This window comes from Burkholderia contaminans, assembly GCF_029633825.1.
In the GTDB taxonomy this organism is placed as follows: Bacteria; Pseudomonadota; Gammaproteobacteria; order Burkholderiales; family Burkholderiaceae; genus Burkholderia; species Burkholderia contaminans.
This window is the reverse complement of the sequence record NZ_CP090640.1, coordinates 3,547,625-3,605,295: the sequence shown is the minus strand read 5'-3', so window position 1 is coordinate 3,605,295 and position 57,671 is coordinate 3,547,625. Positions and strand designations below refer to the sequence as shown.

At 64.7% G+C, this 57,671-nt stretch carries 46 protein-coding genes and 7 tRNA genes (1 of these 53 cut by a window edge); 38 read left to right on the top strand and 15 right to left on the bottom strand.

The genetic code is table 11. From position 1 onward, the window contains the following. The 7 genes from LXE91_RS16805 to LXE91_RS16775 form a co-directional block, all read left to right on the top strand. On the top strand, positions 1–873 hold the 3' portion of the coding sequence (locus LXE91_RS16805; RefSeq protein WP_039342535.1) for a Tle-like phospholipase domain-containing protein. Its footprint begins 318 nt before the window's first position; only the last 873 of its 1,191 coding nucleotides appear in the window; the start codon falls outside the window, past its left edge; it ends in the stop codon at positions 871–873. Further along, the gene (locus LXE91_RS16800; RefSeq protein WP_223274347.1) at positions 866–1,822 is read left to right on the top strand and encodes an ankyrin repeat domain-containing protein; all 957 of its coding nucleotides are present in this window, start codon (positions 866–868) and stop codon (positions 1,820–1,822) included. Before LXE91_RS16805 ends, LXE91_RS16800 begins: the two co-directional genes overlap by 8 nt. Before the next feature lie 15 nt (positions 1,823–1,837). Then, positions 1,838–2,869, top strand: coding sequence for a hypothetical protein (locus LXE91_RS16795; RefSeq protein ID WP_052760016.1), 1,032 nt, complete (start codon positions 1,838–1,840; stop codon positions 2,867–2,869). Between the two features lie 12 nt (positions 2,870–2,881). Beyond that, entirely contained in the window at positions 2,882–3,889 is a 1,008-nt protein-coding gene (locus LXE91_RS16790) for a hypothetical protein (protein ID WP_135370772.1), read from the top strand. A gap of 167 nt (positions 3,890–4,056) precedes the next feature. Beyond that, positions 4,057–4,485 (top strand): hypothetical protein, encoded by a 429-nt coding sequence (locus LXE91_RS16785; RefSeq protein WP_076841623.1) that lies wholly within the window; start codon positions 4,057–4,059, stop codon positions 4,483–4,485. A gap of 364 nt (positions 4,486–4,849) precedes the next feature. Then, positions 4,850–9,721 (top strand): AAA domain-containing protein, encoded by a 4,872-nt coding sequence (locus LXE91_RS16780; protein WP_039342551.1) that lies wholly within the window; start codon positions 4,850–4,852, stop codon positions 9,719–9,721. Then, complete coding sequence (locus tag LXE91_RS16775) at positions 9,714–11,282, top strand: hypothetical protein (protein ID WP_039342554.1); 1,569 nt, start codon at positions 9,714–9,716, stop codon at positions 11,280–11,282. Before LXE91_RS16780 ends, LXE91_RS16775 begins: the two co-directional genes overlap by 8 nt. A gap of 64 nt (positions 11,283–11,346) precedes the next feature. Here LXE91_RS16775 and LXE91_RS16770 read toward each other — a convergent pair whose 3' ends face one another. Further along, a complete protein-coding gene (locus LXE91_RS16770; RefSeq protein ID WP_046197041.1) occupies positions 11,347–12,540 on the bottom strand; it encodes a tyrosine-type recombinase/integrase in 1,194 nt (397 codons plus the stop codon). A gap of 357 nt (positions 12,541–12,897) precedes the next feature. Here LXE91_RS16770 and LXE91_RS16765 point away from each other — a divergent pair, with 357 nt between their 5' ends. From LXE91_RS16765 to cyoD, 6 genes are all read left to right on the top strand, one after another. Continuing rightward, a complete protein-coding gene (locus LXE91_RS16765; protein WP_039342562.1) occupies positions 12,898–14,286 on the top strand; it encodes a glycosyltransferase family protein in 1,389 nt (462 codons plus the stop codon). A gap of 458 nt (positions 14,287–14,744) precedes the next feature. After that, positions 14,745–16,274, top strand: coding sequence for a complex I subunit 4 family protein (locus tag LXE91_RS16760; protein WP_039342565.1), 1,530 nt, complete (start codon positions 14,745–14,747; stop codon positions 16,272–16,274). 275 nt (positions 16,275–16,549) lie between these two features. Next, a complete protein-coding gene (cyoA, locus tag LXE91_RS16755; protein WP_039342567.1) occupies positions 16,550–17,437 on the top strand; it encodes a ubiquinol oxidase subunit II in 888 nt (295 codons plus the stop codon). 3 nt (positions 17,438–17,440) lie between these two features. Next, on the top strand, positions 17,441–19,447 hold the full coding sequence (gene cyoB, locus LXE91_RS16750) for a cytochrome o ubiquinol oxidase subunit I (RefSeq protein WP_039342569.1): 2,007 nt from the start codon (positions 17,441–17,443) through the stop codon (positions 19,445–19,447). Beyond that, positions 19,447–20,055, top strand: coding sequence for a cytochrome o ubiquinol oxidase subunit III (gene cyoC / locus LXE91_RS16745; RefSeq protein ID WP_021162482.1), 609 nt, complete (start codon positions 19,447–19,449; stop codon positions 20,053–20,055). Before cyoB ends, cyoC begins: the two co-directional genes overlap by 1 nt. Further along, positions 20,056–20,388: a cytochrome o ubiquinol oxidase subunit IV gene (gene cyoD / locus LXE91_RS16740; RefSeq protein ID WP_011352504.1), complete on the top strand. Its 333-nt coding sequence runs from the start codon at positions 20,056–20,058 to the stop codon at positions 20,386–20,388. 111 nt (positions 20,389–20,499) lie between these two features. Here the strand turns inward: cyoD and LXE91_RS16735 are convergent, their stop codons facing one another. Further along, complete coding sequence (locus tag LXE91_RS16735; RefSeq protein WP_039342572.1) at positions 20,500–20,799, bottom strand: DUF4148 domain-containing protein; 300 nt, start codon at positions 20,797–20,799, stop codon at positions 20,500–20,502. Between the two features lie 216 nt (positions 20,800–21,015). On the opposite strand from LXE91_RS16735, the gene LXE91_RS16730 reads away from it, so the two are divergent. Genes LXE91_RS16730 through LXE91_RS16720 form a run of 3 tightly spaced genes read left to right on the top strand, consistent with a single transcriptional unit; the run spans position 21,016 to position 23,778 of the window. Continuing rightward, complete coding sequence (locus LXE91_RS16730; RefSeq protein WP_039342574.1) at positions 21,016–21,690, top strand: response regulator transcription factor; 675 nt, start codon at positions 21,016–21,018, stop codon at positions 21,688–21,690. 11 nt (positions 21,691–21,701) lie between these two features. Then, complete coding sequence (locus tag LXE91_RS16725; protein WP_039342575.1) at positions 21,702–23,093, top strand: sensor histidine kinase; 1,392 nt, start codon at positions 21,702–21,704, stop codon at positions 23,091–23,093. 19 nt (positions 23,094–23,112) lie between these two features. Beyond that, positions 23,113–23,778 carry a response regulator transcription factor gene (locus LXE91_RS16720; protein WP_039342577.1) on the top strand — a complete coding sequence of 222 codons (666 nt, stop codon included), beginning with the start codon at positions 23,113–23,115 and terminating at the stop codon, positions 23,776–23,778. 73 nt (positions 23,779–23,851) lie between these two features. Here the strand turns inward: LXE91_RS16720 and LXE91_RS16715 are convergent, their stop codons facing one another. From LXE91_RS16715 to LXE91_RS16700, 4 genes are all read right to left on the bottom strand, one after another. Next, positions 23,852–24,109 (bottom strand): DUF4148 domain-containing protein, encoded by a 258-nt coding sequence (locus LXE91_RS16715; RefSeq protein WP_039342580.1) that lies wholly within the window; start codon positions 24,107–24,109, stop codon positions 23,852–23,854. 110 nt (positions 24,110–24,219) lie between these two features. Continuing rightward, on the bottom strand, positions 24,220–25,635 hold the full coding sequence (locus tag LXE91_RS16710; RefSeq protein WP_039342583.1) for an efflux transporter outer membrane subunit: 1,416 nt from the start codon (positions 25,633–25,635) through the stop codon (positions 24,220–24,222). Then, positions 25,628–26,803 (bottom strand): efflux RND transporter periplasmic adaptor subunit, encoded by a 1,176-nt coding sequence (locus tag LXE91_RS16705; protein WP_039342585.1) that lies wholly within the window; start codon positions 26,801–26,803, stop codon positions 25,628–25,630. Before LXE91_RS16705 ends, LXE91_RS16710 begins: the two co-directional genes overlap by 8 nt. Further along, positions 26,793–30,011 carry an efflux RND transporter permease subunit gene (locus LXE91_RS16700; RefSeq protein ID WP_039342589.1) on the bottom strand — a complete coding sequence of 1,073 codons (3,219 nt, stop codon included), beginning with the start codon at positions 30,009–30,011 and terminating at the stop codon, positions 26,793–26,795. Before LXE91_RS16700 ends, LXE91_RS16705 begins: the two co-directional genes overlap by 11 nt. Before the next feature lie 297 nt (positions 30,012–30,308). Between LXE91_RS16700 and LXE91_RS16695 the strand changes: the two genes are divergently transcribed. From LXE91_RS16695 to LXE91_RS16670, 6 genes are all read left to right on the top strand, one after another. Beyond that, positions 30,309–30,674, top strand: coding sequence for a hypothetical protein (locus LXE91_RS16695; RefSeq protein ID WP_039342592.1), 366 nt, complete (start codon positions 30,309–30,311; stop codon positions 30,672–30,674). A gap of 141 nt (positions 30,675–30,815) precedes the next feature. Continuing rightward, entirely contained in the window at positions 30,816–32,687 is a 1,872-nt protein-coding gene (locus LXE91_RS16690; protein WP_039342595.1) for an extracellular solute-binding protein, read from the top strand. A 52-nt stretch (positions 32,688–32,739) separates the two neighbouring features. Next, the gene (locus LXE91_RS16685; RefSeq protein WP_039342598.1) at positions 32,740–33,783 is read left to right on the top strand and encodes a microcin C ABC transporter permease YejB; all 1,044 of its coding nucleotides are present in this window, start codon (positions 32,740–32,742) and stop codon (positions 33,781–33,783) included. Positions 33,784–33,831: 48 nt separating this feature from the next. After that, a complete protein-coding gene (locus LXE91_RS16680; protein ID WP_039342602.1) occupies positions 33,832–34,929 on the top strand; it encodes an ABC transporter permease in 1,098 nt (365 codons plus the stop codon). Then, positions 34,926–36,548 carry an ABC transporter ATP-binding protein gene (locus LXE91_RS16675; RefSeq protein ID WP_039342605.1) on the top strand — a complete coding sequence of 541 codons (1,623 nt, stop codon included), beginning with the start codon at positions 34,926–34,928 and terminating at the stop codon, positions 36,546–36,548. Before LXE91_RS16680 ends, LXE91_RS16675 begins: the two co-directional genes overlap by 4 nt. A gap of 128 nt (positions 36,549–36,676) precedes the next feature. Next, a complete protein-coding gene (locus LXE91_RS16670; RefSeq protein WP_039342609.1) occupies positions 36,677–37,354 on the top strand; it encodes a C40 family peptidase in 678 nt (225 codons plus the stop codon). Positions 37,355–37,502: 148 nt separating this feature from the next. Here the strand turns inward: LXE91_RS16670 and LXE91_RS16665 are convergent, their stop codons facing one another. Continuing rightward, a complete protein-coding gene (locus LXE91_RS16665; RefSeq protein WP_039342612.1) occupies positions 37,503–38,417 on the bottom strand; it encodes a patatin-like phospholipase family protein in 915 nt (304 codons plus the stop codon). 279 nt (positions 38,418–38,696) lie between these two features. Here LXE91_RS16665 and gltX point away from each other — a divergent pair, with 279 nt between their 5' ends. From gltX to LXE91_RS16620, 9 genes are all read left to right on the top strand, one after another. Then, the gene (gene gltX, locus LXE91_RS16660; protein ID WP_039342615.1) at positions 38,697–40,106 is read left to right on the top strand and encodes a glutamate--tRNA ligase; all 1,410 of its coding nucleotides are present in this window, start codon (positions 38,697–38,699) and stop codon (positions 40,104–40,106) included. Between the two features lie 128 nt (positions 40,107–40,234). Next, a tRNA-Ala gene (locus LXE91_RS16655) sits at positions 40,235–40,310 on the top strand. Positions 40,311–40,448: 138 nt separating this feature from the next. Further along, a tRNA-Glu gene (locus LXE91_RS16650) sits at positions 40,449–40,524 on the top strand. Between the two features lie 79 nt (positions 40,525–40,603). After that, positions 40,604–40,680, top strand: a tRNA-Asp gene (locus LXE91_RS16645). A gap of 63 nt (positions 40,681–40,743) precedes the next feature. Next, positions 40,744–40,819, top strand: a tRNA-Glu gene (locus LXE91_RS16640). 78 nt (positions 40,820–40,897) lie between these two features. Then, a tRNA-Asp gene (locus LXE91_RS16635) sits at positions 40,898–40,974 on the top strand. Between the two features lie 66 nt (positions 40,975–41,040). Beyond that, positions 41,041–41,116: transfer RNA gene (locus LXE91_RS16630), tRNA-Glu, on the top strand. Between the two features lie 73 nt (positions 41,117–41,189). Beyond that, positions 41,190–41,266, top strand: a tRNA-Asp gene (locus LXE91_RS16625). A gap of 351 nt (positions 41,267–41,617) precedes the next feature. Then, entirely contained in the window at positions 41,618–42,082 is a 465-nt protein-coding gene (locus LXE91_RS16620) for a GNAT family N-acetyltransferase (RefSeq protein WP_021159069.1), read from the top strand. A gap of 26 nt (positions 42,083–42,108) precedes the next feature. Here the strand turns inward: LXE91_RS16620 and LXE91_RS16615 are convergent, their stop codons facing one another. Continuing rightward, positions 42,109–42,987, bottom strand: a complete 879-nt coding sequence (locus LXE91_RS16615; RefSeq protein WP_039342882.1) for an AraC family transcriptional regulator — start codon at positions 42,985–42,987, stop codon at positions 42,109–42,111. Between the two features lie 258 nt (positions 42,988–43,245). On the opposite strand from LXE91_RS16615, the gene LXE91_RS16610 reads away from it, so the two are divergent. Continuing rightward, the gene (locus tag LXE91_RS16610) at positions 43,246–43,659 is read left to right on the top strand and encodes a gamma-glutamylcyclotransferase family protein (protein ID WP_039342624.1); all 414 of its coding nucleotides are present in this window, start codon (positions 43,246–43,248) and stop codon (positions 43,657–43,659) included. A 135-nt stretch (positions 43,660–43,794) separates the two neighbouring features. Here the strand turns inward: LXE91_RS16610 and aceB are convergent, their stop codons facing one another. Together aceB and LXE91_RS16600 are read right to left on the bottom strand one after the other, a co-directional pair. Then, the gene (aceB, locus tag LXE91_RS16605; RefSeq protein WP_039342626.1) at positions 43,795–45,387 is read right to left on the bottom strand and encodes a malate synthase A; all 1,593 of its coding nucleotides are present in this window, start codon (positions 45,385–45,387) and stop codon (positions 43,795–43,797) included. A 67-nt stretch (positions 45,388–45,454) separates the two neighbouring features. Next, positions 45,455–46,216, bottom strand: coding sequence for a haloacid dehalogenase type II (locus tag LXE91_RS16600; protein ID WP_039342629.1), 762 nt, complete (start codon positions 46,214–46,216; stop codon positions 45,455–45,457). Positions 46,217–46,370: 154 nt separating this feature from the next. Between LXE91_RS16600 and LXE91_RS16595 the strand changes: the two genes are divergently transcribed. Both LXE91_RS16595 and LXE91_RS16590 read left to right on the top strand, forming a co-directional pair. Further along, positions 46,371–47,276 carry a LysR family transcriptional regulator gene (locus LXE91_RS16595; protein WP_039342632.1) on the top strand — a complete coding sequence of 302 codons (906 nt, stop codon included), beginning with the start codon at positions 46,371–46,373 and terminating at the stop codon, positions 47,274–47,276. Between the two features lie 159 nt (positions 47,277–47,435). Further along, entirely contained in the window at positions 47,436–47,870 is a 435-nt protein-coding gene (locus LXE91_RS16590; protein WP_031399397.1) for a universal stress protein, read from the top strand. A gap of 199 nt (positions 47,871–48,069) precedes the next feature. Here LXE91_RS16590 and aceA read toward each other — a convergent pair whose 3' ends face one another. The 3 genes from aceA to LXE91_RS16575 all read right to left on the bottom strand — a co-directional run bounded on the left by aceA (position 48,070) and on the right by LXE91_RS16575 (position 51,977). After that, entirely contained in the window at positions 48,070–49,377 is a 1,308-nt protein-coding gene (gene aceA, locus LXE91_RS16585) for an isocitrate lyase (RefSeq protein WP_039342637.1), read from the bottom strand. A gap of 409 nt (positions 49,378–49,786) precedes the next feature. Further along, positions 49,787–51,349 carry a DEAD/DEAH box helicase gene (locus tag LXE91_RS16580; protein ID WP_039342639.1) on the bottom strand — a complete coding sequence of 521 codons (1,563 nt, stop codon included), beginning with the start codon at positions 51,347–51,349 and terminating at the stop codon, positions 49,787–49,789. Between the two features lie 358 nt (positions 51,350–51,707). Beyond that, positions 51,708–51,977, bottom strand: coding sequence for an acyl-CoA-binding protein (locus LXE91_RS16575; RefSeq protein ID WP_011352486.1), 270 nt, complete (start codon positions 51,975–51,977; stop codon positions 51,708–51,710). Positions 51,978–52,125: 148 nt separating this feature from the next. On the opposite strand from LXE91_RS16575, the gene tsaB reads away from it, so the two are divergent. The 4 genes from tsaB to LXE91_RS16555 are packed head-to-tail and all read left to right on the top strand — an operon-like array spanning position 52,126 to position 55,364. After that, a complete protein-coding gene (tsaB, locus tag LXE91_RS16570) occupies positions 52,126–52,893 on the top strand; it encodes a tRNA (adenosine(37)-N6)-threonylcarbamoyltransferase complex dimerization subunit type 1 TsaB (protein ID WP_039342641.1) in 768 nt (255 codons plus the stop codon). Continuing rightward, the gene (rimI, locus tag LXE91_RS16565) at positions 52,890–53,390 is read left to right on the top strand and encodes a ribosomal protein S18-alanine N-acetyltransferase (RefSeq protein WP_039342644.1); all 501 of its coding nucleotides are present in this window, start codon (positions 52,890–52,892) and stop codon (positions 53,388–53,390) included. Before tsaB ends, rimI begins: the two co-directional genes overlap by 4 nt. Next, positions 53,377–54,402, top strand: a complete 1,026-nt coding sequence (locus tag LXE91_RS16560) for a uracil-DNA glycosylase (protein ID WP_039342650.1) — start codon at positions 53,377–53,379, stop codon at positions 54,400–54,402. Before rimI ends, LXE91_RS16560 begins: the two co-directional genes overlap by 14 nt. Further along, positions 54,399–55,364, top strand: a complete 966-nt coding sequence (locus tag LXE91_RS16555; protein WP_039342652.1) for a DUF1853 family protein — start codon at positions 54,399–54,401, stop codon at positions 55,362–55,364. Before LXE91_RS16560 ends, LXE91_RS16555 begins: the two co-directional genes overlap by 4 nt. Positions 55,365–55,382: 18 nt before the next feature. Here LXE91_RS16555 and thiD read toward each other — a convergent pair whose 3' ends face one another. Both thiD and lplT read right to left on the bottom strand, forming a co-directional pair. Then, positions 55,383–56,192, bottom strand: coding sequence for a bifunctional hydroxymethylpyrimidine kinase/phosphomethylpyrimidine kinase (gene thiD, locus LXE91_RS16550; RefSeq protein ID WP_039342655.1), 810 nt, complete (start codon positions 56,190–56,192; stop codon positions 55,383–55,385). A gap of 58 nt (positions 56,193–56,250) precedes the next feature. Then, positions 56,251–57,558, bottom strand: coding sequence for a lysophospholipid transporter LplT (gene lplT / locus LXE91_RS16545; protein ID WP_039342658.1), 1,308 nt, complete (start codon positions 57,556–57,558; stop codon positions 56,251–56,253). Positions 57,559–57,671: the final 113 nt, after the last annotated feature.

Sequence of the window (57,671 nt, the reverse complement as noted above, 5' to 3'; positions counted from 1 at the left end):
GTGCGGCACAGCGACCAGTTCTGGATGAACGGCAATTATGTCGGAAAGGACGCAAAGGCTGCCCGTTGGCGAGGTCGGAAGGCCCAAATCGCGGAGGCGAAGGAAAAGGTGGGTTCTTTGCCGCCAGGTGCGGAGCGCGACAAATTGCAGGCGGCTGCGAATCGCTTCGAAACGAACAATTCCGTCGTCGAGCAGGCCAAGCTGGCGCAGAACGTTTATAACCCTAAGCTTGATACACCCGAAGGCTGGAACAACGTCAGTGGCGATCCGGCGAAACTCGCGCAGTACAAACTGAAATCTGGCGATTTCTCCATTCCAGGAACGAACTTCCGTGCGCAGGTGTATGAGCCGGACAAGGACGTGTTCGGGAGCGATTTCAAGCCCCAAGTGGTATTCCAGGGCACGGACAAGACGAGCATGTCCGACTGGAAAAACAACCTCTTGCAGGGCATGAACAAAGACTCCGCGTACTACAGCCGCGCGGTATCGATCGGCAAGGCGCTTGCGAAGAGCGGAGCGGATGTCGACATCGTTGGTCACTCGTTGGGTGGTGGGATGGCGTCTGCGGCATCTCGGACGAGCGGGCTCGCTGCCACCACGTTCAATTCCGCTGGCCTTAATCCCTCGACAGTCGCTCGATATGGCGGAACACCGGTTGCCTCGGATATTCAGGCATATCGCGTCGAAGGTGAGGTCCTGACAGCAGCTCAGGAAAAGAGTCACGGGCTCATGCCAACAGCAGTGGGCGAGCCGCATATCTTGCCAGGTCAAGGTGGCTCGATCGCGAAGCACGGTATGGACAAGGTGATCGACGGAATTGAGCAGCAAAAGACAGAAGACCAGACAACGATCCTCAAGGCAATTGGTGAATGAGCCCAACCGTGCTTTCAAACAGTCGATCATCAACGCGATGACGGATACAACCAACTCTCTGCAACGACTTGTGCGTTTCGGCCAAAAGTCATTGCGCCAGCTGGCAGGCGCATCTTTCGTCGCACTGGCACTCGTTACCACTGGATGCAACATGAGCGCAAATTCTCCTGGCAAGTTCTTCGAGGGGCAGTACCTGAATGCAGCAAAGGCGATCAATGATCACGACACTGCACGGCTGAAGGAGTCGCTTACCGGCCTCAACGTCAATGCGGCGGGACGCGACGACATGACGTTGCTTTGGTACGCGATCCTGCAGAAGAACTACGACGCTATTCGCGAGCTGGTTGCGCATGGCGCTGAACCGGACAAGCAGGTCGTGGAAGGTCTTGGGAGCGCGCTCCATGTCGCGTTGACGAACGACGATCCACACGTTCTGCAGGCAATGTTGGAGGGTGGCCTGTCGCCGAACTACCAGGACGCGGACGGCACCACATTGCTTCAACGCGCGCTGGAAGGTGAGAAAGCGCCGGAGCATGTGCGTTTGCTTGTGGAGCGTGGGGCAAACGTTAATCTTCGAGACTCGATCGGCAGTGCCGCGCTGGATAAGGCCATTGATGTTTCGAAGCCCGACCTTGCCATCTATTTGGTCGAGCATGGGGCCGATGTGAATGCACATACGACCAACGGTGTGAGCGTCGCCTATTCGGTGCAATGGGAGATCGATCACCTTCAACCGAATGGCAAGTCCGCGAGCACAACCGCTGTAGCGCTTGATCAAGGCGGTAAGCCAGTTGTGACGACCCAGTCGCAGCCGAGCCAAGGCGCTACGCCGGAAGGGCATGAGTTGTTAGAAAAATTCGAACGTCTGCGTACGCTGATGATTGAGAAGGGGGCAAAATTCCCGCCCGATCCGCCGGCGAAGGTCCGAGAGCAAATGAGCCAAAAATAAGTCGCGGAGCACATCGTGAGCGATCAAGGGAACACGGTAGGCAGGCTCTACGGGCAAGCAGCCATGTCGAGTGTAGCCGCGTCGTCGGCTAATCCGCCGGTCGTGGCAGAAACTGCCGCAGAAGCGGGCTGGTTCAGTCAGGCAGTGGGCTACGTTCACACGGGGCTGGATGTCCTCGGCGCCATTCCCGAGTTTGGCGCCATCTTCGACGGCGCTAACGGTCTGATATACGCGGCTGAAGGCAACACGGCGGAGGCCGCCATTTCGGGCGGCTCGGTCATTGCGGACCTTGTCCCTGGCTTGGGCACGGCCGGCAAAGCCGTCAAGTACGGGGCGAAAGGGGTGGCAAAGCTGGGCGCCAAGGAAGCAGCAGAACAACTTGCGAAGCAAGAGGCGAAAGTACTCGCTGAGAAAGAGGCCAAGCAATTAGCGGAGCAGGAAGCCAAACAAGCTGCGGAGCAAGCTGCCAAAAAAGCCGAAAAGGAAGCTGCGGAGAAAGCGGAGAAGGAGGCCGCGTCGAATGGCGGAAAAGACGGTGGCAAGGTTAAGGGAAAGGGGCGCTGTAATCTTCGTCCCTACCATCCGGATACCTGCAAAGCGGAGGGGAAGACTGGACACCATGTCGTAGCAGACCGCGCTTTTCGTTTGCCTGGTACGCGTAGAGGATCTGGTCGTCGTCAGATTCCTGGCGGCATTTCAGAAGGCGACGGCTTGGTGATCTGCTTAGAAGGTAAGGACCGCTCACCGACAAGTGAGCACGGCAAGGTGCATGCATTGTACGATGCTGCGGAGTTGGCGTTGGGCTTGAAGGGTAGTCCGCCTGGCACGACTGAACTCTGGAAATTAGAGGCGGCAGGAGCAGCGTCGGTCGGCGCAATCACCAAATGTAACCCCGCCTTAATCATGGCCGAGCTTCGAGCGTACCATCAGTCGAAGGGCATGGGACCTAACTTCAAGGTTCGCGCTGATCCTACGGGTGGATTAACCAAGGGCATGGAATTGAAGGATTTTGCCGAGCAGATGAAGACTGGTGCAGGGGACTTCTGAGGAACATTTTCTATGGCAAAGCAAAAAACGAAGCTGACGTTCGGTACTGGTTGTGCGATCAACCGAGATATGTTTTACCTGTCTAGCACTTTGGATGAATTGGAGTCTACGGAAGACACTCCTGTTTCGCGAATGGTGTTCTATCAGGGGCAAACGGCTGACAAGTGGTTTTACCATGATCTTCCGGCGTGGCGAGTTGTGTCTGCCTGCTACCCCGAACCCGCTCCCAATAGCGTTCGAAAAATTTACGCACTGAGTGAGCAGGGCGACGTTGAATGTTACAGTCGTGAGGGCTCAGTCATCGAGAAAATCATCGATGCTGGTCTCGGGGCGGCGTCGGCCAACTACGGATACGTTACTCGTATTCGAGAAATTGGCGGCCACCTTTATGTTTGTGGATATGGTGGTCAGGTCTATAAGCGCGACACAGCTGACTGGACACATGTTGATGCTCAGCTCCTCCAGAAAAAAGTTGACCTTGGTAGCATTGAAGATCCAAACGAGCTACTTGCGGCACTGACTAAATCTGCCGACGAAACGATCGGTCTCATCGACATTAACGGCCTTGATGAAAATTCAATCTATGTCGTCGGTAATGATGGATACATGGCATTTTTCGATGGGACGAGCTGGATAAAATTGCCAAAAGCAACAGCGGCTCACCTCAATTGCGTCCTGCCAGTCTCGGCTGACAGTGTCTGGGTCGCCGGAAGCAAAGGGACCTTGCTAAAAGGTAACTTTCAGGCTGGTTTTAGTGCTGTGGCGCGCAAGAGCCTCAGTACCGACTTTTATTCGATGGCGTTGTTCAACGATCGACTCTTCATCGGTGCCGGCGACGGGATCTATGAGCTCGACGAAAATGGTCCGCAAAGGTTGATGGTTAGCGACAAGTTCTCCTTGGACGGCGTTGCAACCGTGGAAGCGAAGGACGGTGTTTTATGGGTGCTAGCGTCTCGTAGGCTTGCCAAATACGACGGAGCACAGTGGGAGGTATTCGAGAATCCGCACAATCTCCCGTGACGTGTTAAAGAGATTGTCTGTCGTTTTGATCTGATCGCGAAATCCGGGACTGTGGATGATGCGGAGTGACAAGCGACTACATGGTTTGCGGACGCTTGTAATAGGAAGAGACGTCGGTGGGAAAAGATGTGAGGCGGCGAGGCGGCCGCTCAGCGTTGACGAAAGGGATGTTGTTGCCACTGTCGACAGAAAAGGTGCGAGCGTTGTCGCTGGAGAACCACTTAGCTTTGGCAGTGGTGCGATCTGGAAATGGGAATTGTAACCAAGTCGTCTGTCTGCTGCGCATTGTGTACTTGGCGTTCTATATGCGCAATGAGACAGATTCGGGCTCGGATCTCGACTTATATCGTCGAGCGGAAGCTGTACTAGACACCTGTATCGCACGTGCCGAGCGTGGCGAAGTGTGGACGCTTCTCGAAGACGAACTGGCTGATGTGGAGCGCGTGTTGGTCGTGCATGACGAACAACTGGCTGCGATTCCAAGACACCGCTATCTGGTGGCTTGGGATCGGCTGCAACGCTTCGTGACCGGGGGCGGGCAATCGCCGATTCCTGTAGAGAGCGGGCGTGGTGATTCCATACACTGCCCCTCATGACTCAGTTTTCACATCACAACCAATCCATGGTCATGATCAACCATTACAGATCTCCGTAGGCCCTGTCGTCCGAGTCACTGGATTGTGGTAATCCGGTCAGGCGGAGCAGGCGTGCTGGGCCCACGCTTCCATAAGCGGTCATCGTAGCTCCATTAGATCAGTACGGTGACCACAATGGCCTCGCCTCTTCACGAGCCCTGCTGTCAGTCTCCCGCCCGCGCGGATTCACAGAATGCGACCTGGCTGGATTGGCTGCCCGGTGACCACCTATGCTTTCCCGTGAGTCGGGTGCCACAATTCGAGATTCGGCGATCCGTCCAACGTAGACGGCTTGCCAATAAATCAGACTCTGGAGGTCTCAACAGTGCGAATCAACTATCTCAGCCCACGGGGTGTTCTGGAGGTTGAGCATGCCGCCTTGCGCGAGCTCGAAGCAAAATTGCCTCGCGACTGGGGTGCCTATGCAGCATTTCGGCTGGTTATCCGTGGCTCCAAACAGCCACTGGACATCGACCTGCTGCTGTTGACGAACAATCGAATCTTGGTGGTCGAACTGAAGAACTGGTCCGGCGACATTGAGTATTCGTCAGGTCAGTGGTTTCATCGCGGTGACCCTATGCCGTCGCCGGTAAATACTACGGACAACAAGGCTCGCGCTTTAAGGAAGTTCGTTCAAGAAAAGAACTCGTCCCTCAAGCTGCCCTTCGTCGAGTCGCTCGTAGTCCTGTGCCATCCCAAGTGCCGGTTGATCAACTTTCCGGACGAACAGCGCCGCTTCATTGCGACGCTCCCGGATTTCGTGTATGCCGCGTCCGACGCAACACGCTACGCGAAACGCTTCCCTGACATTCCGCCGACGTGGAGCTATCGGTCCGCAGACCCCCTGCCTCAACGCCAGCGGTACAACGCCATTTTTTCCGCGTCCAACCCGGCTGTGCTCAAACGCCGCACCGTTTTGCATGGCTTTGAACAGATCGAGGACCAAGCGGACTACATCCATCCGCGCAAGATCTGGTCGGAGTTTCTAGCCGAGCACCAAGAGAGTCGAAGCTCAAAGGCGCTGCTGCGAAAGTGGAACTTCGAAGAGCTCGCCACTGGCGGCACCTCAACCGTCGAGCGTCAGACTATCGGTCTTCGCGAGCTGCGGCTAAATGAAACGCTGCGCGTCCAAGCGCCTGAATTGCATGAGGACCTACTTGAGCCTATTGGCTCAGCGACGGCGGACGACATCACCACCAACTTCGTCGAGGCGTACCGTCTTCCTACCGGCATCGAACGCCTCTCCGAGCACCTAGCCCGCAACAGCGCCATGAGTGAGCAAGACCGGCGCTCGTTGGCAAAAAGCATCCTAGCTCGCTTCTCGAAGCTGCACGCGCTGGGGATTGCTCACCGCGACATCACCAAACGCACGCTGTGGGTGCTCGAACCGTCCCGCGTGATCCTGTCCACGTTTGCTGCCGCGCGCGTCCCCCAAACCCAGACCGTCGGTGTCCATCGCGTCGAACTGGAGACCGGGTCCATCGAACTACCAGAAGATGAAGGCGTTGCCGCGCATGTTCGCTCGGGCGATCCGTTCGCCCGCGACGTCTTCTTGCTGGGCGTCCTGATTTACGAGATGCTAGAAGGTCGCGAGCTGGAGCGTATTAATGCCGTGCCCGTCTACAACGACACCGTTACGCTCAACTTCCCAGCGCTGACGCCTTGGTACGCCAAGGCCATGGAACTTGACCCAGAAGCGCGCTATCGGAACGCTTCCGATGCGCTCGATGCGTTGAACGCCTGTCTGGCCGTCGATGCGGGGCCGGACGTCTGCGCTGAAGACTTCCAGGGCTACGAGACCGAGGCTGGCCCGATGACCCTCATGCCCAAGCGCGTGATTTCGCCTGGCTCCGCCAAGATGGTCTACGAATCTGAGAAGAGCGGTGACCGCGTACTGGTGAAGTGCTGGCCGCAGCTTAAGTATGACCCGAAGTATCTGGCGCGCAACCTGCGGCTGCTCTCCTTCCTACAGCAAGCACGATCGCTGCGACAATCTGGCTTCGACGCCACCCCCGAGGTGATGGACTTTGGCCTGAACACGTTCGGGCTGGTGCTGGTCACGCGATGGACGGAAGGCCAAACGCTCACCGAGTGGTTGGCGACCGGCCCAGAGGGAAGGCAACGTGCGCTCGTGGCGCATGCCCTGCTCAATGCAGTGCGACGCCTCCACATCTTGGGGCTGTCCCACGGTGACGTGAAAGCAGACAACATCGTCGTACCGCCGACCACGGGGGACGAAACGCCTCGGGTCGTGTTAGTGGACATACCAGACCTGAGCGCCGATGGCGACGAAGGGATCACGGTCGGCACGGTGCCGCCGACACTGGAGAGCGCATCCCCACTGCATCGCGACGCGTTTGCCGTCTGCATGCTCGTCCTGACGCTGTTGCCTGAAGACTTCGCGGCAACACGAAGCGACGTGGCTCGGGCCGTTGAATTGGTGGACGCGCTGCCGCCGCTGGACCTACTAGCCGAGACGCTGCAGGACGAGCTGCACCCGAAACCGTGCTTGGTCCCGACGCTCAAGATCACCCTCAAGCGCCGCGGCCGTGGTGGTCCTCCGTCACTGGACCTAATCTCCAACAATGGCGAGTACTCGGTGCGCGCGACAAGACATGCGGAGACCGGACACCTGCGATTCAACGTGGTCGGAACGCGGCAAGACCTTTACATCAAGTACGACCCAGAAGAAGACGTCGTACTCGACGCCGCAGTGAAGGCGATCGACCACATCGATTTTGTCAGCGCCCACCGGCGCAAGACATTCTCGCTAAATGCAGAGATACACGTCACCTTTGCAGAGGAGGCAGACGTCACGGCACTGGCCGGCCTGCTGTATCAGCACTACGTCGCGAACGCCCCGGATGAACCGGAAGGCGACGAGACGGTCGCCGTAGGACTTGGTGCCGACCCCTATGCTCGCCAGTCCGAGAGCGCGCCCCTGCAGCGGGTGTCTGCCACGGCACTTTGGAGCGCGCTGTCCGACACCGATGAGATGAACGTCACGAAGATCACCGTGCGGAATGGCGCGAAGCAATCACCGCCACAAAGCGATGAGTGGATCATCTACTTCGATCGCGAGGGCGGTGTGCTCGACTTTTCGGAGGGTGAGGGAATCGAGCTGCTGGAGCGCGGGGTGGACGCCATGGACGGCAGTGACCGTTGGTACACCGTTGGATGGGTATCACCCGACATCGGGCGTAACGTGATGCGGGTGCGTGCCAAGAGTATGCGATTCTCACCGAAGACAGGTGACGTCCTGCACGTGCGCGGCACCTTTGAAAAGGTGGCGTCCGAACGGCGGGTCGCGGCGATGAAGCGGGTGCTCGCGGGCGGTGGCCTCATCCCCTCACTGGTCGACTATTTCGATCCGAATACCGAACGGATGCCGAATCACGACGTCGCAATCGATCTGGGCGACCTCGGCAGCTACGACCTGAACGACTCCCAGGAAGAGGCGCTTCGGACCGCTTTGTCCTACGGCCCAATCTCGCTACTGCAGGGGCCGCCCGGGACGGGGAAAACCAAGTTCATCGCATCGTTCGTCCACCTGCTGCTGTCGCGAGGACTTGCTCACAATATCCTGCTTGTCAGCCAATCGCATGAAGCTGTGAACAACGCGATGGACAAGGTGGCCGGTTCGCTTCGGGCGTCGAGCATGGATGTGTCTATGGTACGCGTCGGCTTGCAATCAATGGTGTCGCCTGGACTCCGTGGCGTCCAGGAGGATTCGTTGCGCCAGCGCTACCGTGAGAGTTTTGACGCGGAGATCAAGGATCGAGTGCGAATGGTCGGCGTCGCCATGGGCCTTCCAGAGGGCTACGTGCGTGCCGCGACGGAGCTTCATACCACGCTGGGCCCGTTACTTCAAAGCATCGACCGCCTCACACGCGCAATCGACGAGGCAGATGGCGAGGATGCCTCGGCCGAGGAGCATCTGCGCCGGCTCAGCCAGGTGTTTGTCGAAGTCGCGGGGCGCCAGTTCGGCATTGATGCATCTGTTGACGGTGATGCGGCCAGCCTCCGCGATCTTCTGGATGACAAACTAGAGGCGCTGGCTCATCTGCACGGCTCGCCGAGTCCGGCTAAGTGTGCTCGGCTGGAGCAGATCGCTCGCCTCTCCACGGAGTTCTCCCAGGTGCTGCGCAGCCCGCGCTCCAACTACACCGCTTTCCTCGCGCGCAGCTCCAGCGTTGTGGCGGGAACCTGCGTAGGCGTGGGCAAGCAGGCGCTGGGCATCACAGAGGTTCCCTACGACTGGGTCATCGTGGACGAAGCTGCACGCGCATCGCCGATGGAGCTTGTTGTTGCTATGCAGGCGGGCAAGCGCGTGCTGCTCGTAGGTGATCATTTACAGTTGCCGCCGTCTTACCCCCGAGCTGTCGAAGATCGAGCGTCGGCCTTGCTCGGAATGCCGCGTAAGGACTTCCGACGGATAAACAACTTCCAGCGCGCGTTCTCTTCGAATTACGGCCAGTCGGTCGGACGAACATTGCGTGTGCAGTACCGAATGGCAGAGCATATCAGCCAGCTCGTATCGCACTGCTTCTACGCAGACGCACTCGAGGTTGGACGCGCACCACCGGGCCAAGAGTACGAGAAGCTGCCATCGTTTCTCGCCTCGCAGGTCGTGTGGGTCGACACCCAAGACCAAGGACGCGAGGCGTTTCACCGCTCGGCCGGCACCCACGAAGGTGCGCTCGTGAACAACCAAGAGGCCTTGGCCGTCGTGGAAGTGGTTCGGGCCATTCTGACGTCGCCGGGGTTCTTAGAGCAGGTCCAGTTGGAAGATGGCGACGATGAACCGATCATCGGTATTATCGCCATGTACTCCGATCAGCGCGACCTGATCCGGAAGAAGCTCGAGCAGGCCGAATGGGCCTCCGGGCTTCGTGACCGCTTCACCGTGGGCACAGTGGACAGCTATCAGGGCAAGGAAAACCGCATCATCGTACTCTCGGTGGTGCGCAACGACACCAGCGAGCACGTCGGCTTCTTGAGTGATCCAGAGCGAATCAACGTAGCCATGTCCCGATCGAAGGACAGGCTGGTGATCGTCAGCTCGTCTGCCATGTGGCGGTCTCGGACGGCCACGCCGATGAAACGGGTGCTCGACGAAGTCGAGCGCCTTGCGGAGCAACAACTGGCCAAGTTCGTGCCATCCAAAGAACTGAAGCGGAGCTTGTCCAATGCGTGAGCGCTTTAACACCGTCGCGGTGGCGATCCCGGCGCAGCTGTTCAACGTGCGCTGCCATGTCTCCATCGACCGTCAAGTTCCTGTCATGACGGACTTTGCGGTGCGCTTGCTGCACCTGAGCGGTCCTCTAGAGGTCGGCGCACTTCGGGAGTACTTTGGCCTGTCTGCAAGCGAATTGAGGGATCTGCTTGAACTCCTGAGGGAGGAAGGTCTCGTCGGCGAGGCGAACGGTCGTATCTCGCTGACTTCGTATGCCGAGTCACGCTTCACGGCGTCATCAGACGGACTGCCGCGCTTCACGAAGATCGCTGAGCGGCAAAGCCGCCCCGTTTTCGAGTTGTTGAGCTATACGCCACTGCCCAAGGCACTGTCGGGGAGCTACTGGGACAACGCTCTAGAACTGAAGTGGAGCGCGGACGATTCCGCTGCGGGCAATACCATTGATCGTGCAGAAGCAGCGTTTCACAAACACTTCCTCGACATTGAACGCTTTGAACTGGAAGATGAAAACCGGCGTGCTTACGCTTGTTATAAGGTGGACGAGATCCGCGCCGGGCGCCCGTTCAGTGTTCCGCTTCCGGTGCACTTCGAAGTGGACGTCGAGGGTAACGTCGAATTCGAAATCGACGCGCAGCTCGAACTCTTGCCCGAGTCGCTGCGCTCTCTGGTGCGGACCCTTACCGCCGACCGGATCGCAACGCTCTCGACCCACACCGACCACCTGCGCACCTTTATCGAACGCTTCGACGATGAGCTGCTCGCTCGCTATATGCTGGCGCAATCGGCCGTTGAGGAGAAGACTGCATTTGTTAATCGCGATGGACGGATCGGGCTGCGCAAGGACCCCGCAATTGACTTTGGACGATACATCCACGAAGTGCATGGACAGGCAAACGGCGAGGTGTACGACTCCAGCAAGAGCCAAGCGGTCCTTGGTGCCCTCTACATGCCCAAGTGCCGGTCTCGTCTTTTAATCGGACTGTCCAAGGCGCTCGCTGTAACAAAGAGGTCGGCTAACGAAGAATTGCCGACGGCTATCTTCTGGGTGATTCCAGACTCCGAATTATGGGGGCGCACGAGCTTGGTCCTAGACCTAGTCAACGGCATCCGAGGCGCCCTCAAGGAGGGTTTGGGTTCACCGTTGGAGGTCGTCGCCATTGCCCCCTGCCACCAGAACGAGAACAGGGATCGCCTCGTTAAGCGCGCACGCCATCTGCTTGACGCAGGTTTCAACCGCGTGTTCCTGAGTCCATACCAACCGAAGCAAGAGTGCTTCGAGGTCTTGCTCATCCCTGGCATCTACGGCGCAGCAACGTACCAATGGGCGGTGCCGGGTGCCGACAGGTATAACGTGCCATTAGGATTTGTGACCCAATCCGGTCCAAAGCTGCAGAAGATGGCCGGATTTGCTCGGGCAGCCCTGGCGTCGTCGCTCCACGGCTCAGGTTGGGGGAGCGGCAGCAGGACCGAGGAGCGCAAGTTTTGGTTCAGCGATGCGGTTGTGAGTGATTTCTCTTTCCTTGACCGCTATGTTGATGCGACACGAGCCCCTACTGACTGACTCGCCGGCTGGCCGGGCTGCACCGCAGCGAAGTATTTTGTCCCGTGGAGGAGGCATTACCTCTTTAACCCGCTGATATGACGTGCTCGGCCCATGCCTCCATCAGGGGGCGTCTCTGTTCTAGTAGATCGGTACGGTGGTAAGCGGCCTCGACTTGATTCTTTACGGTGTGAGCCAGCGCACGTTCGGCAAGATCGCGGGCGTAGCCATGTTCGCTGGCCCAATCCCGAAAACTGGAACGGAACCCGTGGGCAGTTGCTACGCGGCCGGATGTATCACTCTCGGCTTTAACGCGGCGGAGAAGAGCGGTTAGAGCCATGTCGCTCAGTAATTTTTCGCGCGGGGACGGAAAGACAAGTGTTTCGTGTAGTTGGTGCTGTCGGAGAGTCTTGATGAGTTTCAGCGCCTTCTCAGACAGCGGGACGCGATGCGGTTCCTTTGCTTTCATGCGTGCAGCGGGGATGATCCAAACATGTCCAAATATGTCGAATTCATCCCATGTCGCGCCGCGAACTTCGCCGCTTCGGGTCGCGGTGAGTATCAGGAACAGCAAGGCTGCACGAGTGCTATCCGTAGGCTCGTGTTTTGCAAGATGGTGCGCGACGAATTTGGGGACTAGGCGCCAGGGCATGGCCGGTTGGTGTTCCGCTTTGGTCGACTGTTTTGGGAGGATGTGGTCGACGACGGCGACGGGGTTTGCTGCGATATGACCATGCGCCCAAGCCCACTGCATGACCGCATGCATGCGTTGGCGTGTGCGACTGGCTGTCTCAGCCTTCGTCAGCCAGATCGGGCGCAGGACGTCTGCGCAGTCGCCGGGACTAATCGCGTCGAGCTTGCGATTGCCGAGCTTGGGGAAGACGTAGGTTTCGAGCGTGCTGATCCATTGCGCGGCGTGCTTCTCATTCTTCCAGCCAGGTTTCAGTTCTTCGTGAACTTGGCGTGCGGCCTTTTCGAACGTAAGAGCCGCGGCGGCGACAGCAGCTACTTCCCGATCTCGGTTTCGCTGGTCGATCGGATCTTCTCCGTTATCGATGAGCTTGCGCATGGCAAGCGCTTTGTCCCGAGCCTCAGCGATCGAGATTTCTGGGTAGGTGCCGAGCCCAGCGTCCCGACGCTTGCGGGTCACGGGGCTGGTGAAACGTAAGATCCATTTGCAGCCCGACTTCGTTGGAGAGAGGAGTAGTCCGGTTACTTTTCCGTCGAAGACCGGTTTGTCGGTTGGCTTGAGTGTTTTGGCTTGCTTGTCGGTTAGCATCGGTTCTGGCCCATCAGTGGGCCCATCGTTAAGCGTTGGAAGGCATTGGATGTCATAAGCGTAAATTGAACTATTTGGCGATGCAAGTGTTTGATTTATTGGATAGTATTTGGATTGGTGTGGATGCCGTTGGATACTGATTTGGCGGCCTCCGTCTCCGCCAAAAGCGGTGACAAAGCCCCGCAAGTTCTCGGACTTGCGGGGCTTTTTCTTTTTCGGGCCTGTCACGCACCGGGCACACGATGCGGCCGGATCGCGTCCGCCCGCCGGACGAGGCGGCCGGTCACGCGATGAGTACTCGACTTGAGCGGCGATAGTGGGTTACATATCGCCTATCGTTCGATGTGACTTGGGGTAATGCGCTTGGCCAGCCCGCATTCAGTTCTGACGGTCCTTTCTCATCGGCCTGTCGACGGACTTGTCGACAACCACGCGCGCTATGCGCAACTGCACGGCTACCGGCATGTGACGGTCGACGGCATGCACGTGTATGGCGAGCGCCAGCCGATTCTGCACAAGTACCACGTGATCGCCGCGCAGCTCGTCGCGATGGAGCCGGACGCGTTGCTGCTCGTGCTCGACCCGTTTTCCGTCGTGTTCGATCCGCACGCGCTGCAGGATGTCGCGCAGGGTTACGATGCAATCGTCACGACGCAGACGCCGAAGTCGGCGCTGCCCGCTGCGAGCGGCATGATCTTCCGCAACGTGCCCGGCGTGCGTGAGCAGTTGCGCAAGCTGGTGGTCGAGCTGGGCAAATGGGCGATGTACCTCCCGGAGCGGCGGCACGCGTGCGAGGCGACGCTGCTGGCCGAGCACTTTGCGCCGCTGCCGTTCGATATGCCGCTTACGAACGGTCATTTCGCATCGGTCCAGACGATCTGGGGCGACGGGCTCGCGATCGATTCGATCGCAGGCGCCCGGCCGCTCGTGGCGCACCAGGCGCCCGAGTGGCGGCAAGTGGAGGACGTCTGGGCGCCGGCTGCCGACTACGATTTCCGCTATGTGGCGGCGCTCGTCGACGATGCCGAGCGATACCAGCGCGGCGATCGCCCGCACGCAATGGACGACTGGCGTGCCGCGCAACAGAGTAAGCGCGGTGCGGAGCGGCACGTGAATCCGCAGGCCCCGATTGCGTTCGTGAGCCTGCATACGTCGCATATCGCGGGATATGGCGATCTGCACGAGGAGAATTTCGCTCGCTACTGCACGCGGCAAGGTTACGCGTATCACACGTATCGCGAACCTCCCGCATTTCTGCCGGACGGCATCGGTGCGAATTGGGCGAAGCTGCATCTGATTCGCGAACATCTGCCGCATCACGCGTTCGTCTTCTGGGTCGACGCGGACATTCTGGCGATCGACCAGCGTCAGGCCATCGACAGTACGATCGACGGCCGCGACTTCGTGATCGGTACCGATCACACGGCATGGGCAATCAATTCGTGCATGATCGGCGTGCGCAACGTGGCGCCGATGCGCGACCTGGTCGAGCGCATCTGTGCCCGCATCGAGAGTTTCGGCGATCGTTCGTCGGTCTATGCGAGCGGCGGCGACCAGCAGGCGATCTATGTGGAGTTGCTGCAGTCCGGCATGATCGACGCGCGCTATATCGTCGATGCGATGACACTCGCGGCGTCGCCGGTCTATGCCACGCGCGACAGCCGCTTCGTCCATTTTCCCGCGCAACACAATCACTATCGCGCGGTGACGATGCGCATCTGGGATCGCCTGAGCCGTCAGCGGTAGGGGCGAGCCGGTGCGGCCCGTCGTACGGCCTGCGCAAGGCAACGCCATTTGTATTGAAAATGAAAGATTTAATGTAAGGATCGAGAGCCGCTCGTTCGCTGTCCTGCCATGCTTCAATTAGCGCCCTCCGACCCTCAGAAATAACGCGCCGCCATCAAAAATGCGGCACTGCGTCGATTTTTGCGATCGGCCTCATCGGGTAATACAAAAAATTACACATAAGAATCAGCGGTATAGGCTCGCACTGAAAAACGGCGCTCTGCTGCGCTGCAGAAAATAATCAATCGCCTTATGCTGGTTAACCCGATCGCGTTTGAGCGGCGTCAAGTTTTCCGTTGATGCCGCTTTACATTTTGCCAACACTGGCGATTCACGAAATCTACCTGTCGATTTGATTTCGATCCTTTCGTCTCGCCTGTCCCCGATGCAGTGCGCGACTTCATCAAGGCCTTGTTGACATGCATGATTTCCCCTTCCTGAGCCTGGCCATCTGGGCTCCGATCCTGTTCGGCGCGTGCCTGCTGCGCGCCGGTTCCGACCATCATCCACGGCGTACGCGGTTGATCGCGCTCGCCGGCGCGCTGGTGGGGCTTGCGGCAGTCGTGCCGCTGGTTGCCGGTTTCGATGCGCATTCGGCCGCGATGCAGTTCGTCGAAAGCCGCAACTGGCTGGCGGCATTCAATTCCGGATGGCGGGTCGGCATCGACGGCGCGTCGCTGTGGCTCGTCGTGCTGACCGCGTTCACGACACTCGTGGTGGTGGTGGCGTCGTGGGAGTCGGTCACGGTACGCGTCGCGCAGTACTACGCGTCCTTCCTGATCCTGTCGGGGCTGATGGTCGGCGTATTCGTTGCACAGGACGGGCTGCTGTTCTTCATCTTCTTCGAGGCGACGCTGATCCCGCTTTACCTGCTGATCGGCACGTGGGGGCGCGAGCGTCGCGTGTACGCGGCCGTGAAGTTCTTCTTCATCTCGTTCGCCGGCTCGCTGTTGCTGCTGATGGCGATGCTGTACCTGTACGCGCAGTCGCATACGTTCGACATGGCCGTATGGCGCACGCTGCAGCTCGGCTTCGCGCCGCAGTTGCTGGTGTTCCTCGGCTTCTTCGCCGCGTTCGCGGTCAAGGTGCCGATGTGGCCGGTCCACACGTGGCTGAGCGACGTCTACACCGACGGCCCGACCGGCGCCGCGCTGATGCTTGCGATGCTCAAGCTCGGCGGCTACGGGTTCCTGCGCTTCGCGCTGCCGGTCACGCCCGATGCGAGCCACTTCTTCGCGCCGGCCGTGATCGCGCTGTCGCTGTTCGCGATCGTTTACGCGAGCCTGATCGCGCTCGCGCAGACCGATCTCGGCAAGCTGCTCGCGTATTCGACGGTCGCGCACATGGGGATCGTCACGCTCGGGCTGTTCCTGTTCAACCGGATCGGCGTCGAAGGCGCGATCGTCCAGCTCGTGTCGTACGGCTTCGTCGCGGGCGCGATGCTGTTGTGCGTGAACGTGCTCGTCGATCGCACGAAGCAGCGCGAGATTGCAGCGTACGGCGGTGTGGCGGGCGTGATGCCGCGTTTCGCGACCTTCACCGTGTTGTTCGCGATGGCCAACGTCGGCCTGCCGGGCACGTCGGGGTTCGTCGGCGAGTTCATGGTCATCATGGGCGCGATCCGCTTCAACTTCTGGATCGGCGCGATCGCGGCGCTGACGCTGATCCTCAGCGCGTCGTACACGCTGTGGATGCTCAAGCGCGTCGTGTTCGGCAAGGTCGCGAGCCAGCGGATCGCGAAGCTCGCCGACCTGAACCGTCGCGAGATCGTGATGTTCACGTCGCTCGCACTCGTGGTGCTGGCGGTCGGCATCGATCCAAAGCCGTTCACCGACGCGATCGATCCGACCGTCGGACGGCTGATCGAAGACGCGAGCCATTCGAAGCTGCCGACCGGGGACGGCCCCGCGCAGCCGCAGCAGTCGTACATGGCGTCGACGCACGGCTGAGCGCGGCACGCCGCGCGAGCAGGGTGCACCGCACGGCGGTGCGGTCGTTGCACGCACATCGATCAGGTCGAGGTCCGGCGCAGGGAGCGCCGGGCCGGCTTCCGGCTGCGTGAAATTGCCCCGCGACAATCTGTCTCACAGCAGATTCTGCAATGATGATTTGCCGCATTAGCTGATTTTTTATCGCACTCGCGCGACGTATGATTCGGCCACTTTCGTGGATCGAATGCGCATCGGGCATACGCAAACGGATTCAATGACCCTCGGGCTGTGTGATGAAAAGAAAAGCTTCAAAAGGCGGAGTGGCGCTGATGTCGATCGGCGCGGCTTTGAGCCTGTCAGGCTGTAATTTAGATGTACTAAATCCGAAAGGAAGCGTGGGCGCTGCCGAAAAGGCGCTGATCGCGACGTCCACCTGGGCGATGCTGATCGTCGTCGTGCCGGTGATCCTGCTCACGCTGTGGTTCGCGTGGCGTTACCGCGCGTCGAACCGCAACGCCACCTACGCGCCGAACTGGTCGCACTCGACCGCGATCGAGGTCGTGATCTGGACGGTGCCGACGCTGATCATCCTGTTCCTCGGCGTGCTCACGTGGAAGACCACGCACGAGCTCGACCCTTACAAGCCGCTCGAGTCGTCGGTGAAGCCGATCGACGTCGAGGTCGTCGCGCTTGACTGGAAGTGGCTGTTCATCTATCCGGAACTCGGCATCGCGTCGGTGAACCAGCTCGCGATTCCCGTCGGCACGCCGGTGAACTTCCGCATCACATCGGATTCGGTGATGAACTCGTTCTTCATCCCGCAGCTCGGTGGCCAGGTGTACGCGATGGCCGGCATGCAGACGCGCCTGCACCTGATCGCCGACGAGCCCGGCAACTATGCGGGCACGTCCGCCAACTTCAGCGGCCGCGGCTTCTCCGACATGAAGTTCCGCACGCTCGCCGAGCCGCGCGAACAGTTCGATGCATGGGTGCAGAAGGTGAAGGCGTCGCCGGACCGGCTCGACGCGACCGTGTACGGCACCGTCGCGCAGCCGAGCGAGAAGGCGCCCGTGCGTTACTTCTCGTCGGTCGATCCGCGGCTCTTCCACAACATCATCGCGAAATACAACGATGGCCACGTCCTCGACCTGAAGGACGCCGCCTGCGGCACGAAGGGGTAACGCATGTTCGGCAAACTCACACTCTCGGCGATCCCGTTCGATCAGCCCATCATCATGGGGGCCGGTGCCTTCATGGGGCTGGTCGTGCTGGGCATCCTCGCCGCGCTGACGATCACCGGCCGGTGGAAATGGCTGTGGACGCAATGGCTGACCACGGTCGACCACAAGAAACTCGGCGTGATGTACATCATCGTCGCGCTGATCATGCTGCTGCGCGGCTTCGCGGACGCGATCATGATGCGCATGCAGCTCGCGCTCTCGTACAACGGGCCCGGCTACCTGCCGCCGCATCACTATGACCAGGTCTTCACGGCACACGGCGTGATCATGATCTTCTTCATGGCGATGGTGTTCATGGTCGGCCTGATGAACCTGATCGTGCCGCTGCAGATCGGCGCGCGCGACGTCGCATTCCCGTTCATCAACTCGCTGTCGTTCTGGATGACGGCCGTCAGCGCGATCCTGATCAACATCTCGCTCGTGATCGGCGAATTCGCCCAGACGGGCTGGCTCGCGTATCCGCCGCTGTCGGAGCTGCAGTTCAGTCCGGGGGTAGGGGTCGACTACTACCTGTGGGCGCTGCAGATCTCCGGCGTCGGCACGCTGCTGACCGGCGTGAACTTCTTCGTGACGATCATCAAGATGCGCGCGCCGGGCATGACGTTGATGAAGATGCCGGTGTTCACGTGGACCGCGCTCTGCACGAACGTGCTGATCATGGCGTCGTTCCCGATCCTGACCGCGACGCTCGCGCTGCTCGGCCTCGACCGTTACCTCGGCATGCACTTCTTCACGAACGAAGCCGGCGGCAACGCGATGCTGTACCTGAACCTGATCTGGGCATGGGGTCACCCCGAGGTGTACATCCTGATCCTGCCGGCGTTCGGCATTTTCTCGGAAGTCATCTCGACGTTCGCGAGGAAGCCGCTGTTCGGCTACAAGACGATGGTGTACGCGACCTGCGCGATCATGGTGCTGTCGTTCCTCGTGTGGCTGCACCACTTCTTCACGATGGGCTCGGGTGCGAACGTGAACGCGTTCTTCGGCATCATGACGATGATCATCGCGATCCCGACCGGCGTGAAGGTGTTCAACTGGCTGTTCACGATGTACCGCGGCCGGATCGAATTCACGACGCCCGTGCTGTGGACGATCGGCTTCATGGTCACGTTCACGCTCGGCGGCATGACCGGCGTGATGATGGCGATCCCCGGCGCGGACTTCGTGCTGCACAACAGCCTGTTCCTGATCGCGCACTTCCACAACGTGATCATCGGCGGCGTGCTGTTCGGCTACCTCGCGGGCTTCAACTACTGGTTCCCGAAGGCGTTCGGCTTCAAGCTGAACGAGAAGCTTGGCAAGGCGGCGTTCTGGTTCTGGCAGATCGGTTTCTACGTTGCGTTCGTGCCGCTTTACGTGCTCGGCTTCATGGGCATGACGCGCCGGATCAACCATTACGACAACCCGGCCTGGCATCCGTGGCTGCTGGTCGCCGCGTTCGGCGCCGTGCTGATCGCGATCGGCATTGCATGCCAGCTGCTGCAACTGGTGGTCAGCATCCGCAACCGCAACCTGCCCGAGTACCGCGACACGACGGGCGATCCGTGGGGCGGCCGCACGCTGGAGTGGGCGACCTCGTCGCCGCCGGCCGACTACAACTTCGCCGTGATCCCGCAAGTGCGCACGCTTGACGCATATGCGGACATGAAGGCGCACGGCGAAGGCCGGCCGAACCCGGCAGCGATTAGCGACATCCACATGCCGTCGAATACCTGCGCGGGCCTCGTCGTCGCGATCTTCAGCCTGGTGCTCGGCTTCGCGCTGGTGTGGCACATCTGGTGGATGGCGATCGGCGGGCTCGTCGGGATCGTCGCGACGCTCGTGATCTACAGCTCGCGCGACAACGACGGCTATTACATCCCCGCGTCGACGGTGCGGAAGATCGAAGACAAGCAGCCGACGAAGCGCGTGGCTGCGCGCGTCGACGACGTGGAACTGGAGGCCAACTGATGTTGCAGAAAACCTTGAGCGCAACCCTGCTCGAGCACGACGACCATCCGCCGTCGCATTCGGTGTTCGGGTTCTGGCTGTACCTGATGACCGACTGCGTGATCTTCGCAGCGCTGTTCGCGACGTTCGCGGTGCTCGGCCAGCAGTATGCGGGCGGGCCGACCGCGAAAGACCTGTTCGATATCCCGGGCGTCGCGGTGGAAACCGCCGCGCTGCTGCTGTCGAGCATCACGTACGGTTTCGCGATGCTCGCTGCATACAAGCAGCGGCGTGGCGCGCTGCTCGCGTGGCTCGCGGTGACGTTCGTGCTCGGCGCGGCGTTTCTCGTGATGGAACTGCGCGAGTTCTCGCACCTGATCGCGGAGGGCGCCGGCCCGCAGCGCAGCGCGTTCCTGTCGGCGTTCTTCACGCTGGTCGGCACGCACGGGCTGCACGTGACGGCCGGCCTGCTGTGGATGATCGTGCTCGCCGGGCAGATCGTGTTCCGCGGCGGCGACCTGACCGATCGCGACCTGCGACGCCTGACGTGCCTGAGCCTCTTCTGGCACTTCCTCGACATCGTGTGGATCTGCGTGTTTTCCTTTGTCTATCTCGCGAGCGTGATCTAAATGGCCCATTCGCATTCGTCTCAACTCGAAGAAGGGCACGGCAGTGTCGGCGGCTACGTCGCCGGTTTCATCCTGTCGGTGCTGCTCACGGCCGCGTCGTTCGGCCTCGTGATGGGCGGCGTGCTGTCGCCGCACGCGTCGCTGATCGCGCTTGCCGTGCTCGCGTTCGTGCAGATCGTCGTGCACCTCGTGTACTTCCTGCACATGAACGGCTCGTCGGGCCAGCGCTGGAACGTGATGGCGTTCAGCTATACGGTGTTGACCGCGGCGATCCTGATCGTCGGCACGCTGTGGGTGATGCACAATGTCAGCATGAACATGATGTCGCGCTGAGCGGCATCGCTGCGCAGCGGGCAATATCCATGCGCGTTCATGAAAAGAAGGCGGCACGCGAGTGCCGCCTTTTTTCGTTTATTCCCGGCCGCGTTGCGCCGGGCAGCGGGATCAGTGCCGTGCACCCGCATCGGCCGTCAGCGCATGCGTGCAGTCGGCACGGTACTCGGCGGCGAGCCGATCCTTCGCGCCGTCGAGATCGTCGGGGTAATACGGGCTCGCATGCGCCGGCTCGTAGCCGACCTGTTCGAGTTCGGTCAGCTCGCGCACGAGGTCCGCATGCGTGACGTCGTGACCGGTGTGGACGAACGGATACGCGTTGCATTCCTGCGGTGTCAGGTGCGGCGCCGCGAACGCGGCGGTGCTGGCGCATGCGAGCAGCATGCAGGCGACGGTAGTCGACAGTTTCATCCGGAAGCTCCTGGTTGCGCGGCCCGATGCCGCATGACGTCAGCGTAGGCGGCGTGCACGACGGGGCGGGCGACGCGCGGATGAAACATGTTTCACCCGTGTGCCACCGCACCGGATGAAGCATTTTTCATGTAACGCCGGACGGCGATCGGGGCGGCTACGATAGTCGCGGGCGCATCGCGTGCGCCCGTCATGATGTTCATTGCGAGGGCAACCATGCGAGTACTGACGGTCGAGGATGATGCGGTGACCGCGAACGAAATCGTCGGCGAGCTGACCGCGCGCGGGTTCGAGGTCGACTGGATCGACAACGGCCGCGAAGGCATGCTGCGCGCGATGAGCGCATCGTACGACGCGATCACGCTCGACCGGATGCTGCCGGGCGCGGACGGCCTCGCGATCCTGACGGCGATGCGCACGGTCGGCATCGATACACCGGTGCTGATGCTCAGCGCGCTCGGTGATGTCGACGAGCGCATCCGAGGCTTGCGCGCGGGCGGCGACGATTACCTGACGAAGCCGTTCGATTCCGGCGAGCTGAGTGCCCGCATCGAGGTGCTGCTGCGTCGCCGGCAGGCGTCGGGCGTCCCGCAGCAGACGTTGTTGAAGGTCGGTGCGCTCGAGCTCGACCTCATTTCGCGCTGCGCGCGTCGCGGGGCTGACGAGATTCCGCTGCTGCCGACCGAGTTCCGCGTGCTCGAATTCATGATGCGCAATGCGGGGCAGACGATCACGCGCACGATGCTGTTCGAGACCGTATGGGGGTATCACTTCGATCCTGGCACCAACCTGATCGACGTCCACATGGGCCGGTTGCGCAAGAAGATCGATCCGCCCGGCGTGACCCCGATGATCCAGACGGTGCGCGGCTCGGGCTACATGCTCGCATGACGGAGGCCCGGATGGATGCGGCTCGCGCGGCGAACTTCTCGCGCCGCTGGCACACGACGACGTTTCGGTGGCTGTGCGCGTATGCGGCGATTTTCTCGGTTTCGCTGCTCGTGCTCGCGGGCGTGATCAGCGTGGCCGCGACGCACACGATGGCGCGCGACACCGACGAGGTGCTCGCATGGCAGCTGATCTATTTCGATTCGATTCCCGATGCCGAGCTGCAGCTCGCGATTCACCGGCGGCTCGAGCACGAGCACATGCATACCAGTTTCTACGGGCTGTTCGACGCGAACGGGCGCCGCGTCGCCGGGGACATCGCGACGCCGCCCGCGCTGCGCACGGATCGCCACGGACGCACGCTGAACCGCACGCTTGCGCCGCTCGACGGCCAGCCCGCACCGATCACGCGCGCGATGGCGGTACGCCGCGACAACGGGATGACGCTGGTCGTCGCGCGCGACCTGTCGCATTTCATCCAGATCCGCGATGTCGCGATCCGCGGGCTCGTGATCGGCGGCGTGATGATCCTGATCGCGGGCATCGCGGGCGGCAGCATGCTCGGCATGCGGCAGATGCGCCGCGTCGCCGCGATCCGGCGCGTCACGCGGCAGATCGCCGAGGGCGATCTCGGCAAGCGGCTGCCGGTCGGACGCTACGACGAACTCGACCTGCTCGCGCATCTCGTGAACCACATGCTCGACGAAGTCGAGCGATTGATGGGCGAGGTGCGTCATACCTGCGACGGCATCGCGCACGATCTGCGCACGCCGCTCGCGCGGGTGCACACGATGCTGGCCCGGCTCGCGGAGCAGCCGTTTTGCGCGGATGATCCCGCGTCGTCGGCATTGCTGGCGTCGGCGCGCGACGAGACCGACCGCTTGCTCGAGCGCTTTCGCGCGATGCTGCGCATCTCCGAGATCGGCACGCTGAGCCGCCGTGGCGGCTTCGCCGCGGTCGACGTCACGGCCTTGCTGTGCGACGTTTGCGAGCTCTACGAGCCGCTGGCCGAAGCCGTCGACGTGTCGTTCGAACTCGCGGCAACTTCGGTCGACCGCATTCATGGCGACCGTGCGCTGCTGTTCGAGGCGTTCAGCAATCTCGCGGACAACGCGATCAAGTTCACGCCGCCGGGCGGCCGAGTGCGCGTCGCGCTCCATTCAACGCCGAACGGCCCGCTCGTGCGGATCGAGGACACCGGGCCCGGCATCCCGCCCGATGAGCGCGACGCGGTGCTCGAGCGTTTCTATCGGGGCGAGCGCACGCGTCATGTGAGCGGTTCTGGGCTTGGGCTGAGCGTCGTCTCGGCGGTGATGCGCGTGCACGGCTTTGCGCTGCAGATCGGCGATGCACCGCTGGCCGGTACGGCGATCACGGTCGAGTGCTGGCCGCGTTCGCTCGCATGACGGCGTCGGGGAACGATCGATGCGCATCCTGCTGATTTCCCCGCCGAACCCGGAGGCGGCGCGGCTCGACAAGGCATTTCGCGAGAGCACGCATGGCGTCGAGCGCGTCGACGGATGGCGCGACGGCTGCTTCGTGGCGACCCAGGACCGGTTCGATGCCATCGTGATCGTTGCGCCCGACCCGGCTGCCGGCCCGGCGATGCTCGAGGCATTGCCGCGACTCGCCGCATCGGCGGGCGATGCGACGATTGCCGCGATCGTCGCCGGCACGACTCCTGCGCAGCGCGCGCGGATGTTGCTGGCCGGCTGCGACGTGTGTCTTGCCCATCCCTGTTCGTTCGTGGAGCTGCACGAGCGGTTGCGCGCGCTGTGGCGCCGCAAGGGCGTCATCGCGATGCGCGAGTCGGTCAGGCTCGACGTGGCCACGCGCGCACTCGAGGAGCAGGGCCGGAGGCTGGCGCTCAGCATGCGCGAATTTCGTCTCGTCGAATGCCTGCTGCGCGAAGCGGGGCGACCGGTCGGGCGCGATGCCGTGCTGCGTTATGCATGGGGCGATGCCGACGTCGAACCCGAGACGGTCAATGCGCTGGTCGTGCGGTTGCGGCGCAAGCTGGCCGCACACGCGTTTTCCGCGCGCATCGAAACGGTCGCGCGATTCGGATTCAGGTTCGACGCGGGCGGGTGATGTCGCGGTATTGCGCCGCGCCGGCGGACGGTGCGCATGCCGCGCGTCGCGCGGCACGTTCGATTGCGTGTAGTCAGTGCGAATAGAGTTCGCGGTTGAGCTGTGCGAGCTGGCCATCGCGTTCGGCGCGGACGAGTTCGCGATAAACCTGCGCGCGTGTCAGCGGCGTGGCCGGCCGCGCGTTCCATGACGGTTGCGACGTCAACGGTGCGGAAGCGTTCGCGGCGTACGTCTGCGTCGCAGTCGCGGTGCCGGGCGGCGTTGCGCTGGCCCGGCCGGGCAGCGCGACACACAGGGCGGAGAGCAGGGTGGCGAACATCAAGGTCTTCATGGCGTGATCCTTTTCAAGTGACAGTGGCCGGTGCCGCGATGACGATGCCGGCAGGATCGACGTTATCGGGTGCGCCCGTGCAGGCATCGGGCGCGCCGATGAAGAAACGTTCATGAACGCGCGTCGTGCCAGCCGCCGCCGAGCGCGCGAACGAGCCCGACGGATGCCTGCAGGCGTCGGGCGTCGACGTCGAGCGCCGCGATCTGCGTATCGAGTTCGGTCGTCTGTGCGGTGACCACGTCGAGATAGCTGACCGCGCCGTCGCGATAGCGTGACATCGCGAGCGCAAGCGAATGCCGCGCCGCGACGAGCGCCGCGTCGGCCTGGTCCGATTCGTCGCCGAGGCGGTGCAACTGCGCAAGATCGTCCTCGACTTCCCGGAACGCCTGCAGCACGACTGCGCGATAGCGCGCGCCCTGTTCGTCGAACTGCGCGCGCGCATGGCGTACGCCGGCGGCACGCCGGCCCCCGTCGAACAGCGTCATCGCGAGACGCGGCCCGATCGACCAGATCTCGTTGGGCGCGGCGAGCCATGGGGAAAACGTATCGCTCTGGAACCCGGCGTCGAGGCCGAGCGACAGGTCGGGAAAATAGGCGGCGCGTGCGACGCCGATCCGCGCGTTCGCTGCCGCGACGCGGCGTTCGGCGGCGGCGACGTCCGGCCTGCGTTCGAGCAGGGTCGATGCGAGTCCCGTCGGAATCGACGGCACGCCCGGCAGCGCCGCAACGGGCGGCAGCGAGAACGTCGACGCGGACTCCCCGACGAGTGCCGCGATCGCATGCTCGTCGAGCGCGCGACGCGCGGCGATGTCGGACGCACGCGCCTGGGCGAGCGCGAGTTGCGTTTGCGCACGCGATACGTCGAGCCCCGATGCGAGGCCGCCGTGATGGCGGCTGACCGTCAGTTGCCACGCACGGCGGTACGTGTCGATCGTTCGCGCGAGCGTGTCCGCTTCACGGTCGAGCCCCGCGAGGTCGAAGTAGGTGCTGGCGACGCCGGCCTGCAGGCTGAGCCGGACCGACGCGAGATCGTCGTCGGCCGCCTGCGCGTCGTCGCGGCCGGCCGCGACCGCGTTGCGGACCTTGCCCCACAGATCGACGTCGTAGCCGAACCCCGCTTCGAGCGTGTTCGACTCATAGGTATCCGGCTGGCCGCTGCCGCGCAGCGGCCGGCGCGCGGACTGACGGTCGCGGTCGGTTTCGGCATCGATACCCACGGTCGGCAGCAATGCCGCATGCGCGTCGTCGAACAGCGCGGCGGCTTCATCGTGCCTTGCGACGGCGGCGGCCAGGTCGGGATTCGCGCGCACGACGAGCGGTTCGAGCCGGTCGAGCGTCGCGTCGCCGTACACGCGCCACCAGCCGTCGCGCGGCAGGCGATCGGCCGGTACGGCATCGACCCACGCACCCGTTTCGCGAAACGCGGCCGGTACCGGAACGGCTGGCGCGCGATAGCTCGGCGCCAACGAGCAGCCGGCGAGCAGCGCGATGCTGCCCAGCCATACAGCGAGCAGACGGTCAGCCATGCGCACGCTCCGTCGCCGCGGCGCGGGCGATACGCACGGGGTCGCCATTCGCGAGCGAATCGGGTGGATTGTCGATCACGCGGTCGCCAGCCGCGAGCCCCGATGCGATCTCGACGCGCGTGCCGAGATCGGTCGCGATCGAGACGTTGCGCAGTTGCGCATGCCCGGTTGCATCGAGTACGGCGACCTGCAACCCGTCGTGGCGGAAGATCAGCGTGCTTGCCGGAATCGACAGCGCATGCGCGGCGCCGGGCATTGCGATCCGCACCTGCGCGTATTCACCGGGGAACAGCGTGCCTGCCGGGTTGGCGATCGAGAACTGCGCGAGCAGCGTGCCGGAAGCCGGGTCGATCGATTGGGCGGAATCCGCGAGCGTCGCGTCGAACGTCATGCCCGGGCGCTCGGGCACGGTCAGCGCGACGCGCATGCCCGCGCGGATCGCGGCCGCGTCGTCTTGCGGAACGTGGACGTACAGCCGCAGCCGACGCGCATCCGAGACGGTGAAGAGCTCGGCGCCGTTGCCGCTGCCGGCGTCGATCAGTGCACCGACATCGGTCTTGCGGGCCGTCACGATGCCGTCGAACGGTGCGGTGAGCCGCTTGAACGATTCGAGCGCTTCGAGCCGCCGGACGTTGGCGGTGCTCGCCGCGACGGCCGCGCGTTTCGCGTCGAGGTCGCTGCGTTTCTCGTCGGCCTCCTGCTGCGAGACGGAATCCTGCGCGAGCATCTCGGCCCAGCGGGCGGCCGTGACGGCCGCAAGCCGTTCGTTCGCGGTCGCGCTCTGCAGGTCGGCGCGTGCCTGCTGCAACTGCTGGTCGAGATCGGGCGTGTCGATCGATGCGAGCAACTGGCCGGCTTTCACATGCGCGCCGATGTCGGCGTACCACGCGTGCAGGTAGCCGGGCACGCGCGCGTAGATCGGTGCGTCGACGTACGCGTCGAGCCGGCCGGGCAGCACCAGCGCATCGGCCGCGGCCGGCTGCGGCGCAACCGTCGCGACGGTCGGGATCGCCTGTTGCGCGGTCCAGGCGGCGACCGCGTGCGCATCGTGCAGGCGGGCGACGAGGCCGGCTGCCGCGACGGCGAGTGCGGCCACGGCGCCCGCGATCGCCAGCGGTTTCAGATAGCGCGGCGTGCCAGGGGGGCTGACGTCGAATTCAGTGGACATGCTGTTCTCCCGGAGTGAGGGGCAGGGATTCGGAACGGGGCGCGCGATCGCGCCGGTGGACGAGGCTGAACACGACGGGCACGAACACGAGCGTCGCGACGGTCGCGCACAGCAGGCCGCCGATGACCGCGCGGCCGAGCGGCGCGTTCTGCTCCCCGCCGTCGCCGAGACCGAGGGCCATCGGCGCCATGCCGATGATCATCGCGAGCGCGGTCATCATCACGGGCCGAAAGCGCGTGAAGCCGGCCTCGAGCGCGGCGACGGCCGCGTCGGCGGTGTGCGCGAGCCGTTCGCGCGCGAAGGTCACGACGAGGATGCTGTTCGCGGTCGCGACCCCCATGCACAGGATCGCGCCCGTCAAGGCCGGCACCGACAGCGGCGTGCGCGTGACGAACAGCATCCAGACGATGCCGGCGAGTGCCGCGGGCAGGCCGCTCACGATCACGAATGCGTCGCGCCACGAATGGAAGTTGACGACGATCAGCAGGTAGATCAGCAGGACCGCGCCGGCGAGGCCCGCGAGCAGCCCGCCGAATGCGCCGTTCATCGTCTGTACCTGGCCGCGCACGGTCACGCGCGACCCCTTGGGCAAGCCGGCCGCGCTCGCGTGCAGCACGCGTTCGATGTCGGCGCTGACCGCACCGAGATCGCGATCCTGCGTCGTCGCGAAGATGTCGTACAGCGGTGCGATGTCGTAGTGCGACACGACCGCGTCGGTCTGTCCGCGCACGATCGTCGCGAGCCCGCCGAGCAGTTGCGGCGCGCCCGAGCGGCCCGTGACGGGCAGCGCGCGCAGGTCCGACAGCGATGTCATCCGGTACTGGGGCGTCTGCGCGACGATCGGATACGACACGCCGTTGTGCGGATCGAGCCAGTAGGTGGGCGACACCTGGCTCGTGCCCGACAGGCTGGCGACCACGGCATTGGTGACGTCCTGCTCGGTGATGCCGAGTTGCGCGGCACGCGTGCGGTCGACCGATACCGTGAACTGCGGATAGGTCGACGCCTGCTGCACGCGTGCGTCGGCAACCCCCGGCACGCTGCGGATGCGCCGCAGCAGATCGGTGGCATAGGCGCGGTTGCCGGCAAGGTCGGGGCCGGTCACCTGTACGTCGATCGGCGCGGGCGCGCCGAAGTTGAGGATCTGGCTCACGATGTCGGCGGGCAGGAACGAGAACGTCACGCCGGGAAACGTGCGCGGCAGCACCGTACGCAACTGTTTGACGTAGTCGGCCGTCGGCGCGTGATCGCCCGTGAGCGACACGAGGATGTCGCCGTCCTGCGGGCCGATCGTGCCGCTGTTGCTGTACGTGAGGTTGATCCCGCTGTTCGGCAGTCCCATGTTGTCGACGATGCTCGCGATCGCGTGCGGCGGCACGATGCCGCGCACCGTCTGCTCGACGTGGTCGAACAGCGCGGCCGTTTCCTCGATGCGCGTGCCGATCGGTGCGCGCACGTGGATCGCGATTTCGCCCGCGTCGACCGACGGGAAGAAATTGCGGCCGAGCCATGGCACCAGCACGAACGACAGGGCCACCGCGGCGAGGAACAGCGCGACGAAGCGCGCACGGTGGACGAGTGCGAGACCGAGCACGACCCGGTAGCCGGCGCGCAATGCCGCGAAGCGGCGTTCGAACCCCTGCTGGAAGGCGACGAGCGGATTGCGGGCGCGTGGCGGCGGGAACGGCGCGCCATGCGGCGCGAGCGCGGCCGCCGGATGCGGAGCATGCGGTTTCAACAGGTAGCGGGCCATCATCGGCACGAACGTGCGCGACAGCACGAACGACGCGATCATCGCGAAGATCACGGCTTCGGCCATCGGCACGAACAGGAAGCGGGCCACGCCGTCGAGCAGCAGCATCGGCACGAACACGATGCAGATGCACAACAGCGACACGAAGGCCGGCGCGACGATCTGCGACGCGCCGTCCAGGATCGCATCGCGTACCGCCTTGCCCTGTTCGAGGTGCCAGTTCACGTTCTCGATCGTGACGGTGGCATCGTCGACGAGAATGCCGACCGCGAGCGCGAGCCCGCCGAGGGTCATCACGTTGAGCGTCTCGCCCGCGGCGGCGAGCGCCGCGATCGCGGCCAGCACCGCGAGCGGGATGGATGCGGCGATGATCAGCGTCGAGCGCCAGCTGCCGAGAAACAGCAGGATCATCGCGGACGTGAGCGCGGCGGCGATCAGGCCTTCGCGCGCCACGCCGCTGACGGCGCCCTTGACGAACACGGACTGGTCGCCCATCACGACGAGCCGGAGCGACGGCGGCAGGGTCGCCTCGATGCGCGGCAATTGCGCCTTGACGCCCGCGATGATGTCGAGCGTCGATGCCGAGCCGCTTTTGAGCACGCTCATCAGCACCGCGCGACGGCCGTCGACGCGCACGATGTTGCCCTGCGGCGGATAACCGTCGCGTACGTGCGCGACGTCGCGCATGAAGATCACCGCGCCGTTCACGCTCCGGATCGGCAGCGCATTGATCTGGTCGATGGTCAGCGGGCTGTCGTTGAGCCGGATGTTGTATTCGAAGCCGCCGATCTTCTGCGTGCCGGCCGGGATGATCTGGTTCTGCTGCGCCAGCGCGGTTGCGACATCTTGCGCGGACAGCCCCTTCGCCTGCAGCGCCTGCGGATCGAGGTCGATCTGCACCTGGCGTACCTTGCCGCCGTACGGCGACGGAATCGCGACCCCCGCGACGGACAGCAGCTGAGGCCGGATCACGTTGGTCGCATAGTCGCCGAGCTGCTGTTCGTTCAGCGTGTCGCTCGTCAGCGCCAGCTGCAGCACGGGCACGGTCGATGCGTTGTAGTTGAGGATCTGCGGCGGCGTGGTGCCCGGCGGCATCTGCTTGAGCACCGTCTGCGAGATCGACGTGACCTGCGCGGTCGCGGTGCGAATGTCGACGCTCGGCTGGAAGAAGATCTTGACGATCCCGAAGCTGCGGAACGACTGCGACTCGATGTGCGCAACGTCGTTGACCGTCGTGCCGAGCGTGCGCTCGTAGTAGGTGACGATGCGTCCGGCCATGTCGGCCGGCTGCAGGCCCGCGTAGTTCCACACCACGCTGATGACCGGAATCCGGATGTCGGGGAAGATGTCGGTCGGTGTGCGCAGCGCCGCGAGCGGCCCCGCGATCAGGATCAGCAGCGCGAGGACGATGAACGTATAGGGGCGCGCAAGCGCGAGTCGGACGAGTTTCAGCATCGGCGAGGTCTCCGCCGGCGCGGGGCGCCGGCCTGTCAGCGAAGTGCCGAAGCGCGGCGGGAGCCCGGTTCGGCTCGCGCAGTGTGCGTGGCGCCGCTTAACGCGGGGCGCGGGGCAGGATGAAAGATGTTTTAGGAACGGGGCGCGAGGGGGCGGGGCGGGCGTCGATTGTTACAAGACGTTAGCGCAGGCTTTCCGTTGCGATGCCGCGCATCAGTTCTTACAAAGTGGAAATATGCGGAGACGGCGCTTGCCGTTATAGTCGAATCACACATGAAACAACCAGAAGAGGAATCCATGAAGACCTTGCGTGTTGCCTCGCTCATGACCGGTATGACGGCCTTGCTCGTGTCGGGCGCAGCAATGGCGGGAGTCAATGTCGGGATCAATCTCGGCGTTCCGGCGCCGGTCTACGTCGCGCCCGCACCCGTGTATGCGCCGCCGCCTCCGCCGCCGGTCGTCTATCAGCCTGCGCCGGTCTATGCGCCGGCACCTGTCTACGCTCCGGGGCCGGCCATCGTGATCGGCTGGCACGGCGACCGCTACTGGGACGGCCGTCGCTACTGGGGCCGCGACGAGTGGTACCGCCATCACGGCCGCGGCTGGGGCGATCGTGGCGATCGTGGCCACTGGGACAACGGCCGCCACAACGGCTGGCGCTGATCGGCAGGGCGCGGCCGCCTGATGCGCGCCTCCGATCCGCCCGTGAAGAAACCGCCCGCGTGGCGGTTTTCTTTTGGCTCGCCGGCTTGAATGGGTAGAATCGTCCCTCGTTACTCCCCTCATTCGACCGACAGGGCCTCTATGACGAAGGGTTCGCCCCGGGCCGCCGCCGCGCGCGTCCGCCGTGCGGTACGAACTGCCGGCTGCGCGGCTGCGGTGTTCGTGCTGCAAGCGGTGCTGGCCGCGAGCGCTGCGCACGCGGCCTACGCCATTGCGCAGTACGGCGAGCCGAAGTATCCGCCGGGCTTCAAGCATTTCGACTACGTCAACCCCGACGCGCCGAAGGGCGGCACGCTGGTGCTCGCGAACCCGAACCGGCTGACGTCGTTCGACAAGTTCAACCCGTTCACGATGCGCGGCAACCCCGCGCCGGGCATCGACATGCTGTTCGAGAGCCTCGCGACCGGCAGCTCCGACGAGCCGGCGTCCGCGTACGGGCTGCTCGCCGACGACATCGACGTCGCGCCGGACCGCCGCTCGGTCACGTTCCACCTGAATCCGCGCGCGCGCTTCTCGAACGGCGACCGCGTCACCGCCGACGACGTCAAGTTCTCGTTCGACACGCTGAAGAGCAAGCAGGCCGCGCCGCAGTTCGGCGCGTATTTCGCGGAGATCGCGAAGGCCGTGGTCGTCGATCCGGCCACGGTGCGCTTCGAGTTCCGCAGCGCGAACCGCGAACTGCCGCTGATCGCCGGCGGCGTGCCGGTGTTTTCGCGCAAGTGGGGATTGCGCGCGGACGGCTCGCGCATCCCGTTCGACCAGCTCGCGTTCGAGCAGCCGATCGGCAGCGGCCCGTACCTGATCGACCATTACGACAACGGCCGGACGATCACTTACCGGCGCAACCCGGCGTACTGGGGCGCCGACCTGCCGGTGCGGGTGGGCACCAACAACTTCGAGCGGATCGTCTACAAGCTGTATGGCGACGGCGTCGCGCGGCTCGAGGCGTTCAAGGCCGGCGAATACGACGTGCTCGTCGAGTACATCGCGCGCAACTGGACGCGCCGCGACGTCGGCAAGCGCTTCGACAGCGGCGAGCTCGTCAAGCGTGAATTCCGCCAGCATAACGGCGCCGGCATGCAGGGCTTCTTCATGAACCTGCGCCGGCCGCTGTTCCACGACGTGCGCGTGCGCCAGGCGCTCGACCTCGCGTTCGACTTCGAATGGCTGAACCGCCAGCTGTTCTACAGCGCCTACACGCGTATGAACAGCTACTTCGCCGACACCGACCTGCAGGCGACCGGCACGCCCGGCCCCGGCGAGCTGAAGCTGCTGGAGCCGCTGCGCGCGCAGCTCGACCCGGCCGTGTTCGGCCCGGTGGTCACGCAGCCGAACACGAATCCGCCGGGTTCGCTGCGCGCGAACCTGCTGAAGGCGCGTGCGCTGCTCGCGCAGGCCGGCTGGACCTATCGAGACGGCGCGTTGCGCAACGCGAAGGGCGAGCCGTTCACGTTCGAGATCCTCGACGATTCCGGCGCGTCGATGGAAGGGATCGTGGCGGCGTACCAGCGCAATCTGGCGAAGCTCGGCATCGACGCACGTTTTCGCACGGCCGATTACGCGCTCCTGCAAAAGCGCCTCGATGCGTTCGACTACGACATGACGACGATCCGCCTGCCGGGCGTGCAGGTGCCGGGTGCCGAGCAGTACTCGCGCTACGCGAGCAAGTTCGCCGACGAGCCGGGCTCCGACAACTTCATCGGGCTGAAGTCGCCGGCCGTCGATGCGCTGCTGCACGCGCTCGGCACCGCACAGACACGCGAAGACCTGCTCGACGCGACGCACGCGCTCGACCGTGTGCTGATGCACGGCTACTACGCGGTCCCGCAGTGGTACAGCACGACGCACCGGGTCGCGTACAAGCGCACGCTCGCCTATCCGCAGACGCTGCCGCTGTACTATTCGGCCGAGGGCTGGGTCGTGTCGACCTGGTGGGCGAAGCCCGATCACTGAACCACGCCGCCCCAACGTTCAATCCCGCCTACCGATCGCGAGTCGACGCCCTATGTGGAGCTACATCCTCAAACGCCTGCTGCTGATGATTCCGACGCTCATCGGCGTGCTGACCCTCACGTTCGCGGTGATCCAGTTCGTGCCGGGCGGCCCGGTCGAACAAGCCGTGCAGGAATTGCGCAAGGGCGCGACGGAGCAGGGCGCCGTGCCGTTCGGGATGCGTGCGCACACCGGCGTCGACGCGCAGCAGCTCGCGCAGCTCAAGGCGCTGTACGGTTTCGACAAGCCGCCGCTCGAACGCTACTGGCTGATGCTCAAGCGCTTCGCGCGCTTCGATCTCGGCGACAGTTATTTCCGCCACCAGAGCGTGTGGTCGCTGGTCGTGCAGAAGATGCCCGTGTCGATCAGCATCGGGCTGTGGACGTTCTTCCTCACGTACCTGATCTCGGTGCCGCTCGGCATCGCGAAGGCCGTGCGCAACGGCTCGCCGTTCGACGTCGCGACGAGCCTCGTCGTGCTCGTCGGCTATGCGATTCCGGGCTTCGTGCTCGGCGTGCTGCTGCTCGTGCTGTTCGGCGGCGGCTCGTTCTGGCAGCTCTTTCCGCTGCGCGGCCTCACGTCGGACAACTTCGCGCAGCTGTCGCTCGTCGGCAAGGTGCTCGACTACCTGTGGCACATCGCACTGCCGATCACCGCATCGGTCGTCGGCAGCTTCGCGGTCGTCACGATGCTGACGAAGAACGCGTTCCTCGACCAGATCCGCCGGCAATACGTGCTGACTGCGCGCGCGAAGGGGCTCTCCGAGCGCAACGTGCTGTGGAGGCACGTGTTCCGCAATGCGATGCTGCCGCTGATCGTCGGCTTTCCGGCCGCGTTCATCGGCGCGTTCTTCACCGGCAGCCTGCTGATCGAGACGTTGTTCTCGCTCGACGGCCTCGGGCTGCTGTCGTACGAATCGGTCGTGCGGCGCGACTATCCGGTCGTCCTCGGCACGCTGTACCTGTTCACGCTGATCGGGCTCGCGACCAAGCTGATCTCCGATCTCTGCTATGTGTGGGTCGATCCGCGCATTCAATTCGACACCCTGGAGCGCTGACATGAAACCGTCCGTCTGCATGCCCGGCGTCACCGGGCGAGGTGCGCGATGAACCGGGCCGTCGTGTCTTCCCGCATCGACGCGGCGCGCGCCCGCGTGTCGCCGTCGCCCGCGCGCCGCGTATGGCAGCGCTTCCGGCAGCAGCGCCTCGGCTACTGGAGCTTCGTGATCTTTTTCGTGGCGTTCGCCGTGAGCGTCGCGGCGCCGCTGTGGTCGAACGACAAGCCGCTCGTTGTGCATTACGACGGCCAGTACTATTTCCCGCTGTTCCACGCGTATCCGGAGACGACCTTCGGCGGCGATTTCCCGACGCCGGCCGACTATCTCGATCCGTATGTACGCAAGCGGCTCGAGGCGCCCGGCAACTTCGTCGTCTACCCGCCGAACCGCTACTACTACGACACGCTGAACTACTTCTCGAACGTGCCGAACCCCGCGCCGCCGTCGCGCGCGAACTGGCTCGGCACCGACGCGCAGGGGCGCGACCTGCTCGCGCGGCTCGTGTACGGATTCCGCGTGTCGGTCGAGTTCGGGCTGATCCTGACCGTGATCGGCACGCTGCTCGGCATCGCCGCGGGCGCCGTGCAGGGCTTCTTCGGCGGGCGCATCGACATCGTCGGGCAGCGGCTGATCGAGATCTGGAGCTCGCTGCCGGAGCTGTACCTGCTGATCATCTTCGCGTCGATCTTCGAGCCGAGCTTCCTGCTGCTGATCGTGCTGCTGTCGCTGTTCGGCTGGATCGGGCTCGCCGACTACGTGCGCGCGGAATTCCTGCGCAACCGCACGCAGGACTACGTGCGCGCGGCGCGCGCGATGGGCCTCACGAACTGGCAGATCATCTGGCGCCACGTGCTGCCGAACAGTCTCACGCCGGTGATCACGTTCCTGCCGTTCCGGATGAGCGGCTCGATCCTCGCGCTCACGAGCCTCGATTTCCTCGGGCTCGGCGTGCCGCCGCCGACCCCGAGCCTCGGCGAGCTGCTCGCGCAGGGCAAGGGCAACCTCGACGCCTGGTGGATCTCGCTGTCGACCTTCGGCGTGCTGGTTGCGACGCTGCTGCTGCTGACCTTCATGGGCGATGCGCTGCGCAATGCACTCGACACGCGGATCGCCGATTCGGTGCGCGCGGCGGGAGGCCAGCGATGAGCGAACCGGTCGTATCGACGCAGCGCGAGCCGCTGCTGGCGCTCGAGCATCTGCATGTGCGCTTCGGCGACACGGTCGCGGTGGACGACGTGACGCTCGCGATCGGCCGCGGCGAGCGCGTCGCGCTGGTCGGCGAGTCGGGGTCGGGCAAGAGCGTGACCGCGCTGTCGATCCTGCGGCTGCTGCGGGACGCCGACGTGAGCGGCACGATCCGTTTCGCGGGGCAGGACCTGATGGCCAAGAGCGAGCGCGAGATGCGCGGGCTGCGCGGCTCGGACATCGCGATGATCTTCCAGGAGCCGATGACCGCGCTCAACCCGCTGTATACGATCGGCGTGCAGATCGGCGAGACGATCGTGCTGCACGACGGCGTCTCGGCGGTCGAGGCGCGCAAGCGCGCGATCGCGTTGCTTGCACGCACGGGCATCGCCGAGCCGGAGAAGCGCGTCGACAGCTATCCGCACCAGTTGTCGGGCGGCCAGCGCCAGCGCGCGATGATCGCGATGGCGCTCGCCTGCCGGCCGCGCCTGTTGCTGGCCGACGAGCCGACCACCGCGCTCGACGTGACGATCCGCGCGCAGATCGTCGATCTGCTGCTGGAACTGCAGCGCGAGGAAGCGGAAAAGCGCGGGATGGCGATCCTGCTGATCACGCACGACCTGAATCTCGTGCGGCACTTCGCGGATCGCGTCGCGGTGATGGAGCACGGCCGGCTCGTCGAGAGCGGGCCCGTCGAGCGAATCTTCGCGGAACCCGAGCACCCGTACACGCAGCGGCTCCTGAACAGCCGGCCGCAACGCGCGGTCACCCCGGTGATGCCGATCGCGCCCGTCGTGCTCGACGCGCAGCACGTGAGCGTGCAGTTCGCGCGCAAGCGGCCGGGCATCGCGGGCTGGTTCGGCTCGGTGCCGGTGACGGCCGTCGCGGACGTGTCGGTGTCGGTGCGGCAGGGCGAAACGCTCGGCATCGTCGGCGAATCGGGATCGGGGAAGTCGACGCTCGCGATGGCGCTGCTCGGCCTGCAGAAGACGGCCGGCGGCACGATCGAATTCCAGGGCCGCGCGCTGTCGACCTATCGCGGCCGCGAACAGACCGCGCTGCGCTCGAACATGCAGGTCGTCTTTCAGGATCCGTTCAGTTCGCTTTCGCCGCGTCACACGATCGAGCGGATCGTCGGCGAGGGGCTCGAGCTGCATCGCCCGGACATGACACCCGATGCGCGGCGCGAGAAGTCGCTCGCGGTGCTGCGCGAAGTCGGCCTCGACCGCACGGTGCTGCACCGCTATCCACATGAATTCTCGGGCGGGCAGCGGCAGCGGATCGCGATTGCGCGCGCGCTGGTGCTGGAGCCGCGCATCCTGATCCTCGATGAACCGACGTCCGCGCTCGACGTGTCGATCCAGCAGCAGGTGCTGAAACTGCTCGCGAATTTGCAACAGAAATACAACCTCGGCTATGTCTTCATCAGCCATGACCTGGAGGTGATCGGGGCGATGGCGCACCGCGTCGCGGTGATGCAGGACGGGGCCGTCGTCGAGTCGGGGGAGGTGGCCGACATCTTCACCAGACCGTCACATCCTTACACACAAAAGCTGTTGAAAGCGGTCTGGAAAGCGTGATAGGCGGCCAATGGTCTGACTATCTCGATTGTATTTATTAATTTGTTTTGACAAACGATTACGCGCTGGCTAGTATCGACCGAAATTTTCCGCCAATCAGCTGATTTTTAAGCAAATTCCATCGACCAATGCAGCATCGATCCCTGACCCAGGCATGCGCGCGCACCGTCGCCGGGCTGTTCATCGGCGCCCTGTTCGCAGCAGCACCCGGCGCGTTCGCCGACGAAGTCAGCAGTTTTAACCAGAATGTCACGAATTCGACTCAGAACGCGTCGAATTCCTCCCTCCAGCAGACCAGCGCCCAGCCGTCGTCGAGCGGCGGCGCGAAGTCGTTCCTTGCGGGCATGGCCGGCAAGGCGGGCGACGTGGTCGTCGGCGCGCTGAACATGATCGGCGTGCGTTATCGCTGGGGCGGCAACTCGCCGGATTCGGGCCTCGACTGCAGCGGCTTCGTGCGCTACGTGTTCCAGGACACGCTCGGCATGTCGCTGCCGCGTCGCGCGGAAGAGATGAGTCGCGTCGGCGAGAAGGTGAGCATGAGCAACCTCAAGCCGGGCGACCTCGTGTTCTTCAACACGATGCGCCGTACGTTCTCGCACGTCGGCATCTACATCGGCGACAACAAGTTCGTGCACTCGCCGTCGACGGGCAGCACCATCCGCGTCGACGATCTCGATAGCGGCTACTGGGAAAAGCGTTTCACCGGCGCGCGCCGGCTCGAATCGGAGTTCCCGATGAAGCCGGAAGACCTGCGTCAGCGCGTGCGCGCGACGATCGGCGACGATTCGGCGAACGGCAACAACTGACGTTCGACGGCCGGTCCGGCCGGATCGAAAAAAACCCTGTCACCGAAAGGCGGCAGGGTTTTTTGTTTTGGGGCAGTGCAAACGGCGAGCCGGGAACCGCTTCGCCGTTGGCGGGCCGGCGGCGTGCGCCGGCCCGCGACTCGCGTGCTTACGCAGCAGCCACGCCGCGTGCCGCCGCGAGCTTGCGCTGCAGTTCCGGCATGATGCGCGCGACGGCTTCCTCGCCTGCGAGGATGGCCGCGTTGCGCTGGTTGAAGTCGCTGCCGCCCATCGCGTTGAGGTTCGGGCGGATCACGACGTCCGCATACTTGTCGAGCTCGTAGGTCTTGATCGTCTGGCCCATGATCGTGAAGGTCTGCAGCAGCATCTCGATCGGGTTGTTGGTGGCCGCGCCGTCCGGCCGGGACGAGATGTCGACCGCGATCACGAAGCTCGCGCCCATCTTGCGCGCATACGACGCGGGCACCGGGCTCACGAGGCCGCCATCGACATACTCGCGGTTGCCGATCTTCACCGGCTCGAACACCGACGGCACGCTGCACGACGCGCGCACCGCGAGCCCCGTATTGCCTTGCTGGAACAGGATCGGCTGGCCGTTCTGCAGATCGGTCGCGACGACGCCGAGCGGCTTCGCCATCTTCTCGATCGGCCGGTTGTTGAGCGTCTTGTTCAGGAAGTTCTGCAGCGCGACGCCTTGCAGCAGCCCGCGCGAGCGGAACGGCAGCGCCCAGTCGCTGATCGCAGCCTGGTCCATGTCGAGCGCGATCTTGTTGATCTGAAGGGCGCTCATGCCCGACGCATAGAGTGCGCCGACCACCGAGCCCGCGCTCGTGCCCGCGACGATCTCGATCGGGATGCCGCGCGCCTCGAGCGCCTTCAGCACGCCGATGTGCGAGAAGCCGCGCGCGGCGCCACCGCCGAGCGCGATGCCGATCTTCACGGGCTTTTCCTGCGGCACTGCGGCGCCGGGGCGGGATTTGTCGCCGAACGACGTGCAGGCGGCGAGGCTGGCGGATGCGGCGGCGATCGTGAAGTGGCGGCGCGACAGGCGAGGGGACGACATCGAATGGTTCTCCGGCGGCTTGGCGGCGGGTGTCACGGCCCGCGGCGGCGATAGGTTCCGAGCGGCCGCGCAGGGGTTCCGTGCGGCCGGCGCCGCGCCGGCTGGCGGCCGCGGCGCGCACATCATAAAGCAAGCGGCGCGCTTGGCGCGATGTCAGGCACGAGTATAATTCCGGCTTCTTTCCCGTTCCGGGCGTCGCCGGCCCCGTTGCTGTCCGGGTTGCCGCCGTCGATCCCGCGTCGAATCATTCATGCGCCCCAGGCGTTCGAGTTACCGTTTATGACCCGTCCTGTCCGTACCCGCTTCGCGCCGAGTCCCACCGGCTTCATCCACCTCGGCAACATCCGCTCCGCGCTCTATCCGTGGGCGTTCGCCCGCAAGATGAAGGGCACGTTCGTGCTGCGCATCGAGGATACCGACGTCGAGCGTTCGTCGCAGGAAGCGGTCGATGCGATCCTCGAGGGGATGCAATGGCTCGGCCTGGATTTCGACGAAGGCCCGATCTACCAGATGCAGCGGATGGACCGCTATCGCGAGGTGCTTGCGCAGATGCTCGAGAAGGGCCTCGCGTACCCGTGCTACATGTCGGCCGAGGAACTCGACGCGCTGCGTGAGCGCCAGCGCGAGGCCGGCCTGAAGCCGCGCTACGACGGTACGTGGCGTCCGGAGCCCGGCAAGGTGCTGCCGGAGCCGCCGGCCGGCGTGAAGCCGGTGCTGCGCTTCCGCAATCCGTTGACCGGCACGGTCGTGTGGGACGACGCCGTGAAGGGGCGTGTCGAGATCTCGAACGAGGAGCTCGACGACCTCGTGATCGCGCGCCCGGACGGCACGCCGATCTACAACTTCTGCGTGGTGGTGGACGACATGGACATGGGCATCACGCACGTGATCCGCGGCGACGACCACGTGAACAACACGCCGCGCCAGATCAACATCCTGAATGCGCTCGGCGGCGAGCCGCCCATGTATGCGCACCTGCCGACCGTGCTGAACGAGCAGGGCGAGAAGATGAGCAAGCGTCACGGCGCGATGAGCGTGATGGCGTACCGCGACGCGGGCTTCCTGCCCGAAGCCGTCGTCAACTATCTCGCGCGCCTCGGCTGGTCGCACGGCGACGCGGAGATCTTCTCGCGCGAGCAGTTCGTCGAATGGTTCGATCTCGAGCATCTCGGCAAGTCGCCTGCGCAGTACGACCACAGCAAGCTGAGCTGGCTGAACGCGCATTACATCAAGGAAGCCGACAACGCGCGCCTCGCCGAACTGGCGAAGCCGTTCCTTTCCGCCCTCGGCATCGACGATGCGGCGATCGCGACGGGCCCTGCGCTCGAAGCGGTGGTCGGGCTGATGAAGGATCGCGCGACGACGGTCAAGGAGATCGCGGAAGGCGCCGCGATGTTCTACCGTGTGCCGGCACCGGAAGCCGATGCGCTCGCGCAGCACGTGACCGATGCGGTGCGTCCGGCGCTGGCCGATCTCGTCGCCGCGCTGAAGGCGGCCGACTGGACGAAGGAGGCGGTGTCCGCCGCGCTGAAGTCGACGCTCGGCGCGCACAAGCTGAAGATGCCGCAACTGGCGATGCCGGTGCGTCTGCTGGTGGCGGGTACGACGCATACGCCGTCGATCGATGCGGTGCTCGTGCTGTTCGGTCGCGATGTCGTGGTGTCGCGCATCGAGGCGGCGCTGGCCTGAGGTTCGAGGGCGAGCGAAGCTGCCCGTGCGTGACATCGCGGCAGCTTCGCAAAAAATTTCGCTCGAATCGCAAAAAGGGTATTTACAAGTTCAAAGTAGCTCCATATAATCTTATTTCTGTTCTGCAAGGGGGTATAGCTCAGCTGGGAGAGCGCTTGCATGGCATGCAAGAGGTCAGCGGTTCGATCCCGCTTACCTCCACCATCAGAACAAGCTGAGTTGATTTGCGAAGCACTGGTAGTAATAAATGCTTCACAAAATGATTCAAAGCAGTTAGAATTTCGGCCTTCGCTGTTGATTGAAAAGTGAATAGCGAGAGTCAGACAGATCTGAAAAGATTTTGTCCCCTTCGTCTAGAGGCCTAGGACATCACCCTTTCACGGTGAGTACAGGGGTTCGAATCCCCTAGGGGACGCCAGATTCAGCGGCGTTTCGTAGAAATGTCGCAACGCTTGCAGGAACGTAACCGACGTCCTGCAGGTGAGGGTAAGAAAGCTGGAGCGGTAGTTCAGTCGGTTAGAATACCGGCCTGTCACGCCGGGGGTCGCGGGTTCGAGTCCCGTCCGCTCCGCCAGAACGAAGCCCGTTCAAGACGTTTTTGAGCGGGCTTTTGTATTAAGGATGTAAGCAGTACGTTGTCCCCTTCGTCTAGAGGCCTAGGACATCACCCTTTCACGGTGAGTACAGGGGTTCGAATCCCCTAGGGGACGCCAGATTCAGCGGCGTTTCGTAGAAGTGTCGCAACACATGCAGGCGCGTGACGGTGTCCTGCAGGTGTGAGCAAGAAAGCTGGAGCGGTAGTTCAGTTGGTTAGAATACCGGCCTGTCACGCCGGGGGTCGCGGGTTCGAGCCCCGTCCGCTCCGCCAGAACGAAGCCCGTTCAAAGAACGTTTTTTGAACGGGCTTTTGCATTAAGGATGTAAGCAGTACGTTGTCCCCTTCGTCTAGAGGCCTAGGACATCACCCTTTCACGGTGAGTACAGGGGTTCGAATCCCCTAGGGGACGCCAGATTTCGGCGTCGTTCGAACAAACGATGCGCCGGCAGGAAGCAACCGACGCCTGCCAGGCAAGTAGCAAGACTGGAGCGGTAGTTCAGTCGGTTAGAATACCGGCCTGTCACGCCGGGGGTCGCGGGTTCGAGTCCCGTCCGCTCCGCCAGAAAATGAAAAAGCCCGCCTCGTGCGGGCTTTTTCATTTGCGTTTCAGGTTGCGCCCGCTGGCGGGCGCGTGACTGCGGAGTGGAGGAAGCTGCCTGCGCAGCTTCCGGCGGGACTCGAAGGGATGCGCGTGCACGCGCATCCGCGGCCTGCAGGATGTAGGCGAGTCCCGTCCGCTCCGCCAAAAAATGAAGAAGCCCGCCTCGTGCGGGCTTTTTCATTTGCGTTTTCGGTTGCGCCCGCTGGCCGCATAACCCCCGGTCATCCGGCGTCGAGCCGCTACGAGAAATCCGCGATTGCATCCGCACGCGACTGCGCTATCGTTGCGGGATGCGTTCTCGACCCCTGCGCGATGCTCGATCCGACCGACCTGCGACTGCTGTATCAGCTCCGGCCCGCGGAGGCTGGCGATTTTCCGTTCGCCGAAGCGCTGACGCACGGCAACATGGGCGGCTACTACAAGCGCCATGGGCTCGTGTGGCGCAGCGACCTGTTCTACGCGAGCTGGCGCGAATCCGAGAACTTCATCCTCGAGGCCGACGGCGAGCGCATCGGCGTGCTGCGCGTGACCGAGGAGGGCGACTCGCTGCACATCCGCGACGTGCAGATCGCGGCCGGCCATCGCGGGCAGGGCGCCGGCACCTACATGCTCGACATGTCGCACCGCTGGGCGCGTGCGCGCGGGCTGCACGAACTCCAGTTGCGCGTGTTCGTCGACAATCCAGCCGCGCGTCTCTACCTGCGCATGGGCTATCGGGTTGCCGGGTCGCGGCTCGCGCAACTCGGCTCGATCCGCCACATGGTGCGGCCGGTCTGAAGTCCTGACGCGCTGAAGCGACGCGTTCAGCGGGCAGCAACGTCGATCGCGTCGTCGTCCGGGGTTTCGTCGTCCGCGTGGCTGCCTTCCGGGCCGCGGTGCTCGTAGCCGCGCAGCATGAATGCGCGCGGGCTTTCGCCGAAGGCACGCCGGAACATCGCCGAAAACGCGCTCTGGCTCTGGTAGCCGAGTTCGCGCGCGATATGGGACAGCGGACGCCCCTGGTTCAGCAGCGGGATGGCCCGCGCGAGCAGCGCCTGCTGGCGCCACTGCGAAAAGCTCACCCCCAGTTCCTGCTTGAAGAGCCGCGAAATCGTGCGCGTGCTCGCGCCTACCTCGCTGGCCCAATGCTCGAGCGACTCCGCATGGGCCGGGTGCGCGAGGACCGATTCGCACAGCATGCGCAGCCTTTTTTCGTCGGGCATCGGCACCGCGAGCGGCAGCGGCTCGGCATGACTCAACTCGTCGAGCACGAGCCCGCACAGCAGGCGCTCGCGCGTGGCGCTCAGGTCGCGCGCGTCGAGTGCGACGATCAGTTCGCGCAGGAGCCCCGTCACTTCGACGACGCGGCACGCGTCGAGCCCGTCCGGCACGATCGACTCGTCGATATACAGCGTGCGCAGATACGCCTCTTCGACGATCACGACCTCATGCGTCACGCGCGGCGGCACCCAGATCGCGCGGGATGGCGGCACCATCCAGGTCGTGCCGGTCGTCGCGACGCGCAGCACGCCGCGCGAGGCGTACGCGAGCTGCGCCCACGCGTGCGTATGCAGCGGGATGCGGTGCCCGGTATCGACCTGCCGTGCGCGCACGCGCATCGGATGGACGGCGGTCGGCGCGAATTCGGGCGGAATGTCGATGACGTACGGGTTCGGTACGTCGGCTTGGAACGGCGGGTTCATGGACGATTCGGGCAGCGCGGCGGCGATGCCGTTATTGTAGAAGGCGCCGTGAAAGTGCATGCGGCGGTTTGTCGGGCGATCATGCCGCGTTCAAATGAACTTTGTGTGGGGGCCTGTCGATTTCCGGACTGCCCCGTGGCCGGGTGCGCTTGCGGGTTCGAACCATCCGGCCGGTATCGCGGTCTATCGATGCGCGGGCGGTTTCGCCACGACTCGCCTGCGAACACGGCAACATACGAATCAAAGAGGAGAACCACGATGCGCTACGTATTCGTCTACGGCACCTTGAGAAACGGGGAGGCTAACGACATCGGCCACGCGGCCGCCAGGCACGGGATTGCCGCGCCGACGCTGCTCGGCGCCGTCGCGCTGCCGGGCGAACTGTACGATTTCGGTACGTATCCGGGAATGATTGCCGGGTCGGCCGGCAAGTCGCTCGTCTGGGGCGACGTCTACGAGGTCGACGACCAGCTCGTTCCCGTGCTCGACGAGATCGAGCGCGTGTATCCGGGCGTCGACTCGCTGTTCAAGCCGGAAGACGTGACCGTCGAGCTCGGTGGCCGGCAGTACGCCTGCCTTTACTATCCGGTCGCCGCGCACGCGATTGCCGGGCGTCCGCGCATTGCGTCGGGCGACTGGGTTCAGCACCGGCGCGAGCGGGAAGCGGTGTGACCGGTCGTGCGGCAGCCGCGGTAGCGGATCCTGTCGCAAAAGAAGAAGCGCCCCTCGGGGCGCTTTTTTTGATGCCGTCACCGCACGCGACCGGCGCCGACGCAGGGCCGGCTCCGGTCGAGGCGGGCAGCTACGTCAGATTTCCTCGTACAGCGGCAGCGTCAGGAATTCGGTGAAGCCTTCCGACGTCGACATCTGCTCGAAGATCGCCGCGGCGCGCTCGTACGGCTGCGTGTTGCCGCCGACCGAGCGCTTCACGTTGTCGAGTTCGGCCTTGGCGAATTCACGCACGAGTTCGGCGGTGACCTTGCGGCCGTCGTCGAGCACGCCCTTCGGCGAGCGGATCCATTGCCACACCTGCGAACGGGAGATTTCGGCCGTGGCCGCGTCTTCCATCAGGTTGTGGATCGGCACGCAGCCGTTGCCGTCGAGCCATGCGCCCAGGTAGTGGATGCCGACGTTGATGTTGTTGCGCAGGCCGGCTTCGGTGATCGGCGCTTCCGGCTGGAAGTCGAGCAGGTTCTTGCCTTCGACCTGCACGTCGTCGCGCTGCTTCGCGATCTGGTTCGGCTTGTCGCCGAGCACCTTCACGAACTCTTCCATCGCGATCGGCACGAGGCCCGGGTGGGCCACCCAGCCGCCGTCGTAGCCGTCGGTCGCGTCGCGCTGCTTGTCCGAGCGCACGCCGCCCATGGCCTTGTCGTTCGCTTCCGGATCGTTCTTGATCGGGATCAGCGCGCTCATCCCGCCGATCGCCGGCGCGTTGCGCTTGTGGCAGGTCTTCAGCAGCAGCAGCGCGTACGCGCGCATGAACGGCACCGTCATCGTGATCTTCGAGCGCTCGGCGAGGCAGAAGTCGCGGTCGTTCTTGAACTTCTTGATGGCCGAGAAGATGTAGTCCCAGCGGCCGGCGTTCAGGCCCGAGCTGTGTTCGCGCAGTTCGTACAGGATTTCGTCCATCTCGAATGCGGCGAGGATCGTCTCGATCAGCACCGTCGCGCGGATCGTGCCCCGCGGCACGCCGACGCCTTCCTGCGCGGCGACGAAGATGTCGTTCCACAGGCGCGCCTCGAGATGGCTTTCCATCTTCGGCAGGTAGAAGTACGGGCCCGAGCCGCGCGCGAGCAGTTCCTTCGCGTTGTGGAACAGGAACAGCGCGAAATCGAAGATGCCGCCGGACACGCGCTGGCCGTCGACCGTCACGTGCTTCTCGTCGAGGTGCCAGCCGCGCGGACGCACGATCAGCGTCGCGACCTTGTCGTTCAGCCGGTACGACTTGCCGTTCTGCTCGAGCGAGATCGTGCGGCGCACCGCGTCCTTCAGGTTGATCTGGCCGTCGATCTGGTTCGTCCAGCTCGGCGCGTTCGAATCCTCGAAGTCCGTCATGTACGAATCGGCGCCCGAGTTCAGCGCGTTGATGATCATCTTGCGCTCGACGGGGCCCGTGATCTCGACACGGCGGCATTGCAGGTCGGCCGGCAGCGGCGCGACCTTCCAGTCGCCTTCGCGGATCGCCTTCGTCTCGGCCAGGAAGTCGGGGCGCTCGCCCGCGTCGAGGCGCTTCGTGCGCTCGACGCGCGCCTGCAGCAGCGCCTGGCGGCGCGGCTCGAACGTGCGGTGCAGCGCTGCGACGAGTGCGAGCGCTTCAGGCGTCAGGATTGCTTCGTAACCCGGCTTGATTTCGCCGGTGATCGCCATGCCTTGCGGCAGCGTGATCGGGGTGCTCATGAGTCTCATCTCCTTGGTCGGTCAGTTGCGGTTTCGGTGAAGGGGGAAGGCGGCAGCGCTGCGGACGTCATGCACCCGGGCCGGGGCGCGTGCGGTTTGCGGGTCTGCCGGACGGAGCCGGGGTGGCGAGGAATGCGAGCAGGTCGGCCATGCCGGTACCGGTGCCGTCGGGCGGCGCGCCGAGTTCCTCGGCGGGCGCGCCCGTGCGGTTGAGCCAGAACGTCGTGTAGCCGAACCAGACGGCGCCGGCGACGTCCCACGCGTTCGACGACACGAACACGATGCCGCGCCGGTTCGGTCCGAACGCGTCGGTGCCGAGCGCGTAGGCTGCCGGGCTCGGCTTGTACGCGCGCACGGTGTCGGCCGACAGCACGCGATCGAACAGCCCGGACATGCCGGCGCTCTTGATCGCGATGTCGAGCATCTGCGGCGTGCCGTTCGACAGGATCCCGAGCGGCGGGCGCGGGTCGAGCGCGCGCAGCTTGCGCAGCGCGGGCACCGTATCGGGATAGGTGGACAAGCACGCGTATTCGTCCATCAGCCGCTTCTCGGCCGCGCTGTTCAGCGCGAGCCCGAGCCGGCGCGCGGCGAACCGCAGCGCATCGAGCGTGATGTCCCGGAACGGGCGATAGCGGGCGCCGGCCGGATCGGCGAGCGTGCGCAACTGCGAGTATTCGATTTGCTTGCGTCGCCACAGCTGCGACAACCGTTCCCCGTGACCGGGGAACATCTGCTCCGCCGCGGCGAGGACCGCACGCACGTCGAACAACGTGCCGAATGCGTCGAAGAGGATTGCGTCGGGAGAGGAGAGTGTCGTTGTGGCCGACATAGCCTTGCGCTCCAGTTTCAGAGGTCAGGTGAATTCTATTCGTGATCGTATGTGCCAAAAAATACGCTAAACATCACTTGATCTTTTACTTTCATATACCTAATCTTGAGCGGTTTAAGCTATTTGAAGGGCGGCAGCGCCGCTCCTGCGAGTCATGGACCGGTTCAAGCAGATCGAAACGTTCGCCGCGGTCGCGGCGAAGGGCAGCCTGTCGGCGGCCGCGCACGCGGAAGGGGTCGCGCCGGCGATCATCGGCCGTCGCCTCGACGCGCTCGAGGAGCGGCTCGGCGTCAAGCTGCTGGTGCGCACGACGCGCAAGCTCACGCTGACGTTCGAGGGTTCGGCGTTCCTCGAGGATTGCCAGCGTGTGATCAACGACATGCAGAACGCGGAGGCGAGCGTGTCCGCCGGCGGCGTCAAGGCGAGCGGCCACCTGCGCATCTCCGCGCCGGCCGGCTTCGGCCGGCGGCACGTCGCGCCACTCGTGCCCGAATTCAGCGGCGGGCATCCGGATGTATCGGTCACGCTCGACCTGTCCGACCGGATGGTCGACCTCGTCAACGAGGGGTTCGACTGCGCGGTGCGGCTCGGCGAGCTGCCCGACTCGTCGCTCGTGTCGCTGAAGCTCGGCGAGAATCGCCGCGTGTGTGTCGCTTCGCCCGCGTATCTGTCCCGGCGCGGCACGCCGGCCACGCTCGCCGACCTGGTGCGGCACAACTGCCTCGCGCTCGCGGCAAACGCGAACCAGCAACGCGGCTGGGCGTTCCAGGAGGACGGCAAGGTCGTGTCGATCCGCGTGAACGGCACGATGGAATGCTCGGACGGCGCGGTGCTGCACGAGTGGTGCCTCGAGGGCCACGGGCTCGCGTGGCGCTCGTGGTGGGAGGTTGGCGACGACATCGCGGCCGGCCGGCTCGTCAGCGTGCTCGACGCATTTGCGGCCCCGCCGATCGGCATTCACGCGGTGTTTCCGCAACGCCGGCATTTGCCGTTGCGCGTGCGGTTGTTTCTCGATTACCTGAAGCACACGTACGAGCGGCCCGGATATTGGGGCGAGTAGGCCGCGCGGGCCCGCGCGTTTCCGATATGAGGGCGAACCCGCTGCGCGGCCCGACCGCGTGCTTTCACGTCCTACAATCAAAACAGGCATGCCCCACGCGACGCAGCCGGACTGCCCGGAAGCGCGGCGCGCGGAGTGCGATTGACGAAGGAGGGCGCGATGTTCCGGCACATCCTCGTTCCAACCGACGGTTCCGAACTGTCGCAGAAGGCGATCGACGGCGCGATCGACCTGGCGCGTGCGGTCGGTGCGCGGGTCACGGCCTACGCGTGCCTGCCGCAGTATCCGTACTCGCCGTTTTCCGAAGTGATCATCGAGCCGCCCGCCGATTTCCGGGCGCGCAGCGAGCGCGAGGCGCGCGCACATCTCGACGAGGTCGAATCGGCCGCGAAGGCGGCCGGCGTCGATTGCGACACCTGGACGAGCGTGCATCCGTCGCCGTATCTCGGCATCATCGAGGCGGCCGAACGCGGCGGCTGCGACGTGATCTTCATGGCGTCGCACGGACGCCGCGGGCTCGGCAGCTTGCTGATCGGCAGCGAGACGCAGCGCGTGCTGACCCATACGAAAATTCCGGTGATCGTGTATCGATAGGGCGGCGCCCTGGAAAAAGGGCGCGCCGGACGGAGCCGGCGCGCATCGTTGCTGGCGGCCCGAACGCCGCGCGGCCGGTCACGCGATCGGGATCGCGCGCCTGCCGTCTCCTCCCTGATTGTTGTTCGGTGGCCGATGCCCGCCGTCGCGAGACGAGGGCCGGCATCGGCATGACGCGTGGCGCGTCGTGCTTTTCTGCTTACGCGACCTTCTTGCCGTCGAAGAACTGCTCGTCTTCGGTCGAGCCGTGCAATGCGGTGGTCGATGCTTCGCGCTCGACCGTCTGCGTCACCGCGTCGAAGTAGCCTGTGCCGACTTCGCGCTGGTGTTTGACGGCCGTGAAGCCCTTGTCCGCTGCCGCGAACTCGGCCTGCTGCAGTTCGACGAACGCGCTCATCTGCGTGCGGGCATAGCCGTGTGCGAGGTTGAACATCGAGTAGTTCAGCGCATGGAAGCCGGCCAGCGTGATGAACTGGAACTTGTAGCCCATCGCGCCGAGTTCCTTCTGGAACTTCGCGATCGTCGCGTCGTCGAGGTTTTTCTTCCAGTTGAACGACGGCGAGCAGTTGTACGACAGCAGCTTGCCCGGGAACTGCTTGTGGATCGCTTCCGCGAACTTCTTCGCGTACTCGAGATCCGGCTTGCCCGTTTCGCACCAGACCAGGTCGGCGTACGGCGCGTAGGCGAGACCGCGCGAAATCGCCTGCTCGATGCCCGGCTTCGTGCGGAAGAAGCCTTCCACCGTGCGCTCGCCCGTCAGGAACGGCTTGTCGTTGTCGTCGACGTCGGACGTGATCAGGTCGGCCGCTTCCGCGTCGGTGCGGGCGACCAGCACGGTCGACGTGCCCATCACGTCGGCCGCGAGACGCGCCGCCGACAGCTTCGCGACGGCCTCGCGCGTCGGCACGAGCACCTTGCCGCCCATGTGGCCGCACTTCTTCACCGAAGCGAGCTGGTCCTCGAAGTGGACGCCCGACGCGCCGGCTTCGATCATCGCCTTCATCAGCTCGAATGCGTTCAGTACGCCGCCGAAACCGGCTTCCGCATCGGCGACGATCGGTGCGAAGAAATCGATATAGCCTTCGTCGCCCGGGTTCTTGCCTTCCGACCACTGGATCTGGTCGGCGCGCGTCAGCGTGTTGTTGATGCGCTTCACGACGAGCGGCACCGAGTTTGCCGGGTACAGCGACTGGTCCGGGTACATTTCGCCCGCGACGTTCGCGTCGCCGGCCACTTGCCAGCCGGACAGGTAGATCGCCTTCAGGCCGGCCTTCACCTGCTGCATCGCCTGGTTGCCGGTCAGTGCGCCGAGTGCGTTGACGAACGGCTCGTTGTTGACGAGGCTCCACAGCTTTTCCGCGCCGCGCTTGGCGAGCGTGTGCTCGATCGGGATCGAACCACGCAGGCGGACCACGTCCTCAGCCGAGTAGCTGCGCTCGACGCCCTTCCAGCGCGGATCGGATTCCCATTGCTGCTGCAGTTCCTGTGCCTGTTGCTGACGCGACATGATGAGCTCCTTGATGCGGTGCGATGCCTGATGGATTGACGCTGACCGTGTTGAGGCTGTTACCGAAACCGAAGCCGTGCGTTCCGGTTCGTGAGGTCTTGTATAAGAGTCTAGGCAAATCGACTGAAGCGGGACAGGGGGCTTTTCGGGGAGTGGGATAATTTTTTAGTTGTTTTAAATCAATATCTTGAAATTTCAATTTCGGGATAAGAAATGCTGTTTTCCATCCCGCAATCGCCCGGGTTGTGCCACGCAGCATGATTTTTTACGACACAAAAAAATTTTCCGCATCGTGAAATGTGGGGCGGGACGAAAAAAACCGGCGCAGATGCGCCGGTTGGCAGGATGGGCAGGGCGGTGATCCGCGGGTCTGCCCTCCGTGGGGCGGCCGTCGGCCGCCCGTGCGTACTTACGACGCGGAGTTGCTGCGACGCGGGCCGCCACTGCGTTGGCCGTCGCGACGCGGGCCGCCGTCACGGCTGCCGCCCGGCTTGCCGCTCCAGCCGCCGCCATTGCCGCCGCCATTGCCGCCGCCGTAGCTGCGGCCGTTGCCGTTACCGTTGCCGCCGTAGCCGCCGCCCGGCTTGCCGCCGAAACGACGACCGCCGTTACCGCCGCCCGGACGGCCGCGGCCGCCGGTGCCACCGTTGCGCGGGGGCGCCTTGCGCGGCTCGAAGCCTTCGATCACGTTGACCGGCAGCGGCGAGCGCACGAAACGCTCGATGCGCTTGAGCGCGCCTTGTTCGGCGTGGTGCACGAGGCTCACCGCCGTGCCCGAACGGCCTGCCCGGCCCGTACGGCCGATACGGTGCACGTAGTCTTCCGCGAACTTCGGCAGGTCGTAGTTGAACACGTGCGTGATGCCCGGGATGTCGATGCCGCGTGCCGCGACGTCGGTGGCTACCAGCACGCGCACGCGGCGCTCGCGCAGCGCACGGATCGTGCGGTTACGCGCGCCCTGCGGCAGGTCGCCGTGCAGAGCGGCCGATTCGAAGCCAGCGTCGGCGAGACGGCCGGCGAGCTGGTCGGCGTCGATCTTGGTCGCCGTGAAGATGATCGCCTGGTCGAGCGCGTCGTCGCGCAGCAGGTGATCGAGCAGGCGATCCTTGTGGTCGCGGTCGTCGACGTAGTGCACGGTCTGCGCGATGTTCGCGCGCGACTCGAGGCGCTGCTGGATCTCGATCCGTTCCGGATCCTTCAGCAGGCGGCTCGTCAGCGAACCGATCTTGCCGTCGAGCGTGGCCGAGAACAGCATCGTCTGGCGCGATTCCGGCGTGGCGGCGACGATCGTCTCGATGTCTTCGATGAAGCCCATGTCGAGCATGCGGTCGGCTTCGTCGAGCACGAGCATCTTCAGCTCGGACAGGTCGATACGGCCGCGCTCGAGGTGGTCGAGCAGACGGCCCGGCGTGGCGACCAGGATTTCCGGGTTCTTCGCGAGCAGCATCAGCTGCTGGCCGTAGGCGACGCCGCCGAGGATGCTGACCGTGCGCAGGCGCTTCAGGTGCTTGCCGTACGTCGATGCGGCCGTGGTGACCTGCATCGCGAGTTCACGGGTCGGCGTCAGCACGAGCAGGCCCGGGCGCGCGACGGGTTGCGGGCGGCGCGCACGGCGGTCGCCCTGGTTCGGTTCACGCGGCGCGCGCGGTTGCTGCGCCTGCGTCTTCTGGAGCTGCGCGAAACGTTCGATCGCGGGCAGCATGAATGCAGCGGTCTTGCCCGAACCGGTCGGGCTCGAGACCAGCAGGTCACGGCCGGCGATGCCGGCCGGAATCGCGCGCTGCTGGACCGGCGTCGGCTTCACGTAGCCGGCGGCCTGCAGCGCGGAGACGATCTCCGGCGACAACCCGAGCGACGCGAAGCTCGGCTCGTCCGACGCCGGTTCGACCGCGGCCGGTGCGGCGGCGTCGTCGAGACCGAGCGCCTGGTCGGCGATCGCGTTGAGCGGGCTGGAGTTGATGCTCGAAGTCATAACAATCCTTGAAACACAGTGGGTGAAACGTCGGCGCCAATCGCGCATACCCAAGTCGTCGGATTCAGCGAGCAAATCGGGAAACGGGTGCAATCCGCCGAACCTTCGGCGGATGAGGCATTAGAAGCTGTTTTGGGTGCGGCGCGCTTCTGGAGCGAGGCCGCCAGCCTAGTTGACGACCGCAAGGGTCGAAGCAGGAGGGGACAGGTTCTAAACCGGATTGGAGCTTAACGCTACGAGGCGTCAGGCCGGAACGGCTTGCAAGCCGAGCGCGGAAGATGACGCAGGCAGCATTATAAAGAGATTTGCTGCGCTGCGCCACTGATTTGATTGCCTATTGCGGCAGGGGGCAATTCGGTCAGGAAGCCGTGCCGTTCTTCAGAGATTCGACGAGTTCGATGTACTGCTGCTTCGCCGCATCCTGCGACGTGCCCTTCAGCGCATCCCAGGCGTCGTACTTGTATTTGCCGACGATGTCGGTGAAGCCCGGCTTGTCGCCATGAGCGTCGCCGTCGGTCGCCTGCTTGAAGAGGGCGTACAGGCGCAGCAGGGTCAGGTTGCCCGGACGTTCCGTCAGTTGCTTGACGTCGATCTGGGCCTGGTCGAATTGGGCGGTGAGTTCGCTCATCGGGTGTCTCCGTAAGGGTTTCAGGTCGGGCGATCTTAACAAGCGGACCGCCGCGCGGGGTCGAGCGATCCTTCCAAACCGCCACCCGGTGCAGCCCGCACGCACGGATCGGGCCCGATCGCCCGTGGGAGCGGGGCGCCGCATTACAATGTCGCCCATGACGCAAACAGTGCTCCTCGCCATCGATACGTCGACCGAATACTGCTCGGTCGCGCTGCTGCGCTCGGCCCACGCCGATGACGCCGTTTCCACCCCGCAAACCTGGGTCCGCCACGAGCTGACGGGCGCCGTGTCGAGCACGCGCGTGCTGCCGGCCATCCAGGAGCTTTTCGCCGAATCGGGGCTGACGCTCGCCGATTGCGACGCGATCGCGTTCGGTTCGGGCCCCGGCTCGTTCACGGGCCTGCGCACCGCGACAGGTATTACCCAGGGCCTCGCGTTCGGGCGCGGGCTGCCGGTCGTGCCGATCGGCACGCTGCTCGCGTGCGCCGAGCACGCGCGGCTGCGCGCACCCGGCACGACCCGCGTGTTGGCCGCGCTGGATGCGCGGATGGACGAAGCCTACTGGGCGGATTTCGCGTGGGACGACAGCACCGGCGACTGGCACACGGTGCATCCGGCTTCGCTGGATGCGCCGGGCGCCGTCGGCGTGCCCGATGCGCCGTTTACGCTCGCGGGCAATGCGGCTGCCGCGTTCGGCGCGCAGTTGCCGGCTGCGGCGCGCGCGGCCGTGATCGACGCCGACGCGATGCCGCACGCGCTGGCAGTTGCCCATGCCGCCGTGCGTGCTTTCCGCGCCGGCCGCGCGGTGCCCGCCGATCAGGCCGCGCCGGAGTACGTGCGCGACAAGGTCGCGCAGACCACCGCCGAGCGCGTCGCGGCACGGGCCGCGCAGACGGGCGGAGCGAAGGGATGACGGGCGTACTGCTGAGCGACCGCTATCTGGCGCCGATGACGGATGCCGATCTCGACGAGGTCGTCGCGATCGAGCAGGTCGCGTACGAATTCCCGTGGAGCCGCGGCAATTTCGAGGATTCGTTGCGCAACGGCTATCTGGGCGTGTGCTTGCGGCACGTGACGGGCTCGTTGATCGGCTATTGCGTGCTGATGCCCGTGGTCGACGAGATGCACCTGCTGAACCTGTGCGTCGCGCCGGCCGCGCAGTGCGCGGGCGCCGGCCTGGCGCTGCTGCGCGAGGCCGTGCGCATTTCGCGCGCGGAAGGGCTCGACGGCGTGCTGCTCGAGGTACGGCCGTCCAATTCGCGCGCGATCCATCTGTACGAGCGTTTCGGCTTCTTGACGATCGGCCGGCGCAAGAACTATTACCCGGCGAAGCATCGCAGCCGGGAGGACGCGATCGTGATGCGTCTGACGCTGAACAAGGACGAAGGGGACGCGCATGGCATGGGCTGAAGCGGCGCTCGAGGAAATGGGCCTCGCGCAGATCTGGGTGCGGCGCGGGCAACGCGCGGATGAGGGCGCGGCAGCCGAAGCGCCCGCCGCAGCGCAATCCGGCGCGGTGGACGCCGTACCGGCCGTCGCGACCGAGCGACCAGCGCGCACCGCGCGTACGCCGGTGCGGGACGAGGCGCCGCCGGCAGTGGCGAGTAGCGTCGATGCTTCGCCGACTCGCGAGCCGGTCGCCCCGGCGCGGCGCGTCGACGATGGCGATCGCGGCGCGCCTGCACCGGCTACGCCGGTCGCATCGCCCGACACGATGCCGCCGATGGACGACATGCCGCCTGCCGGACCCGACGATTTCGCGTGGTTCGATGCGGCGCCGCCGGGCGATCCCGTGCCGATGGCCGAGTCGCGGCCGGTCGGACCGCCGGTTGCCGCGCTCGACTGGGATGCGCTGGCCGCGCGCGTGGCCGACTGCACGCTGTGCGGTCTGTGCGAGAAGCGGACCAACACCGTGTTCGGCGTCGGCGACCGCGAAGCGGACTGGATGCTGATCGGCGAAGCGCCGGGCGAGAACGAGGACAAGCAGGGCGAGCCGTTCGTCGGCCAGGCCGGCAAGCTGCTCGACAACATGCTGCATTCGCTGTCGCTCAAGCGCGGCGACAACGTGTACATCGCGAACGTGATCAAGTGCCGGCCGCCCGGCAACCGCAATCCGGAGCCGGACGAAGTCGCGAGCTGCGAGCCGTATCTGCAGCGCCAGGTCGCGCTCGTGAAGCCGAAGCTGATCGTCGCGCTCGGCCGCTTCGCCGCGCAGACGCTGCTGAAGACGGACGCGAGCATTGCGTCGCTGCGCGGCCGCGTGCATGCGTACGAAGGCGTGCCGGTGATCGTGACCTACCATCCGGCGTACCTGTTGCGCAGCCTGCAGGACAAGTCGAAGGCGTGGGCCGACCTGTGCCTCGCGCGCGACACGTTCCGGCGTGCGGAAGGCGGCGACGCGAACGGGCCGGCCGGACAATGACGAGCGGCGCGGCGTTCGCATTCGTCGATACGCTGCACGACGTCGCGGTTCGGGATCTCGGCTGGCTGCTGGCCAGCCCGAGCCTGCTGACCGCGGTGCCGGACGCGCCGCTGGCGCGCCCGTGGCCGGATGCGGCGGGACAGTCGGCCGTCGAAGCATGGCTCGCCGCACTCGATGCGCAGCCCGAGCCGCTGCACCGCGCGCTCGACGGCTTCCGGCCCACCCGGCTTGGCCGCTACGCCGAATGCCTGCTCGAGTACTTCCTGACGCACGGGCCGTCGCTGCGGCTCGTCGCGGCCAATCTGCCGCTGCGCAGCAACGGCAAGACGCTCGGCGAAGTCGATTTTCTCGTCGATGCACCGGATGGGCGGCGCCTGCACTGGGAGCTCGCGGTGAAGTGCTACCTGTGCGCGCCGGTGCAAGCCGGCGCATCGCTTGCCGATTTCGTCGGCCCCAACCTCGTCGACCGGTTCGACCGCAAGCGCACCCGGTTGCTCGAGCACCAACTGCGGCTCGGCGATCGCGACGGGTTCGCGCGGCTCGGCTACGGCGCGCCGTCCGATGCGCAGATGTTCATCAAGGGCTGGTTGTTCTATCCGTACGGCGCACCGCTGCCGCCAGTGTCCGCGGAAATCGCGCCGGATCACCCGCACGGTTTCTGGCTCACGCACGCGCAGTGGCCGGCCTGGGCGGCCGCCCAGCGTGCCGGCGTCGCGTGGAGCGTGTTGCCGCGGCTTGCGTGGCTGGCGCCGCGACGGGCTGCCGCCGATAGCGGATTCGAACCCGAAACGCTGGCGGCCACGCTGGAACTGCCGTCGGTGTTGACGGCTCGCGAGGCTCCCGCGCTGATCGGTATCCATGAAAAGGGCAGTGACGGCACGTGGCGCGAAACGGCGCGCGGCTTCGTCGTGCCGGATGACTGGCCGGTACGCGCCCAGGCGTTCGCGGCGCAGGATCGTTGACGCCGCGTCAGCCGGCGCTCACCACCAGCGATGAAAGTGATGGACGGGGCCGACTCCGTGGCCGACGTCGAGGTGGCCGCTCGCGGCGATTGCGCCGGTCAGGTAGGTCTTGGCTTCGCGCACCGCGCTTTCGAGGTCGGGCTGCTGCGGCAGCAGCGCGGCGATCGCCGACGACAACGTACAGCCCGTGCCGTGCGTGTTGCTGACCGGCACGCGCGCGCCGTCGAGCCGCATGGTACGCGTCGCTTCGACGAGCCAGTCGGGGCTCGCGGACGCGTCGGGCAGGTGGCCGCCTTTCATCAGCACGGCGCGCGCCCCCGTCTGCAGCAATGCCTGGCCTTGCCTGACCATGTCGTCTTCGGTGGCTGCGGGCACATCGTTCAGCAGCGCAGCCGCTTCGGGCAGGTTCGGCGTCACGACCGTCGCGAGCGGCAGGAGTGCCTCGCGCAACGCGTCGACGGCATCGGGTGCGAGCAGCGCATGCGCGCTCTTCGAGATCATCACCGTGTCGAGCACGACGAAGCGTGCCGCGTAGCGGCGCAGCGCGTCGGCGACCGCGTGCACGATCGCCGCATTCGCGAGCATCCCGATCTTGACCGCATCGATGCGGATATCGCTGAATACTGCGTCGAGTTGCGCGGTCACGAACGCCGCATCCGGCGCATGCACGCCCGTCACGCCGCGCGTGTTCTGCGCGGTCAGCGCGGTGATCACGCTCGCGCCATACGCGCCGAGCGCGGAAAAGGTCTTCAGGTCGGCCTGGATGCCTGCGCCGCCGCCCGAATCGGAGCCGGCGATCGTCAGGATGTTGGGTATCGGGTGCGTCATGAGGGCAACGCGCCGGTTCGAGGACCGGCGCAGGCGGACGGAAACGGCAAGTGTAGCGTCAGTGCCGCGATTCGCCGATCAGCGCGACCGAGTCGAACTGACGCTGGTTTGCCTGGTGACGGCGCATCACGAGCCACATCGTCAGGCAGACGAACGTGCCGAACAGCACGATCACGACGCCGACCGGCACGTCGAGCCACACGAGCACCGCATACAGGCACAGCATCACGAGCACCGACAGGTTCTCGTTGAAGTTCTGCACCGCGATCGAGTGGCCGGCCGACAGCAGCACGTGGCCGCGATGCTGCAGCAGCGCATTCATCGGAACGACGAAGTAGCCGGACAGCGCACCGACGCACATCAGGAAGATGTACGCGATGATCAGGTACACGGGCATGCGCAGGTGGCCGAAGTGCACGGCCCAGTTCGACGGGAACAGGTCGCGCGTGTAGAACGCCATCAGCATCACCGCGATGCCCATGATGATGCCGACGGGCAGCACGGTCAGCGACTTCTTCAACGGGATTCGGGCGGCGGCGGCGATTGCGCCGGCCGCGACGCCGACCGCGACCACGGCCTGCAGGATCGCGCCTTCCGACAGCGACATGCCGAGCGACACTTCAGCCCACTTTAGCACGATGAACTGCAGCGTCGCGCCCGCGCCCCAGAACAATGTCGTGACTGCCAGCGAGATCTGGCCGAGCTTGTCGCGCCACAGCACCATGAAGCAGTCGGCGAAATCGGTGAGGAGCTTGACCGGGCCGCGTTCCTGCTTCGGGTAGCGGGCGCCGGTATCCGGAATACGCAGGTTGAACAGCGCGGCGATCACGTAGATCGCCATGATGATCGCCATCGCCGCTTCGGCGGGCGTGCCGATCCAGGCGGGCGTGTGCGCGATCACGTGCGACGCGATGTGCGGACTGATCAGCGCACCGCCCAGCACGGTGCCGAGGATGATCGAGCTGACGGTCGTGCCTTCGATCCAGCCATTCGCGGCGACCAGCCGGTCGGCCGGCAGCAGCTCGGTGAGGATGCCGTATTTCGCGGGCGAGTAGGCCGCCGCGCCGAAGCCGACGATCCCGTACGCAATCAACGGGTGGGCGCCGAACAGCATGATCATGCAGCCGACGACCTTGATCGAGTTGGTGATGAACATCACGCGGCCCTTCGGGCGCGAATCCGCGAAGGCGCCGACATAGGCCGCCAGCACCACATAGGACAACACGAAGAACAGCTTCAGCAGCGGTGTCATCCAGTTGGGGGCGTGGAGGTCTTTCAGCAGGGCGATGGCGGCGATGAGGAGCGCATTGTCGGCCAGCGACGAGAAAAACTGCGCGGCCATGATGGTGTAAAAACCTTTTTTCATCTGATGCGATGCTTTCGTCGCTGCGGCAGGGCCGCGTAGGCCGCCTAGTATGCGATCGGCTTATTCCGTTCGAAATGGGTTGTGCGCACGGCTTTATAACATGAAAATACGCC

Excerpts from the sequence above, each read along its gene's own strand:
- LXE91_RS16790 (WP_135370772.1), top strand. The coding sequence starts at position 2,882 with ATGGCAAAGCAAAAAACGAAGCTGACGTTCGGTACTGGTTGTGCGATC.
- tsaB (WP_039342641.1), top strand. The coding sequence starts at position 52,126 with ATGTCGCCCATGACGCAAACAGTGCTCCTCGCCATCGATACGTCGACC.
- gltX (WP_039342615.1), top strand. The coding sequence starts at position 38,697 with ATGACCCGTCCTGTCCGTACCCGCTTCGCGCCGAGTCCCACCGGCTTC.
- LXE91_RS16680 (WP_039342602.1), top strand. The coding sequence starts at position 33,832 with ATGAACCGGGCCGTCGTGTCTTCCCGCATCGACGCGGCGCGCGCCCGC.
- LXE91_RS16770 (WP_046197041.1), bottom strand. The coding sequence starts at position 12,540 with ATGCTAACCGACAAGCAAGCCAAAACACTCAAGCCAACCGACAAACCG.
- LXE91_RS16710 (WP_039342583.1), bottom strand. The coding sequence starts at position 25,635 with ATGGCTGACCGTCTGCTCGCTGTATGGCTGGGCAGCATCGCGCTGCTC.
- LXE91_RS16760 (WP_039342565.1), top strand. The coding sequence starts at position 14,745 with ATGCATGATTTCCCCTTCCTGAGCCTGGCCATCTGGGCTCCGATCCTG.
- LXE91_RS16665 (WP_039342612.1), bottom strand. The coding sequence starts at position 38,417 with ATGTCGTCCCCTCGCCTGTCGCGCCGCCACTTCACGATCGCCGCCGCA.
- LXE91_RS16735 (WP_039342572.1), bottom strand. The coding sequence starts at position 20,799 with ATGAAACTGTCGACTACCGTCGCCTGCATGCTGCTCGCATGCGCCAGC.
- thiD (WP_039342655.1), bottom strand. The coding sequence starts at position 56,192 with ATGACGCACCCGATACCCAACATCCTGACGATCGCCGGCTCCGATTCG.
- LXE91_RS16670 (WP_039342609.1), top strand. The coding sequence starts at position 36,677 with ATGCAGCATCGATCCCTGACCCAGGCATGCGCGCGCACCGTCGCCGGG.
- LXE91_RS16700 (WP_039342589.1), bottom strand. The coding sequence starts at position 30,011 with ATGCTGAAACTCGTCCGACTCGCGCTTGCGCGCCCCTATACGTTCATC.
- aceA (WP_039342637.1), bottom strand. The coding sequence starts at position 49,377 with ATGTCGCGTCAGCAACAGGCACAGGAACTGCAGCAGCAATGGGAATCC.
- cyoB (WP_039342569.1), top strand. The coding sequence starts at position 17,441 with ATGTTCGGCAAACTCACACTCTCGGCGATCCCGTTCGATCAGCCCATC.
- LXE91_RS16600 (WP_039342629.1), bottom strand. The coding sequence starts at position 46,216 with ATGTCGGCCACAACGACACTCTCCTCTCCCGACGCAATCCTCTTCGAC.
- LXE91_RS16690 (WP_039342595.1), top strand. The coding sequence starts at position 30,816 with ATGACGAAGGGTTCGCCCCGGGCCGCCGCCGCGCGCGTCCGCCGTGCG.
- LXE91_RS16730 (WP_039342574.1), top strand. The coding sequence starts at position 21,016 with ATGCGAGTACTGACGGTCGAGGATGATGCGGTGACCGCGAACGAAATC.
- LXE91_RS16595 (WP_039342632.1), top strand. The coding sequence starts at position 46,371 with ATGGACCGGTTCAAGCAGATCGAAACGTTCGCCGCGGTCGCGGCGAAG.
- LXE91_RS16555 (WP_039342652.1), top strand. The coding sequence starts at position 54,399 with ATGACGAGCGGCGCGGCGTTCGCATTCGTCGATACGCTGCACGACGTC.
- LXE91_RS16715 (WP_039342580.1), bottom strand. The coding sequence starts at position 24,109 with ATGAAGACCTTGATGTTCGCCACCCTGCTCTCCGCCCTGTGTGTCGCG.
- cyoD (WP_011352504.1), top strand. The coding sequence starts at position 20,056 with ATGGCCCATTCGCATTCGTCTCAACTCGAAGAAGGGCACGGCAGTGTC.
- rimI (WP_039342644.1), top strand. The coding sequence starts at position 52,890 with ATGACGGGCGTACTGCTGAGCGACCGCTATCTGGCGCCGATGACGGAT.
- aceB (WP_039342626.1), bottom strand. The coding sequence starts at position 45,387 with ATGAGCACCCCGATCACGCTGCCGCAAGGCATGGCGATCACCGGCGAA.
- LXE91_RS16580 (WP_039342639.1), bottom strand. The coding sequence starts at position 51,349 with ATGACTTCGAGCATCAACTCCAGCCCGCTCAACGCGATCGCCGACCAG.
- cyoA (WP_039342567.1), top strand. The coding sequence starts at position 16,550 with ATGAAAAGAAAAGCTTCAAAAGGCGGAGTGGCGCTGATGTCGATCGGC.
- LXE91_RS16725 (WP_039342575.1), top strand. The coding sequence starts at position 21,702 with ATGGATGCGGCTCGCGCGGCGAACTTCTCGCGCCGCTGGCACACGACG.
- LXE91_RS16765 (WP_039342562.1), top strand. The coding sequence starts at position 12,898 with ATGCGCTTGGCCAGCCCGCATTCAGTTCTGACGGTCCTTTCTCATCGG.
- LXE91_RS16560 (WP_039342650.1), top strand. The coding sequence starts at position 53,377 with ATGGCATGGGCTGAAGCGGCGCTCGAGGAAATGGGCCTCGCGCAGATC.
- LXE91_RS16615 (WP_039342882.1), bottom strand. The coding sequence starts at position 42,987 with ATGAACCCGCCGTTCCAAGCCGACGTACCGAACCCGTACGTCATCGAC.
- LXE91_RS16590 (WP_031399397.1), top strand. The coding sequence starts at position 47,436 with ATGTTCCGGCACATCCTCGTTCCAACCGACGGTTCCGAACTGTCGCAG.
- cyoC (WP_021162482.1), top strand. The coding sequence starts at position 19,447 with ATGTTGCAGAAAACCTTGAGCGCAACCCTGCTCGAGCACGACGACCAT.
- LXE91_RS16610 (WP_039342624.1), top strand. The coding sequence starts at position 43,246 with ATGCGCTACGTATTCGTCTACGGCACCTTGAGAAACGGGGAGGCTAAC.
- LXE91_RS16620 (WP_021159069.1), top strand. The coding sequence starts at position 41,618 with ATGCTCGATCCGACCGACCTGCGACTGCTGTATCAGCTCCGGCCCGCG.
- LXE91_RS16675 (WP_039342605.1), top strand. The coding sequence starts at position 34,926 with ATGAGCGAACCGGTCGTATCGACGCAGCGCGAGCCGCTGCTGGCGCTC.
- LXE91_RS16775 (WP_039342554.1), top strand. The coding sequence starts at position 9,714 with ATGCGTGAGCGCTTTAACACCGTCGCGGTGGCGATCCCGGCGCAGCTG.
- LXE91_RS16695 (WP_039342592.1), top strand. The coding sequence starts at position 30,309 with ATGAAGACCTTGCGTGTTGCCTCGCTCATGACCGGTATGACGGCCTTG.
- LXE91_RS16705 (WP_039342585.1), bottom strand. The coding sequence starts at position 26,803 with ATGTCCACTGAATTCGACGTCAGCCCCCCTGGCACGCCGCGCTATCTG.
- lplT (WP_039342658.1), bottom strand. The coding sequence starts at position 57,558 with ATGAAAAAAGGTTTTTACACCATCATGGCCGCGCAGTTTTTCTCGTCG.
- LXE91_RS16720 (WP_039342577.1), top strand. The coding sequence starts at position 23,113 with ATGCGCATCCTGCTGATTTCCCCGCCGAACCCGGAGGCGGCGCGGCTC.
- LXE91_RS16575 (WP_011352486.1), bottom strand. The coding sequence starts at position 51,977 with ATGAGCGAACTCACCGCCCAATTCGACCAGGCCCAGATCGACGTCAAG.
- LXE91_RS16685 (WP_039342598.1), top strand. The coding sequence starts at position 32,740 with ATGTGGAGCTACATCCTCAAACGCCTGCTGCTGATGATTCCGACGCTC.
- LXE91_RS16785 (WP_076841623.1), top strand. The coding sequence starts at position 4,057 with ATGTTGTTGCCACTGTCGACAGAAAAGGTGCGAGCGTTGTCGCTGGAG.